The sequence below is a fragment of the Mangrovicoccus sp. HB161399 genome (assembly GCF_013184745.1).
GTDB lineage: Bacteria > Pseudomonadota > Alphaproteobacteria > Rhodobacterales > Rhodobacteraceae > Mangrovicoccus.
Map to the genome: position 1 here is coordinate 57,077 of NZ_JAATVU010000012.1, position 57,142 is coordinate 114,218.

At 68.5% G+C, this 57,142-nt stretch carries 47 protein-coding genes and 1 pseudogene (1 of these 48 only partly in view); 11 read left to right on the forward strand and 37 right to left on the reverse strand.

Annotation, left to right across the window (positions count from 1 at the left end; translation table 11 throughout):
- Positions 1-203 carry the beginning of a helix-turn-helix domain-containing protein gene (locus HCC78_RS09070; protein WP_172328444.1) on the reverse strand. 769 nt of this gene lie to the left of the window's left edge, so only the first 203 of its 972 coding nucleotides appear in the window; it begins with the start codon at positions 201-203; the stop codon falls past the left edge of the window.
- A 234-nt stretch (positions 204-437) separates the two neighbouring features.
- Here HCC78_RS09070 and HCC78_RS09075 point away from each other — a divergent pair, with 234 nt between their 5' ends.
- Together HCC78_RS09075 and HCC78_RS09080 are read left to right on the forward strand one after the other, a co-directional pair.
- Entirely contained in the window at positions 438-1,145 is a 708-nt protein-coding gene (locus HCC78_RS09075; RefSeq protein WP_172328445.1) for a helix-turn-helix domain-containing protein, read from the forward strand.
- Positions 1,138-1,956: an IclR family transcriptional regulator gene (locus HCC78_RS09080; protein WP_172328446.1), complete on the forward strand. Its 819-nt coding sequence runs from the start codon at positions 1,138-1,140 to the stop codon at positions 1,954-1,956. Before HCC78_RS09075 ends, HCC78_RS09080 begins: the two co-directional genes overlap by 8 nt.
- Before the next feature lie 4 nt (positions 1,957-1,960).
- On the opposite strand, the gene HCC78_RS09085 is transcribed toward HCC78_RS09080, so the two are convergent.
- The 12 genes from HCC78_RS09085 to HCC78_RS09140 all read right to left on the reverse strand — a co-directional run bounded on the left by HCC78_RS09085 (position 1,961) and on the right by HCC78_RS09140 (position 16,058).
- Positions 1,961-2,971 carry a Gfo/Idh/MocA family protein gene (locus tag HCC78_RS09085; RefSeq protein WP_172328447.1) on the reverse strand — a complete coding sequence of 337 codons (1,011 nt, stop codon included), beginning with the start codon at positions 2,969-2,971 and terminating at the stop codon, positions 1,961-1,963.
- Positions 2,972-3,088: 117 nt separating this feature from the next.
- Complete coding sequence (locus tag HCC78_RS09090; protein ID WP_172328449.1) at positions 3,089-4,024, reverse strand: helix-turn-helix domain-containing protein; 936 nt, start codon at positions 4,022-4,024, stop codon at positions 3,089-3,091.
- Between the two features lie 178 nt (positions 4,025-4,202).
- Positions 4,203-5,165, reverse strand: a complete 963-nt coding sequence (locus HCC78_RS09095) for a D-2-hydroxyacid dehydrogenase family protein (RefSeq protein ID WP_172328450.1) — start codon at positions 5,163-5,165, stop codon at positions 4,203-4,205.
- An 8-nt stretch (positions 5,166-5,173) separates the two neighbouring features.
- Positions 5,174-6,217, reverse strand: a complete 1,044-nt coding sequence (locus HCC78_RS09100; RefSeq protein ID WP_172328451.1) for a branched-chain amino acid ABC transporter permease — start codon at positions 6,215-6,217, stop codon at positions 5,174-5,176.
- Between the two features lie 3 nt (positions 6,218-6,220).
- Positions 6,221-7,141 (reverse strand): branched-chain amino acid ABC transporter permease, encoded by a 921-nt coding sequence (locus tag HCC78_RS09105; protein ID WP_172328452.1) that lies wholly within the window; start codon positions 7,139-7,141, stop codon positions 6,221-6,223.
- Position 7,142: 1 nt separating this feature from the next.
- The gene (locus HCC78_RS09110; RefSeq protein ID WP_172328453.1) at positions 7,143-7,877 is read right to left on the reverse strand and encodes an ABC transporter ATP-binding protein; all 735 of its coding nucleotides are present in this window, start codon (positions 7,875-7,877) and stop codon (positions 7,143-7,145) included.
- Positions 7,874-8,638, reverse strand: a complete 765-nt coding sequence (locus HCC78_RS09115; RefSeq protein WP_172328454.1) for an ABC transporter ATP-binding protein — start codon at positions 8,636-8,638, stop codon at positions 7,874-7,876. The genes HCC78_RS09110 and HCC78_RS09115 overlap by 4 nt, the downstream gene beginning before the upstream one ends.
- A 71-nt stretch (positions 8,639-8,709) precedes the next feature.
- Positions 8,710-9,906 (reverse strand): ABC transporter substrate-binding protein, encoded by a 1,197-nt coding sequence (locus HCC78_RS09120; protein ID WP_172328455.1) that lies wholly within the window; start codon positions 9,904-9,906, stop codon positions 8,710-8,712.
- Between the two features lie 131 nt (positions 9,907-10,037).
- Positions 10,038-11,816, reverse strand: a complete 1,779-nt coding sequence (locus HCC78_RS09125) for a hydantoinase B/oxoprolinase family protein (protein ID WP_216671082.1) — start codon at positions 11,814-11,816, stop codon at positions 10,038-10,040.
- Positions 11,809-13,887 (reverse strand): hydantoinase/oxoprolinase family protein, encoded by a 2,079-nt coding sequence (locus HCC78_RS09130; RefSeq protein ID WP_172328457.1) that lies wholly within the window; start codon positions 13,885-13,887, stop codon positions 11,809-11,811. The genes HCC78_RS09125 and HCC78_RS09130 overlap by 8 nt, the downstream gene beginning before the upstream one ends.
- 102 nt (positions 13,888-13,989) lie before the next feature.
- Complete coding sequence (locus tag HCC78_RS09135; RefSeq protein WP_172328458.1) at positions 13,990-15,015, reverse strand: hypothetical protein; 1,026 nt, start codon at positions 15,013-15,015, stop codon at positions 13,990-13,992.
- Positions 15,016-15,119: 104 nt separating this feature from the next.
- The gene (locus HCC78_RS09140; RefSeq protein WP_172328459.1) at positions 15,120-16,058 is read right to left on the reverse strand and encodes an NADP-dependent oxidoreductase; all 939 of its coding nucleotides are present in this window, start codon (positions 16,056-16,058) and stop codon (positions 15,120-15,122) included.
- A gap of 542 nt (positions 16,059-16,600) precedes the next feature.
- On the opposite strand from HCC78_RS09140, the pseudogene HCC78_RS09145 reads away from it, so the two are divergent.
- Positions 16,601-17,003: pseudogene (locus HCC78_RS09145) on the forward strand (transposase); the annotation flags it as partial.
- 450 nt (positions 17,004-17,453) lie between these two features.
- On the opposite strand, the gene HCC78_RS09150 reads toward HCC78_RS09145, so the two are convergent.
- From HCC78_RS09150 to HCC78_RS09175, 6 genes are read right to left on the reverse strand one after another with little or no spacing between them, the layout of a single operon-like run.
- Positions 17,454-18,863 (reverse strand): L-serine ammonia-lyase, encoded by a 1,410-nt coding sequence (locus HCC78_RS09150; RefSeq protein ID WP_172328460.1) that lies wholly within the window; start codon positions 18,861-18,863, stop codon positions 17,454-17,456.
- 4 nt (positions 18,864-18,867) lie between these two features.
- Positions 18,868-20,133 carry a serine hydroxymethyltransferase gene (gene glyA, locus HCC78_RS09155; RefSeq protein WP_172328461.1) on the reverse strand — a complete coding sequence of 422 codons (1,266 nt, stop codon included), beginning with the start codon at positions 20,131-20,133 and terminating at the stop codon, positions 18,868-18,870.
- 16 nt (positions 20,134-20,149) lie between these two features.
- The gene (locus HCC78_RS09160; protein ID WP_172328463.1) at positions 20,150-20,704 is read right to left on the reverse strand and encodes a sarcosine oxidase subunit gamma; all 555 of its coding nucleotides are present in this window, start codon (positions 20,702-20,704) and stop codon (positions 20,150-20,152) included.
- A 17-nt stretch (positions 20,705-20,721) separates the two neighbouring features.
- The gene (locus HCC78_RS09165; protein ID WP_172328465.1) at positions 20,722-23,712 is read right to left on the reverse strand and encodes a sarcosine oxidase subunit alpha; all 2,991 of its coding nucleotides are present in this window, start codon (positions 23,710-23,712) and stop codon (positions 20,722-20,724) included.
- Entirely contained in the window at positions 23,709-24,011 is a 303-nt protein-coding gene (locus tag HCC78_RS09170; protein ID WP_172328467.1) for a sarcosine oxidase subunit delta, read from the reverse strand. The genes HCC78_RS09165 and HCC78_RS09170 overlap by 4 nt, the downstream gene beginning before the upstream one ends.
- Before the next feature lie 10 nt (positions 24,012-24,021).
- The gene (locus tag HCC78_RS09175; protein WP_172328469.1) at positions 24,022-25,275 is read right to left on the reverse strand and encodes a sarcosine oxidase subunit beta family protein; all 1,254 of its coding nucleotides are present in this window, start codon (positions 25,273-25,275) and stop codon (positions 24,022-24,024) included.
- A gap of 97 nt (positions 25,276-25,372) precedes the next feature.
- Here HCC78_RS09175 and HCC78_RS09180 point away from each other — a divergent pair, with 97 nt between their 5' ends.
- Positions 25,373-26,407, forward strand: coding sequence for a GlxA family transcriptional regulator (locus HCC78_RS09180; RefSeq protein WP_172328470.1), 1,035 nt, complete (start codon positions 25,373-25,375; stop codon positions 26,405-26,407).
- Between the two features lie 1,149 nt (positions 26,408-27,556).
- On the forward strand, positions 27,557-27,919 hold the full coding sequence (locus tag HCC78_RS09185) for a Rieske 2Fe-2S domain-containing protein (protein WP_172328471.1): 363 nt from the start codon (positions 27,557-27,559) through the stop codon (positions 27,917-27,919).
- A 10-nt stretch (positions 27,920-27,929) separates the two neighbouring features.
- Here HCC78_RS09185 and HCC78_RS09190 read toward each other — a convergent pair whose 3' ends face one another.
- Positions 27,930-29,186: an amidohydrolase/deacetylase family metallohydrolase gene (locus HCC78_RS09190; RefSeq protein ID WP_172328472.1), complete on the reverse strand. Its 1,257-nt coding sequence runs from the start codon at positions 29,184-29,186 to the stop codon at positions 27,930-27,932.
- 263 nt (positions 29,187-29,449) lie between these two features.
- Between HCC78_RS09190 and HCC78_RS09195 the strand changes: the two genes are divergently transcribed.
- Positions 29,450-30,529 carry a DUF1116 domain-containing protein gene (locus HCC78_RS09195; RefSeq protein ID WP_172328473.1) on the forward strand — a complete coding sequence of 360 codons (1,080 nt, stop codon included), beginning with the start codon at positions 29,450-29,452 and terminating at the stop codon, positions 30,527-30,529.
- A gap of 760 nt (positions 30,530-31,289) precedes the next feature.
- Here the strand turns inward: HCC78_RS09195 and HCC78_RS09200 are convergent.
- Genes HCC78_RS09200 through atzF form a run of 5 tightly spaced genes read right to left on the reverse strand, consistent with a single transcriptional unit; the run spans position 31,290 to position 38,296 of the window.
- Complete coding sequence (locus tag HCC78_RS09200; RefSeq protein WP_172328474.1) at positions 31,290-32,963, reverse strand: ABC transporter ATP-binding protein; 1,674 nt, start codon at positions 32,961-32,963, stop codon at positions 31,290-31,292.
- A gap of 8 nt (positions 32,964-32,971) precedes the next feature.
- Positions 32,972-33,814, reverse strand: a complete 843-nt coding sequence (locus HCC78_RS09205; protein ID WP_172328475.1) for an ABC transporter permease — start codon at positions 33,812-33,814, stop codon at positions 32,972-32,974.
- Position 33,815: 1 nt separating this feature from the next.
- Positions 33,816-34,835, reverse strand: a complete 1,020-nt coding sequence (locus HCC78_RS09210; RefSeq protein ID WP_172328476.1) for an ABC transporter permease — start codon at positions 34,833-34,835, stop codon at positions 33,816-33,818.
- Between the two features lie 3 nt (positions 34,836-34,838).
- Positions 34,839-36,458 (reverse strand): ABC transporter substrate-binding protein, encoded by a 1,620-nt coding sequence (locus HCC78_RS09215; RefSeq protein WP_172328477.1) that lies wholly within the window; start codon positions 36,456-36,458, stop codon positions 34,839-34,841.
- A gap of 20 nt (positions 36,459-36,478) precedes the next feature.
- A complete protein-coding gene (gene atzF / locus HCC78_RS09220; protein WP_172328478.1) occupies positions 36,479-38,296 on the reverse strand; it encodes an allophanate hydrolase in 1,818 nt (605 codons plus the stop codon).
- 111 nt (positions 38,297-38,407) lie between these two features.
- Here atzF and HCC78_RS09225 point away from each other — a divergent pair, with 111 nt between their 5' ends.
- The 5 genes from HCC78_RS09225 to HCC78_RS09245 all read left to right on the forward strand — a co-directional run bounded on the left by HCC78_RS09225 (position 38,408) and on the right by HCC78_RS09245 (position 44,241).
- On the forward strand, positions 38,408-39,310 hold the full coding sequence (locus tag HCC78_RS09225; RefSeq protein ID WP_172328479.1) for a LysR family transcriptional regulator: 903 nt from the start codon (positions 38,408-38,410) through the stop codon (positions 39,308-39,310).
- Between the two features lie 113 nt (positions 39,311-39,423).
- Entirely contained in the window at positions 39,424-41,763 is a 2,340-nt protein-coding gene (locus HCC78_RS09230; RefSeq protein ID WP_371743799.1) for a xanthine dehydrogenase family protein molybdopterin-binding subunit, read from the forward strand.
- Entirely contained in the window at positions 41,760-42,575 is an 816-nt protein-coding gene (locus tag HCC78_RS09235) for a xanthine dehydrogenase family protein subunit M (protein WP_172328480.1), read from the forward strand. Before HCC78_RS09230 ends, HCC78_RS09235 begins: the two co-directional genes overlap by 4 nt.
- The gene (locus HCC78_RS09240; protein WP_172328481.1) at positions 42,572-43,708 is read left to right on the forward strand and encodes a 2Fe-2S iron-sulfur cluster-binding protein; all 1,137 of its coding nucleotides are present in this window, start codon (positions 42,572-42,574) and stop codon (positions 43,706-43,708) included. Before HCC78_RS09235 ends, HCC78_RS09240 begins: the two co-directional genes overlap by 4 nt.
- A complete protein-coding gene (locus tag HCC78_RS09245) occupies positions 43,705-44,241 on the forward strand; it encodes a MarR family winged helix-turn-helix transcriptional regulator (RefSeq protein ID WP_216671084.1) in 537 nt (178 codons plus the stop codon). The genes HCC78_RS09240 and HCC78_RS09245 overlap by 4 nt, the downstream gene beginning before the upstream one ends.
- 30 nt (positions 44,242-44,271) lie before the next feature.
- Here HCC78_RS09245 and HCC78_RS09250 read toward each other — a convergent pair whose 3' ends face one another.
- The 12 genes from HCC78_RS09250 to HCC78_RS09305 all read right to left on the reverse strand — a co-directional run bounded on the left by HCC78_RS09250 (position 44,272) and on the right by HCC78_RS09305 (position 57,076).
- Positions 44,272-44,988, reverse strand: a complete 717-nt coding sequence (locus HCC78_RS09250) for an ATP-binding cassette domain-containing protein (RefSeq protein WP_172328482.1) — start codon at positions 44,986-44,988, stop codon at positions 44,272-44,274.
- Positions 44,981-45,739, reverse strand: coding sequence for an ABC transporter ATP-binding protein (locus tag HCC78_RS09255; RefSeq protein WP_172328483.1), 759 nt, complete (start codon positions 45,737-45,739; stop codon positions 44,981-44,983). The genes HCC78_RS09250 and HCC78_RS09255 overlap by 8 nt, the downstream gene beginning before the upstream one ends.
- On the reverse strand, positions 45,736-46,704 hold the full coding sequence (locus HCC78_RS09260; protein WP_172328484.1) for a branched-chain amino acid ABC transporter permease: 969 nt from the start codon (positions 46,702-46,704) through the stop codon (positions 45,736-45,738). The genes HCC78_RS09255 and HCC78_RS09260 overlap by 4 nt, the downstream gene beginning before the upstream one ends.
- Positions 46,704-47,564, reverse strand: coding sequence for a branched-chain amino acid ABC transporter permease (locus tag HCC78_RS09265; protein WP_172328485.1), 861 nt, complete (start codon positions 47,562-47,564; stop codon positions 46,704-46,706). The genes HCC78_RS09260 and HCC78_RS09265 overlap by 1 nt, the downstream gene beginning before the upstream one ends.
- Before the next feature lie 68 nt (positions 47,565-47,632).
- Positions 47,633-48,835: an amino acid ABC transporter substrate-binding protein gene (locus tag HCC78_RS09270; RefSeq protein WP_172328486.1), complete on the reverse strand. Its 1,203-nt coding sequence runs from the start codon at positions 48,833-48,835 to the stop codon at positions 47,633-47,635.
- Positions 48,836-49,116: 281 nt separating this feature from the next.
- Positions 49,117-50,592: an aldehyde dehydrogenase family protein gene (locus HCC78_RS09275; RefSeq protein ID WP_172328487.1), complete on the reverse strand. Its 1,476-nt coding sequence runs from the start codon at positions 50,590-50,592 to the stop codon at positions 49,117-49,119.
- A 15-nt stretch (positions 50,593-50,607) separates the two neighbouring features.
- The gene (locus HCC78_RS09280) at positions 50,608-51,555 is read right to left on the reverse strand and encodes an acetamidase/formamidase family protein (RefSeq protein WP_172328488.1); all 948 of its coding nucleotides are present in this window, start codon (positions 51,553-51,555) and stop codon (positions 50,608-50,610) included.
- Between the two features lie 4 nt (positions 51,556-51,559).
- The gene (locus tag HCC78_RS09285) at positions 51,560-52,384 is read right to left on the reverse strand and encodes a carbohydrate ABC transporter permease (RefSeq protein WP_172328489.1); all 825 of its coding nucleotides are present in this window, start codon (positions 52,382-52,384) and stop codon (positions 51,560-51,562) included.
- Between the two features lie 10 nt (positions 52,385-52,394).
- A complete protein-coding gene (locus HCC78_RS09290; protein ID WP_216671085.1) occupies positions 52,395-53,327 on the reverse strand; it encodes a carbohydrate ABC transporter permease in 933 nt (310 codons plus the stop codon).
- 66 nt (positions 53,328-53,393) lie between these two features.
- Entirely contained in the window at positions 53,394-54,791 is a 1,398-nt protein-coding gene (locus HCC78_RS09295) for an ABC transporter substrate-binding protein (RefSeq protein WP_216671086.1), read from the reverse strand.
- 63 nt (positions 54,792-54,854) lie between these two features.
- Positions 54,855-55,943, reverse strand: a complete 1,089-nt coding sequence (locus HCC78_RS09300; RefSeq protein ID WP_172328490.1) for an ABC transporter ATP-binding protein — start codon at positions 55,941-55,943, stop codon at positions 54,855-54,857.
- On the reverse strand, positions 55,940-57,076 hold the full coding sequence (locus HCC78_RS09305; protein WP_172328491.1) for an ABC transporter ATP-binding protein: 1,137 nt from the start codon (positions 57,074-57,076) through the stop codon (positions 55,940-55,942). The genes HCC78_RS09300 and HCC78_RS09305 overlap by 4 nt, the downstream gene beginning before the upstream one ends.
- Between the last annotated feature and the right edge of the window lie 66 nt (positions 57,077-57,142).

Genomic DNA, 57,142 nt, shown 5'->3' on the forward strand with positions numbered 1-57,142 from the left:
CGGATGTGGCTCAGCCCGATCGGACCCAACGTCCGGCGCGACAGGCTGGCGCTGAAATCTGCCGGCTTGCCCTCGAGCCCGTTTTGGGAGGGCGAGAAATTCTTGCAGATCACCTCGCTCCAGAACGCGAAGCGGTCGCGCTGCGCGAGGCTGGCCGTGTCGATCTTCGATAGTCCGTTGACGTCTGAGACGAGTGGAATCATGGGGAGGAACCTCGGACGGGTTTCGGCCATCCTGCCCCAGCGGGAAGGCGGGCGCAGGGGGCGGCGGCCCCTGCCAGGCCGCCGGATGCTTTTCTGCCCAAAATCTGTTCGGAAATCGCGAAGCGTGATGCGCAATCGGGCAGGAGATCCTCCCGCCCCCTGCGCGGCTGCGCGCCCTTGCCCGTGCCCCGGAAGCCCCGCTAAACCTGCAGAGACCGCAAGTTCCGGGACCCGATGCAACAGCAAAGCTCTTCTCCGCGCCAGCGTGGCGTCCAGTCGATCGACACCGCCGCCCGGCTGATGCGGATCCTCGCGGAGGCGGACGAGCCGATGATGCTGCGCGACATCGCCGCCCGCGCCGGGATCAAGTCGGCCCAGGCCCATGCCTACCTGATCTCGCTGCGCAAGCACGGCATGGTGCAGCAGCTCGGCACTGCCGGGCGCTATACACTGGCCGAGGAGACGCTGCGGCTGGCGCATGCCGCCCTGGCCGAGATGCCGGGCCATGACGCGCTGAAGCGGGCGGCGGACCGGCTGTCGGCGGAAACCGGGCTGACCGTGGCGATCGACCTGTGGATCCGCGGCGCCGCCACCGCCGTCTTCGTCGCCGAGGGCCATTTGCTTCAGGCCTTCAGCCTGCATGCGGGCACGCGCAGCGACCGCAGCAACAGCGCATCGGCCTGGCTCTTCGCTGCGTGGGGCTGCGGGCCGCCCGCCGGCCCGGCAGCCGCGACGCAGGCCGCCGCCATGCGCGCAGAGGGCCTGGCCCGGTGCGAAGGCCTGCCGCTGCCGCATCTGTCGACCCTTGCGGTCCCGGTCTTGGCGGCGGACGGATTGCTTGCCGCCGCGCTGTCGCTGATCGGCCCGGCCGCGCAGATCGCGGCGTCGCGCGCGCCCCTGGCAGACGCGCTCCTTGCCGCGGCGGAGACCGCCCATGGCTGACGGCGCCGAACTGCCCGGAAGCGGCCGCGAGCGCGAGCCGCGCGGCGTGCAGACGGTGGAGACCGGCCTGTCGCTGCTGTCGCTGCTGACCGAGGGCGAGCCGCTGACCGCGGCGGAACTGTCGCGCCGCGCGGGGCTGAGCAAGGGCCAGACCCATGCCTATCTGGTCAGCTTCCAGACGGCCGGGCTGATCGCGCGCAACCCGGAAAGCGGCCGCTACGGCATCGGCCGGTTCGGGCTGGAGCTGGGCGCGGCGCACCTGGCCGGGTTCGACCCGCAGCAGGTCGCCTCCGAAGAGGCGCAGAAGCTGGCCGACAGCCTCGGCCAGAGGGTCAGCCTTTCGGTCTGGGGCAGCTACGGCCCGACCGTGACCGCCGTGCACGAGGGCAGCGAGCGGATCCGCATCAACGCCCGGCCGGGCACCGTCTATTCGGTGACGGGGACGGCGACGGGGCGGCTGTTCGCCGCCCTGCTGCCTGCCGGACAGGTCGGGCCCGTGGCGCGCGCGCAGGCGCAGGAGCCCCCGCCCGGACGCTATGTCGGCCAGTGCCCCGGCTGGGACGAGGTGCAGGACGGGCTCACGGCGATCCGGCAGAGCGGGATCAGCGTCACCTATTCCTGGCCCCAGCCCGGCATTTCGGCGATCGCGGCGCCGGTGCGCAACTTCTCGGGGCGGCTGGACATGGCCGTGACCCTGATCGGCGCAGCCGAGGAGATCGACATCGCCATCGAGGGACGCCACGTGCAGGAGCTGGTCTGGGCGGCCGCGCGGATTTCCCACCGGCTGGGCTGCTGCCCGCCGCCTCCGTGACAGCTCAGCCGACCGGTGCGCGCGCGCCGCTGCGGGCCGAGGCGAAGATCGCGTCGGTCACCGCCAGCGTGGCGATGGCATCCTCGGGCGGATAGGGCATCTCCCGGCCCGTCCGCAGCGCCTCCGCAAAGGCCTGCACCATCAGCCGGTACTGGCCGGGGGCATCTACCCGGATCTCCTGGCGCGCGGTGGTCCGCCCGTCGGTAAGGATGATCAGCGGCTCGTCCAGCACCTCGCCCCAGCCGGGCAGGAAGCCGCGCGGCACCTCGATCGTCCCGGAGCTGCCGACCAGCCGGTAGGAGCTGATCCCGCCCGCCCGGTGCGAGGCGCTGGCCATGCCGACCCGGCCGTCGCCGAATTCCAGGATCGCCGCGGTGGTCACGTCGACGCCATGCACCGGGTCGATCTCCTGGGAGGCCAGCACCGAGACCGGCTCGCAACCGAACATCATCCGGCAGAGATTGACCGGGTAGCAGCCGGCATCGAGCAGCACGCCGCCGCCGAGCGCCTTCTGCTGGGCGATGTGGGCCTGGCCGGTCCGGTCGGTGGAGATATGCGCCTCGACCAGCCGCAGCGCGCCGATGGCGCCCTCCGCCACCAGCTCCCGCACCCGGTCATGCAACGGGTGGAAGCGGTACATGAAGGCCTCCATCAGGGGCACGCCGCGGGCGCGGAATCTCTCGACGATCCGCCGGGCCGAGGCCGCATCGGTCGAGAGCGGCTTCTCGCAGAGCACCGGAATGCCGCGCTCCGCCGCCCGGAGCGCCCAGTCCTCGTGCAGCGCGTTCGGCAGCGGTATGTAGAGCACGTCGATTGCGCCGCTCTCCGCCAGCGCCGCATAATCGGGGAAGACGCGCGCGATGCCGAATTCCGCCGCCACCTCCGCGCCCCGCGCCGCATCGCGCGAGGCAATGGCCGCCACCCGGCAGCCGGGCACCGCATTGATCGCCGGGATCACCTGTGCCCGCGCGATGCCGGACGTGCCCAGCACGCCCCATCTGAGTTCCGTTTCCATGGTCCTGTCCTGCCTCCTGCCGGTGCCGCGGATACAGGGCAGCGAGGCACCCGCGGGGTCAACGGCCGGAGGGCAGGCTGGCGCGCAGGGTCAGCGGAAGCGGCGCGCAGGGCCGGATCAGCGCGCCAGCAGGCGGCTCGGCGGGATGCCGAATTCCTTCTTGAAGGCGCGGGTGAAATGCGAGCTGTCCTTGAAGCCGAACATGAAGGCAGCCTCGGTCACCTGCCGCACGCTGCCCTCGGACATGGCGCGGTAGGCGCCCGACAGGCGCTGCTGCCAGATCCAGCGCATGACGGTGGTGCCCTCGGCGGCGAAGAGCCGGTTGAGCGTGCGCGGCGAGATGCCCTGCGCCCGCGCGATGCTCTCGACGCAGAGCGAGCAGTCCTCGAGCTGGCCCGCGAGGTCGCGCTTGATCCGCGCCAGCATGTGCTCCTGCCCGGGGCTGGCGCGCATGTCCTCGCCCGCGATCTCCTTCACCGCTAGGCAGAGCACGTCGAGGATCGGCGCCTCGGCCTCGCGGCAATGCTGCGGATCGGGCAGGGTTTCGAGGGCGGAAGCGCTTTTCAGCAGGCTCGCGGCCAGCTGCGCCAGCGGCCGGGTTCCGTCGAGGCGCAGCGCGAACTGCCGGTCGGCCCGGGGCAGCCGGGCGACGACCTGCGGCCTCGGGATGCGCAGCGAGATCGTGTGCGACGGCCGCGGGAAGCGGATCGCATAGGGCTGGTCGGTGTCGTAGACGACCATGTCGCCCGCGCCGAAGCCGAAGCTGCCGGCATTGTGCTCGAAGGTGCCGCCCCCGCCCAGGTTGAGCACGCACAGGAAATCGTCCCGGCCGCAGCTCCTCATCTCGCGCGGGCCGCGCCGGTAGGCGACCGCGGAGAAGGCCGTGTCCGACAGCTGCAGCCCGCCCCAGTCGTCGATCTTCATGCGGCCCTCGAATTCCGGGTCCGGCTCGCCGTCGGGCGCGACCGCGACATGGTGGCGGCTGACCATCGACTGCCAGTAGTCCAGCCGCTCGGCTGTGGCGAGATCGCGGGTCTGGAAAACGAGGCTCATGGGCGGTCCCCTTCGGACGTGTGACTGGCGCCGCGGGGACTGGCCGGATCTCCGGCAGCCATGGCCGGAGCCGGAACGCGATGGACGCCGCCCTGGCGGCAGCGCCCCGGCCCGGACTGTGTCCGGACCCTGCCCCGATGGGCCATGGTCGCCTTTCCGCAGCGCGGACGGAAGCCGCTCAGCCTGCCAGGGCGGGCAAAACCGTCCGTATCGGCGAACCGTCCAGCCAGGCAGCGATGCATTCCGCCATCTGCCCGTAAAACAGCCGGTACGTGTCTTCGGTGACGAATCCGACATGCGGGGTCGCGACAACGTTCGGCAGGGTGCGGAACGGATGGTCCGCCGGGAGCGGCTCGCGATCGAAGGTATCGAGCGCCGCGCCCGCGATCCGTTCCGCGCGCAGAGCCGCGATCAGCGCCGCCTCGTCGATCAAGGGCCCGCGCGAGGCGTTGACGATCCAGGCCGTGGGCTTCATCAGGCCAAGTTCCGTCGCGCCGATCATGCCCCAGCTGCGCGGCGAGAGCTTCATGTGGACGCTGACGATGTCGGAGGTGGCGAACAGCTCCTCCTTCGGCACCGCCTCGACGCCGTGTTCCGCCGCATGGGCCGGGTCGAGATTTGCGCTCCAGGCGACGACCTCCATGCCGAAGGCCTGGCCGACCTTCGCCACCGCCTTGCCGAAATTGCCCAGGCCCACGATGCCGAGGCGGCGGCCGAAGATGTCCTGGCCGACATGACCCTGCCAGCCGCCCGCGCGGAAGCTCGCCATCTCCTGCGGCAGGCGGCGGATGGCCGAGAGGATCAGCCCCCAGGTCAGCTCGGTGGTGCCGTAGAGCAGGTAGTCGGTATGCGACACCGCGATGCCCAGCTCGCTCGCCGCCTGCATGTCGATCGCGGCATTCGCCACCGAGTTCGAGGCGACCATCTTGAGCCGCGGCAGGCGCTGCATCAGCTCGCGGGTAATCGCCGTGCGCTCGCGCATCGGGCAGAGGATGTCGGTGTCCTTGAGCCGTTCAGCCAGGATGTCGGGATCGGGCTGGTGGTCGGTCCAGACCTCGATCTCGCAGCGCGCGCGCAGCCCGCTCCAGTCGGCCATGGAGAGCGCTGCGTTCTGGTAGTCGTCGAGAATGGAAATCTTCATGCGCCATGTCACCTTGCGTCTGCATTGGCTTTGAGGAAGCGGGGCAGCGGCAGTTCGCGCCCGCGGGTGATGCCGTCGGAACGGTAGACCAGCACCAGCACCATGAAGATGCCCAGGGTGATCTCCTGCAGTCCGAGCGGCAGGGCGAGCCTGGTGCCGCCGATCTGGACCCCCTGCTCGGCCAGGCGCAGGATTTGTGCGACGGTGGACACGGCGATGACCCCGGCGACGACGCCGGTCAGGCTTTCCGCGCCGCCGACGACCAGCATGACGAGCATCAGGAAGGTGAGCCCCATGTAGAACACGTCGACGGTCAGGATGCCGAGGAAGTAGGTATAGACCGCCCCGCCTGCCCCCATCACCGCCGCCGAGAGCACGAAGGCCGCCAACCGCATGCGGTAGACCGAGATGCCGGTGGCCAGGGCGGCCACGTCGTCGTCCCGGCTGGCCTTCAGCATCAGCCCCCAGCGCGAGCGCTGGAACAGGTAGGCAGTCAGGAGCGCCAGCGCGGCGAAGAGGAAGGTCGGCCAGATCGAGCCGAATTGCGGGATGTTGGTCAGCGGCGCGACGCCGCCTGTCACCGAGTCCCAGTTGGAATAGATGCGGTTGACCACCACGAGGAAGGCGAAGGTGGCGATCGAGGCGGCGATGTCCGACAGCCGCACGATCGCGGCGCCGACGACCAGCGCCACGAGCGCGGCCATGACTGCCGCCGCGGCCACGCCGGCCCAGGGCGACAGCTGCAGGGTCTGGACCCAGTGCGGCAGCCCGGTCAGCATGATCTGCTTGAACATCGGGTTCATCGACAGCCAGGCCGCCGCATAGCCGCCGACGCAGGCAAAGGCGACATGGCCGAAGGCGAAGACGCCGGAATTGCCGATGAAGATGTAGAAGCCGGTGACCAAAATGATGCGGACGAGAATCTCGGTCCAGAAGGTCTCCACCCCCGGCGGGGCGAAGAGCGACACCGGCAGCGTGACGAGGCCGAGACCGGCGATCAAGAGCGCAGGCAGGCCCGCCGCGCGCAGCGGGAGGTTTGCGGGGACGGCCATGGATCAGACCCTTTTCATGACATGCTTGACCGGGAAGAGCCCGTTCGGCCGGACCACGAGGATGACGATCACCAGCCCGAAGGCGAAGGCGTCGCGAAAGGGCTTCAGCTCGGGCGGCAGGTAGACCTGCAGCATGGTGATGGCGATGCCGATGGAGAAGCCGCCCAGCACCGCGCCGGGCAGCGAGCCCATGCCGCCGACCACCACCGCGACGAAGCCGTAGAGCGCCAAGGGCGAGCCCCAGGCATAGTTGATCGTCCCGCTCTGCGGCAGGTAGAGGAGCGCCACCGCCGCGGCCAGCACGCCCGAGATCGCGAAGGCGATGCCGATCACCCGGTTGGCCTTGACGCCGAGATAGCGCGCCATGCGGAAATCCTCGGCTGCGGCGCGGACCTCGATGCCGAAGCGGCTGTATTTCAGGAACAGCGACAGCGAGACCATCAGCACCGCCGTCACCGCTATGGTGACGATCTGGATCAGCGGGATGCGCAAACCCTGCCACTGGATCTGCTGGGTCAGCCCGTACCACAGGTTCACGCCGCGCGCCTGGCTGCCATAGACCATGAGCACGGTGTTCTGCAGGATGTAGCTGACGGTGAAGGACGCCATCATCAGCACCGGCGCGGAGGCCGAGCGCAGGGGCCGGAAGACGAAGCGTTCGGTGGCCAGCGCCAGCACCACGACGATGGCGCAGACCGTCGGGATCACCGCCGCCCAGTGCCATTTTCCGATGAACAGCTCGGAGGCCGCCGCGACCGAGGTGAAGGGCACGATCAGCGAATAGGCCGCCGTGGAAATGAACTCGCCATGGGCCACGTTCGCGAGGCGCAGGATGCCGAAGAGCAGCCCGATGCCGAGCGCGGAGAGCGCGAAGATCGAGCCCAGGCTGGCCGCGTCGAGGCAGGTTTGCAGGAACTGGGTCATGTCAGGCGCTTTCCCTGTCGAAGCCGAAATAGGCGCGCTTGATCGCCTCGCCGTCTGCGAGCTCCTCCGCCCGGCCCTCCAGCTGGATCTGGCCGCCGCGCAGCACGTAGATGCGGTCGGCATGTTTCAGGATGCGGGTGGAACTCTGCTCGTTGATCAGCAATGTCACGCCGCGCCGCGCCTTGATCTCGGCGAGGATGGCATAGACCTGGTCTACGATCTTCGGCGCGAGGCCCAGCGAGGGCTCGTCGATCAGGATCAGCTCGGGCCCGGTCATGATCGCCCGCGCGATGGCCAGCATCTGCTGCTCGCCGCCCGAGAGCCGGCCGGCCGGGTAGCTCGCCCGCGCCTTCAGCGACGGGAAGACATCCATCAGGTCGTTCAGAAGCCAGCGCGCGGTGCCCGGATTGGAATGCAGGAAGCCGCCGAGCCTGAGGTTCTCGGTCACGGTGAGCGTTGAGAAGATCTGCCGCCCCTCGGGCACCAGCGAAACGCCGCGCCGCGCGATGGCCTCGGGGGCCAGCCCGGCCACCGGATCGCCGCCCAGCAGCACCGCTCCCTGCCCCGCGGCGACGCCGCCGGCGATGGCAGCAAGCAGCGTGGATTTCCCGGCGCCGTTCGGGCCGACGATGCAGACGGTCTCGCCGCGTTCGACATGCAGGCTGACGCCGCGCAACGCCGCGATCTGCCCGTAGCTGACATGGAGGTCGCGGACCTCGAGATGGGGCTTTCTCATTCGACTCCCTCCGCGCCGAGATAGGCGGTCAGGAAGGCGCGGTCGGCCTGCACCTCGGCGGGGGTGCCGGTGACGATGGTGCGCCCGCCGTCAAGGACGTGCAGCCGGTCGGAGAGCGACATGACGACATGCATGTTGTGCTCGATCAAGAGGACGCCGCAGCCGAAGCTTCCAGGCAGGCCGCGGATGATGCGCATCAGATCCTCGCATTCGGAATCGGACATGCCGGCGGCCGGCTCGTCGAGAAGGACGTATTTCGGCCGCGAGGCCAGCGCGCGGGCGATGTCGAGCCGCCGCTGGTCGGTATAGGGAAGGCTGCCGGCGATCTGGCCCAGCTGTCCGCCGAGTCCGGTCCGGTCCAGCACCTCCGCCGCCCGCGCACGGGCATCGCGCAGCGACAGCCCCGCGGCGATGGCGGCGACCTGGGCGTTTTCCAGCACCGAAAGCTTGCCGAAGAGCCGCCCTGCCTGGAAGCTGCGGGCGACGCCCGCGCGGCGCACCTTGGCGGGCGACCAGCCGAGCGCGCTGCGCCCGTCGATTTCCAGCCCGCCCTCCGTCGGTTTCTGGAACCCGGTCAGCACGTTGACCAGCGTGGTCTTGCCCGCGCCGTTCGGGCCGATCAGCCCGACGATCTCGCCGGGCGCGAGGCGCAGCGTCACGCCGCTGATCGCGGCGAGCCCGTCGAAGCGGACCGTCACCCCGGCGACCGAAAGCGCCTCCCCGGCGGCGGCCGCGGCGGCCCCCTCTATCTTGGCATCCATGCGCACGCTTGCGTTTCCTTGCGATGGGTGAACGGGAAGGGCCGGGCATGCGTGCCCGGCCCCGGCGAAGCTCAGCCGCCGATGCGGTAGAGCACCTGCTGCGGGATCGGCTCGTCGATCTTCCATTCCTCGACCAGCACCTGGCGGCCATCGGTGAATTCCGAAATCTGCATCGGCATCGAGGTCTGGATATGCAGCTCGGGCGAGAAGCTGCGCGGGCCCAGCGTGGTCGGCTCGTCGGTGTAGGTGTTCATCTCCGCGACCACTTCGGCGCTGTCGGTGGTGCCGGTGGCCGCGACCGCCTTCGCCCAGAGCTCCAGCCAGGCATAGATCGGATAGGCGAACATCGAGGAGGGCTTGTCGCCGTATTTCGCCTCGAACGCATCGGTCAGCGCCTGCACGTCCGGACGTGCATCGCCTTCGATCACCACCGCGGTCGGGATGTAGAAATCCGTCAGCCCCGGCACCGCCGAGGTCCAGGCGACGCCGTCGAACATCGACGGTCCCAGCAGCGGCACATCGATCCCGGCCGCGCGGATCTGGCGGACCGCGCCGCCGGCGCCCAGATGCGAGCAGAGCATCACCGTCTCGACGCCGTCATTGGCGATGGCATTGGCGATCTCGCTGACCTGGCTGGCGATCGAGGCATCGTCGAAGCGGAACTGCTCCCAGCCGGCGATCTCGCCGCCCTCGCGCTCGTAGTTCCACTTGAAGCCGGCGCAGGCGGATTTCTGCGCCTCGCCCGCGACATCCTCCAGCACGAAGGCCTTCTTCAGGTCCTTCCGCTTCAGCGCCCAGTCAGCGATCACCGCGCCGTCGAGCTGCGAGGCGATGCCCGCCGAGAAGGAGTAGGGACCGACGCCGACCACGCCTGCCTTGGGGTCGACCGCGCATTGGAACACCGAGAGCTTGCCCGCCTTCTGCACCTGCACCGCGGCGGGCGCGCCGAAATCGTAGTCGCAGCTGACCGCGACCAGATCCGGGTCCTCGCGCAGCACCTGCTGGCCGGCCTTCACCGACTCGGCGAGGTCGGTCTTGTTGTCCGCCGTGACGAATTCGATCTGCCGGCCGAGAAGGCCACCGGCGGCGTTCTGCTTCTCGATCCACATCTGCGCGAAGCGGTAGCCGTCCGTGTCGGTCACCGACTGGCGTCCCGACAGCGAGATGGCGAAGCCGATCTTGATCGGGTCCGCGGCAAGCGCGCCGGTGGCCGCAACGGCGGCGAGCGCGCCGGCGAGAAGCCCGGAGGCAAGGGTCCTGGTCGTCATGTTCCACTCCTGCTGGTCTTGATTTGATCTGTTGCCGTTCGGCCGGACGGGTTTTCCCGCCTTCTTCCGATGATGGCGCGGGACGCTGCCCCGCGCCTTTCCCTGCGCGCCGGAACGCCTGACCCTGACGGTCAGGCGCCGCGCAGCCTTTCGGTCTCCTCCGCGTCGATGCCGGTGGCGAAACCCTCGGCATCGGCGATCACCGCCACGCCGTAGATGCCGCGGGCGCGCTCCGCCGTCTCGTAGCCTTCGGCCACGTCGGCCAGCACGGCCGCCGGATCGCGGGTCCTCGGATCGCCGTAGCCGCCGCCGCCGGAATCGAGGCCGACGATGGTCTCGCCGGGCTTCAGCACTGTGTGCAGGTATCCGGGCAGGACCTCTTCGGTTCCGTCGGCATGGATCTTGATGTTGGCGCCGGGAAAGGCGTCATGCCCGCCCTGCACGCCGCGCGGGCCGGTGGCGACGCCGTTCGTCACCTGCATCACAACCATGTCGCTGCCGCGCGGGCCGAACTCGGTCCTTGTCGCCACGCCGCCGCGCTGCCGCCCTGCCCCGGCGGTGCCCGCCTGCAGCTTCATCGACTTCACCAGGATCGGCAGGCGCTGCTCGGTGATCTCAATGCTGTCGCGGTAGCAGAGCCCGGCGCCCGCGATTACCGTGAAGGTGTCGAGCCCGTCGGCCTCCGGCGAGGCCGGACCGCCGCCGCCCATCAGGAAGAGCTGGTTGACGTAGTCGCCTCCGCCGCGCTCGTCATGTCCCGAGATCACCCCGGTCGAGACGCCGAGGAACATGTTCGATTCCGACAGGCCGAAGCCCTCGCCGATTTCGGAAATCGCGCTCTGCGCGGTGTTGCAGATCACGTCCGCCAGCAGCGTCGTCGCGGTGGAGGCGCTGTGCGGGAATTCCGGGATGCCGACCACGCAGTTTTCGCGCAGCAGCACCTCGATCCGCCGGAAGGTTCCGGAGTTCAGCGGCAGGTCATGTTCGAGGCAGTTGACGATGCCCGAGATCGCCATGCCGGTCGCCGTCGCCTGGCAGGTATTCACCCCGGCATCGACGCAGTCGATATTGTCGCGCAGATCGACGATCGCCCGGCCGTTTTCCGGGTCGATGGTGATCTTCACGAAGACATCCACGCCGTCGGGAAGGAAGTCGCCGAGCGCATCGAGCCGCCCGTGGCGCTCCAGCGTTGCCGCGGGCATCCGCGAAATCGCGGCAGCGGTGCGCCGCTCGGAATAGTCGAGCCAGGCGGCGATGAAGGCCTTCACCCGCGCCGCGCCGTATTTCTCCGCGAAGCGGATCAGCGCCCGTTCGCCGGTGCGCGCCGCCGCCAGGGCGGATTGCAGGTCGCCATACCACTGGTCCGGCACGCGGATCCGCGCCCGGCACATCCGCACGATATCCTCGTTGTCGGTGAAGTCCTTCTGGATCTGCACCATCGGGAAGACCAGCGCACCCTCGTTGTAGACATCCGTGGCAGCGGCAAAATACGTCGTCGGGACCGAGTTGCCGCAATCCGCCTGATGGCATTTCACCACCGAGGTGAAGAGATGCTCGCCCTCGAAGAAGACCGGGACCAGGATCGTGTGGTCGGCGGCATGGGTGTTGCCGTTATACGGGTCGTTGTTGAGGAAGGCGTCGCCCGCGCGGAAGCCCGGATGGAACTGCGCCATCGCCTGGCCCTGCAGGTTGGAGCCGAAGGCGTGGACGGGCAGCGCCTCGGCCACGCCGATGATGTCGTGATCCGCCGAAAGGATGGAGCAGGAAAAGTCCCGCGCCATGCCGATCACCGAGGAATTGGCGGTCAGGATGACGGTCGAGGTCATCTCGCGCACGATCGCGTCCAGCCGGTTGCCCATGATGGCAAGCTCTACCGGATCGAAGCCGGTCATCGGGGAGCCGTCAGCCATGATTGCCTCCAAATTCGAAGATGTAGTTGCCGCTCCGGGAAAGCCGCCCGGTCATGCCGGGATCGACGACGATGGTCGTGGTCGGTTCCTCGATGATCGCGGGTCCGGCGATCTCGAAGCCGAGCGGAAGCGTCGTGCCATCGAGCACGCGGGTCGGCAGGTGTCCGCCCTCGGCGAAATAGGCGCGGCTCCCGCGCTCGCCGGGAACGGACTCCGCCGGGCCCTCCCAGGAGACCTGCGGCGAGGGCAGAACCGCCGCGACGCGCAGGCGCCAGTTGATCGCCTCGACCACAGTGCCCTTGCGGTTCACGTGGTAGAGCCGCTGGTACTGCCCGGCGAAGAGCGTCTCCAGGAGGTCGATGTCGGAAGCGTCACGCGCCCAGTCCACGGGCAGCTCGACCTCCAGCTCCCATTGCTGCCGGGCATAGCGCGCCTCGACGAAAAGCTGGTGGCGGAAGGTGTCGACCCCCTTCGCGCGCAGGGCGGTCTCGAACCCGGCGCTCTGCGCGACGAGTCCGCCGAGCGCCTCGCGGACGGCGCCTGAGTCGAAGGCATCCGAAGCCCCGTAGCAGGAGGCGGAGAAATCGATGGCGATGTCGGAGAACTGCCCGCCCGCCGCCGAGATCGCCCCGGCCGTCTTCGGGATCACCACGTTCTTCGCCTTCATCGCGCGGGCGATGGAAAGCACGTTCAGCCCGGCCGCGCCGCCCCCGGCGACGATGGTGCTGTCGGAGGGGCTGACCCCGTCATTGGTGGTGATGTCCTCGATTGCCTTGATCATCGTCTCCGACGAGATGCGGATGATCGCAGACGCCGTTTCCCAGATCGTCTTGCCGAGCTGCGCGGCGACGCCCTGCATCGCGGTCTCAGCCGCAGCGCGGTCGAGCTTCATGCGGCCGCCGAGGAAGCGGTCGGGATCGATATAGCCCAGGACCACCGCCGCGTCGGTCACGGTCGGACGCGTGCCGCCCTTGCCGTAGCAGGCCGGACCCGGCACCGAGCCGGCGCTGTGCGGACCGACGCGCAGCATGCCGCCGTCATCGACCCAGGCGATGGAGCCGCCGCCCGCGCCGACCGAGCGGATGTCGACCGTCGCCATGCCGAGCATGGTCGAGGCCATCGGCGTGCCGAGCCAGGTCTCGCGGGTGTACTTGATCGCCCCGTCGCGGATCAGCGACACGTCGAAGGTCGTGCCGCCGGTATCGACGATGATCACGTCATTGCCGAATGCCTCGGCGCGGGTATAGGCGATGCCTGCGAGCGGCGCCATCGCGGGGCCCGATTTCGCCATGTAGACCGGCTTCTGCACCACGTCATCGATATGCATCACCCCGCCGGAGGAGGCCGAGATCAGCAGCTCGCCGCCGAAGCCCGCTGCCGCGAGATCGGTCTTCAGGTCGCGCAGATGCGCCTGCATCAGGGGCTTCAGCGAGGCGTCGATCGCCGCCGAGGAACTGCGCGGGTATTCCCGGATCGTCGGGTTCAGCGCCGAGGACAGGGTGTAGGGCACGCCCGGCAGGATCTCCTCGATCAGCTCGCCCAGCCGTTCCTCATGCGCCGGGTTGGCAATGGACCACAGCAGGCTGACCGCGACTGCCTCGATGCCGACCCGTCCGAGCTTTTCGATCACGGCGCGGGCGGCGGCTTCGTCGAGCACGGTTTCCACCCCGCCTTCGGCATTCATCCGCTCGGGGATCTCGAAGGTCAGCGCGCGCGGGATATAGGGCGGCTCGACCGGGGCGTTGATCTCCAGCGCATTGAGCTTGCCGCCCTTGCGGAAGACCAGCACGTCCGGGAATCCCTCTGTCACCAGCAGCGCGGTCTTCGCCGTCTTGCGCTCGACGATGGCGTTGGTCGCCCGCGTCGTCCCGTAGACCATGACCCGCGTCTCCGCCAGGAGCTGTGCCAGCGGGATGCCGATCTGGTCGGCCGCGTTGGAGATCGAGTTCGACAGGCCGGTGAAGCTTCGTTCGGGCGTGGTCAGCGCCTTGCCGACGGTCAGCCGCCCCATCTCGTCGGTGACCACGACATCTGTGAAGGTCCCGCCGGTATCGACCGAAATTCTGTACATTGCGCCTCCGCGTGTTGTCCCTTCCGGGGGTGTTGCCTCAGGTCTACCGGGATCGCCGCCCCCCGGCCTTGCCCGGAGCGCCACAAGGTCTGTCCCGGAGGGTCAGCGGTCGGCCATCATGGTCAGGTTGATGCGGCGGCCCTCGAAGGACTGCGAGAAGCGCGCGGCATCGGTGCGGTGCAGGTATTTCGACGGGAAAAGCACGGCGCGGTTGCCGCGATAGGGCACCCGGTGCGCCGCCGCAGCAGCGGCTTCGATCCGGCTGCGGTTGAGGTCGGGCCGGGCATTGTACTGCGCGAAAGGAATGTCGCGGCCGATCCGCAGGTCCCAGAGCGTCATGCCGCCGGTTCCGCCCGGCTCGAGATGGCGCTCATGGACGGGCCAGAGATTCAGGTTCCAGTCGCCCTGGTCGGCATGGATGTCGATGCCCTGCGAGTCCCGCAGGTAGCGGAAGGCCCAGAGCTGCGCGATCCTGAGCGGCCCCGCCAGATCGGCCATGACCTGCCGCATCGCCTTGGCAACCGCCAGCATGAAGGGCGTCGCCAGCCCGTCATGCAGATGCGCACCGAGATAATGCCGTTCGGCACGGGCGTCGAACCAGAAGGTGGAGCCCAGAAGCTGCTCCATCAGACCGTCGAGCGCCTCCGGGGACAGCAGGCTGTCGATCACGTAGATCGCGTCGCCCGGCCCGCCGGACAGCGCGATCCGCTCGACCGACATTGCGCCCGACAGGACCTGCGCAGGGATCGCGGGCACGCTGCGATGGACGCAGATCTCCAGGAGATCGGTCGGGCTTTCGGCAGGAAGCTGCCCGATCCGGCCGGTGCGCTCAAGCCAGGCAAGCTGCTCCGACAGATGCGCCAGCTGCACCGGGTTGGCCGCCCCCCCGGGCGCGGCCGCCCTGCCCTGCCGCTTCAGCGCGAAGGCGCGGTCGAAATGGGCGAAGGCCGCATCGAGGTCGCCGCGCCGCTTGTGGCACTGGGCGGCGTTCACATGCATCGGCCAGGATTCTAACCCCATGCCGAAGACCTTGCCGTAGCGTTCCAGCGCCAGATCGTAGAGCTGGCCGGACAGCGCCCGGTCGGCCGAGGCGAGAAGCTGGTGCGCGCGAATGTGCCTGTCCTGCATGGTGACCTTCCCGAGACTGGAGAACCGCGCGTCCCAGGATACGGCCAGCGCGCCGGCGCGGCCTGACCAGCCGTGCCAGAGTGCTTGACCCTGCGGGCCAGAGGTCAGGCTACGGTGATCGCAATCTTGCCCGCCACGCCGCCCTTCTCCAGCGCCGCCTGCGCCGCCGCGAGCTCCTCCAGCGGAAAGCGGGCATGGATCAGCGGGCGGAGCCGGTCCCCGGCGACGAGCCCGGCGATCCGCGCCAGATCCCCGCCATCGGACTCGGCGATGAAGAAGCACGAGCCAAGGGCCGCTTTCGCCGCGACCTGTGCCGGATCTGGCTCGGCGACAGCCGAAACCAGCCGCCCGCCCGGACGAAGCACCGCCCAGGACCGGGCCTGCACGTCGCCGCCGGCCAGGTCGAGCACCAAATCGACCCCGCCTGCCGCCGCCTCGAAGCGCTCGGTGTCATGGGCGATGGCGCGGTCGGCCCCGAGCCGTTCCAGAAGGCCGCGGTTGCGCGCCGAGGCAGTGGCCAGGACCTCGGCCCCGGCAAGCTTCGCCATCTGCACCGCGAAATGCCCGACGCCGCCCGAACCGCCATGGATCAGCACGCGCTGCCCCGCCGCGATCCCGCCATGGCGGTGCAGCCCTTGCCAGGCCGTCAGCGCGGCAAGCGGCACGGCGGCGGCATCTGCCAGCGGCAGGCCGGCAGGCGCGGCGCTGGCCTCGGAGAGCTTCAGCACGATATGCTGGGCGAAGGTGCCGCGGGCGAAATCCGGCGATCCCCAGACCGCCCTGCCCATCCAGCCGGGATCGACGCCTGCGCCGGTCTCCGCGACATGGCCCGCCACGTCGCGCCCGCCGATATAGGGCAGCCGCTCCGGCCCCACCCGCGGATAGCCGCCGCGGCGGATCATCAGGTCGACCGGGTTGACGCTGGTCCCCGCGATCCGGACCAGCACCTCGCCCGGTCCGGGCGCAGGCCGCACCACCTGCTCCACCCGCAGCCCGTCCGTCCCGCCGAACCGGTGGAGCACCACCGCCGTCATCTTCTGCATCTGCCTGCCTCGTTCCGGTCGGCCGCAGACCCGGTCTCCCCGGCGCGGCCGAATCTGTGATTGCTAACTGGTTCGCCATTACCATGCGGCCAGAGAATGGCCAGCACCCGCGGACGGAAATTCCCGGCTCAGGTCCCGCGCAGGTTGACGCCGAACTCCCGCGCCGGGCTCCCGCTTCCGCTGCGTAGCGGCCTGCGGCGGAATGCTCTGCCAGCAGCGCCGCGAGCCATGCGGACAAGGCGTGACCCCGCTGGACGAAGAACATGTCGCCCGTCCGTCCTGCGCAGCCGGGCGCCAGGACCGCGGTCCGCTGTGCCGCCTCCCGCCCTCCGGCAGCCAGCAGGGTTTCGGCAGGACGCCCGTGCCAGTTGGCAAGCTGCACCCTGGCGGCGGTTCCAGGGAACGTGACCATGCCGATGGCGTTGGCGTTGTTGCGCAAATGGGGGGGATTTATATCGCCAATCCAGGGTGGTAGCTCGTCATCATGGGCGGACCTCCGAAGACGATCTGCAAGACCGCCAACCGGGGCAGCTGGCGAACCGTTGCGCGCCACCGGTCCGAGCGCGACAGCGAGCGACGCGCTGAGGCGGCGCGGATCTCTGACCGTCTGGTTCGATCCCTCGATGCCATGGGAGGCCATTCCGTCGGGGCGGCGCGGCTGTCAGCAAGCCCATGGCGACGCTGCAATGCAGACCTGTCTTGCTCTGAAGGTCCTCCCTGGCCTGCCGCGCCGCCAGGGTGAGCCAGCGAAGCGCCACCGGATCAAGCCAGCGGGCGAACGGTTTCGTGGCAAGCGCGCTGGAACTGTCCGGGCTCGGCTGCTCCGTGCCCGACTTCGGCACCCTGTCATGGCGGCTGAGGCGCCGCGAAAGCCCGACGGCAATGGACGCGACCATTCCGTTCCGCGGTTCGAAAGGCGCCTTGCACCTGCTCGTCCCCTCCAGCGTCGCCTCGATCAGTCACAACCGTTAGCGCTGGCCGGATCCATCCAAGGAAAGCGGTGCCCGGGCGACGTTGGACCTCCATTGGGCAGGCACCGATTGGAGGACGAGCCCTTGCCCGGACCGTAAACAGGCTGGCCCGGAGGTCCGGGACGCGCACGCCGTGCGATCCATACGGCTTCCCCGCTCCGGCACTTCGCCGATGGCCTTGTGCCGGCGGAAAGGCGGCGACCTTTGCCTGTTCCGAAAGATCGGGAAGAGCACGGATGCGCTCGGTCCCGGAGCGGGCAGGTCCCGGGCCCCAGGCAGGCCGTGCCGTCGGGGACGCGTCCGCAAGGCCGCCTGGGCGCCGCTCCGGGGCAAGGCCCCGCTCGCGCAGATGGCCCCGGGCACAGGCGTGTGGCCCGCAGCGCCCCCCACGGGAGGGCATTCCGAGAGGCGCGGAGGGGGCCGGTCAGCACTCCGGCAGGTTGACCGCGATGCCGCCCTGCGAGGTTTCCTTGTATTTCTCGCTCATGTCGCGCCCGGTCTCGAGCATCACGCGGACGCAGTTGTCGAGCGGCATGAAATGCTCGCCGTCGCCCCTGAGCGCCAGCGACGCCGCCGAGACGGCCTTGATCGCGCCGAGGGCGTTGCGCTCGATGCAGGGGACCTGGACGAGGCCGGCAGCCGGGTCGCAGGTCATGCCGAGATGGTGCTCCAGCGCGATCTCGGCCGCGTTCTCCACTTGCTCGTTGCTGCCGCCGAGCGCGGCGCAGAGACCCGCCGCCGCCATGGCCGAGGCCGAACCGACCTCGCCCTGGCAGCCGACCTCGGCACCGGAGATCGAGGCATTGTGCTTGATCAGCCCGCCGATTGCCGCCGCCACGAGAATGTAGTCGCGCAAGCCTTCGCGGGTCGCGCCGACGCAATGGTCGAGATAGTAGCGCCCGACCGCCGGGACCACGCCCGCCGCGCCGTTCGTCGGCGCCGTGACGACCTTGCCGCCGGCCGCGTTCTCCTCGTTCACCGCCATCGCATAGACCGACATCCAGTCATTCGCCTGATGCGGCTGGGCGAGGTTCAGCCCGCGCTCGGCCATCAGCTTCCCGTGGATGCCCTTGGCCCGGCGGCGGACCTTCAGCCCGCCCGGCAGGATGCCTTCCTGCACCAGCCCGCGCTCGATGCAGCCGTTCATGGCATTCCAGATGCCGTCGAGGGCAGCGTCGAGCCCCCGCCCCGACAGGACGGTCTCGTTGGCGCGCTTCATCTCGGCGACGGACTTGCCGGAGCAGCGCCCCATCTCCAGCATCTCGGCGGCCGAACCGAAGGGAAACGGGAAAGCGTGCGCCGCCTTCTCTTCGTGCAGATCCTGCGGACCGGCCTGCTGCGCCTCCAACTCGGCTGCGGTCAGCACGAAGCCGCCGCCGACCGAATAGTAGACCTGCCGGTGCCAGGGATTGCCGAGCCGGTCGAAGGCCTCCAGCACCATGCCGTTGGCGTGGCCCGGCAGCGCCGGACCGTAGTCGAAGACCAGGTCGCTTTCAGGGTCGAAGGCCAGCGCAGGCAGGCCCTCGGCAATGATCTCGCGCGCGGCGCGGATGTCCGCCTCGATCTTCTCCGCGTCGTCGGGGTCCAGCGTTTCGGGGCGGCAGCCCGCGAGACCGAGGATGACCGCGCGGTCGGTGGCATGGCCCTTGCCGGTGAAGGCAAGCGACCCGTGCAGAGTGGCTTTCAGCGCATGGAGATCGCCCGAACCGGGGATTTTCTCCACGCCGCCGCGCAGGTCGTCGAGGAACCGCGCCGCGGCCACCATCGGCCCCATCGTATGCGACGAAGAGGGGCCGATGCCGATCTTGAAGATGTCGAAGACCGAGAGGAACAAGGGATCAGCCGCCGTAGATCGGGAAGGCGGCGCAGAGCGCCTCGACCTCGGAGCGCACCGATGCCTCGACTTCCGCATCCCCCTCGGGGTTGTCGGCCAGCGCATCGATGACCTTCAGGATCAGCGAGCCGATCTGCTCGAACTCGGCCTCGCCGAAGCCGCGGGTGGTGCCTGCCGAGGTGCCCAGGCGGATGCCCGAGGTCACGAAGGGCTTTTCCGGGTCGTTCGGGATCGCATTCTTGTTGCAGGTCAGGCCTGCCCGCTCCAGCGCGATCTCGGCCGCCTTGCCGGTGACGCTCTTCGGCTGCAGGTCGACCAGCACCATGTGGCAGTCGGTGCCGCCCGAGACGATGCCGAGCCCGCCCACGCGCAGCACGTCGGCCAGCGCCTTGGCGTTCTCGATCACCTGGCCTGCATAGTCGGCGAAGGAGGGCTGCAGCGCCTCGCCGAAGGCCACGGCCTTGGCGGCGATCACATGCATCAGCGGCCCGCCCTGGTTGCCCGGGAAGACGGCGGAGTTGATCTTCTTCGCCAGCGCCTCGTCATTGGTGAGGATCACGCCGCCGCGCGGACCGCGCAGGGTCTTGTGCGTGGTGGAGGTGGTGACATGGGCATGGGGCACCGGGTTCGGGTATTTCCCGCCCGCGATCAGCCCCGCGTAATGCGCCATATCGACCATCAGATACGCGCCGACCTCGTCCGCGATCTTGCGGAAGCCTTCGAAGTCGATGACGCGCGGATAGGCCGAGGCGCCCGCCACGATCAGCTTCGGCTTGGTTTCCAGAGCCAGTTCGCGGACCTTCTCCATGTCGATCAGGTGGGTGACCGGGTCGACCTCGTAGGAGACCACGTCGAACCACTTGCCGGACATGGTCACCGGCGAGCCATGGGTCAGGTGCCCGCCATGGGCCAGCGACATGCCCATGATGCGGTCGCCGGGCTGCAGGAGCCCGAGGAACACGGCCTGGTTGGCCTGTGCGCCGGAATGAGGCTGCACGTTGGCGTATTCGGCGCCGAAAAGCTGCTTGAGCCGGTCGATCGCCACGGCCTCGACCTTGTCGACGAATTCGCAGCCGCCGTAATAGCGCTTGCCGACATAGCCTTCGGCGTACTTGTTGGTCAGCACGGAGCCCTGCGCCGCCATCACGTCCGGGGACACGATGTTTTCCGAGGCAATCAGCTCGATCTGGGTCTTCTGGCGCTGGAGCTCTTCGGCCACAGCTTCTGCGATCGCGGAATCGGAGATCCCGGCGGGAAGTTGGTCGTACATGTGGACTCCGTAAGGGTCAGAGGGTCTCGGCGGCCAGTTCCCGGCAACCGGTTTGCAGAAGGCCCAGCATGTGCGGGGCGAAGCTGTGCCAGACATCGAGACGGAACTTCGTCTCGGCGTCGCGCCACAGGACGACCGTCTGGCCGTCGAAGAAGGTCCGCCGCCCGGCACCGACCGCGATCGTGGCCGGGTCGCGGGCCAGGCCCAGCGTCATCAGGTCGACCGCGCGCGGGCCGTCGATGGCGACGGTGGTCTCGCGGCCCGAGATGTCGACCAGGCTGTGGGGATGCGCGTCATAGACCGACGCCCCCGCCGCCGCGACGGCGGCGACGTTTTCCGGCGCGGTCAGCAGCACCCATTCGTCCGGGCCGAGGCAGAGCGCCTCGATCCCGTTCTCTTGCGTGCGCCCGCCGATCTTGCCCGGCAGGGCGATCCCCAGCGCCGTTTCCAGCGCCGAAAGGTCGCCGCGGGCGCGGAGCGACAGGCGCCCCGGAGCCGCGGTGACGGTGACCCGGGCGGCGGCGGTATCCGCCAGCGTGCCGGGGGTCAGGAGAGTGGCATGTTGGGTCATGGGTCCGTGCCTCCGGCTCAGATCTTCAGCTTCGTGTTTTCGGGATCGAAGAACACGGTCCCGGTGATCTTGGCGGCGATGGTGCGGTCGGGCATCGGGATATGGACGGTCTCGCCCATCTTGGCATGCCCGCCCTCGACCAGCGCCAGCGCGATCGGACGCCCCGTGGTGCCCGTCGAATAGGACGAGGTCACGTGGCCGCGCATGGTCATCGGCACCGGCTGCGCCGGGTCGAAGACGATCTGCGCGCCTTCCTCCAGCTTCGAGCCGTCCTCGGTCAGCAGGCCGACCAGCTGCTTGCGCCCCTCGGCGACGAGGTCCGGACGCATCAGGCCGCGCTTGCCGACGAAGTCGGGCTTGGCCTTGCCGATCGCCCAGCCCATGCCGCAGTCTTGGGGCGTGACCGTGCCGTCGGTGTCCTGGCCGACGATGATGTAGCCCTTCTCGGCGCGCAGCACGTGCATGGTCTCGGTGCCGTAGGCGGTGATGCCGTATTGCTGGCCCGCCTTCCAGATCGTCTCCCACAGGCGGCGGCCCATCGGCGCGGGCACGTTGACCTCGAAGCCGATCTCGCCGGTGAAGCTGACGCGGAAGAGGCGCGCGGGCATGCCCGCCACGGTGCATTCCACGCAGGACATGTGCGGGAAGGCCTCCTCGGTCAGCTCGACGCCCTCCACGAGCGGCGCCAGCAGCTTGGCCGCGTCCGGGCCGTTCAGCGCGATGGTGGACCACTGCTCGGTCGTCGAGGTCAGCCACACGTTCAGGTCCGGCCATTCGGTCTGGAGGTAGTCCTCCATCATGTTCATGACCCGTGCCGCGCCGCCGGTGGTGGTGGTGACGTGGAACTTGTCCTGGCCGAGGCGGCCGATCACGCCGTCGTCGCGGATGTAGCCGTCATCGCCCAGCAGCAGGCCGTAGCGGCAGCGTCCGACCCCGAGCTTGGTCCAGGGGTTGGTGTACATGCGGTTCATGAACTCGACCGCATCGGGGCCCACAACCTCGATCTTGCCCAGCGTCGAGGCGTCGAAGATGCCGACCGACGCGCGGACAGCGGCGCATTCGCGCGCGACTGCCTGGTCCATGTCCTCGCCCGCCTTCGGGAAGTACCAGGCGCGGCGCCACTGGCTGACCGGCTCGAACACCGCGCCGTTTTCCGCGGCCCAGCTGTCGATATGGGTCTTGCGGGTCACCTCGAAATGGTGGCCGCGATGGTAGCCCGCGAAGGCGCCGAAGGTGGTCGGCGTGTAGGGCGGGCGGAAGGTGGTCAGGCCAACCTGCGGCTGTTTCCGGCCAAGCGCGTCGGCGGCGATGTTCAGGCCGTTGATGTTCGACATCTTGCCCTGGTCGGTCGCCATGCCGTTGGTGGTGTAGCGCTTGACGTGCTCGATCGACTTCATGCCTTCGCGCACGGCAAGGCGCAGGTCCTTGGCGGTCACGTCGTTCTGGTAGTCGACGAAGGCCTTCGCCTTGCCCGGAGACAGGTCGGTCGGCAGCTCCTTGTGGGTCGCGCCGGTGCCGGCGCGGTCGTTCTTGACCGCCGGCACGCCTGCCACGGCCGACTGGCCGAGCGCGGCGGCAACCTCCTGGCCCTTCTCGGCCCCGTCCGCCAGAGCGGCGGCGACGCCCCAGAGACCGCGGCCCGCGCCTGCGATGACGCAATCCTCCGGCGTATAGGCCGGCAGGAAGGTGGTGCGGTCGTCGTCCCAGGCGAGCTTGCCCTGGGTGTGCGAGAACAGGTGCAGCGACGGCGTCCAGCCGCCCGACATCAAGAGCGCGTCGCAGGCGATCTCCTCGGCCGCGCCGACCTGGCCCGACTGCATCGGGTTGACGCGCACCGATTTCACCCGCAGGCGGCCCTTGGTGCCGGTGGCGGTGTAGCCCTTGAGCACGCGGATGCCGCGCGACTTGGCACCCTCCAGCAGGTCCTCGCGGACGTCGCTGCGGGTGTCGATGATAGCCTGCACCTTCGCGCCGCTGTCGGCGAGGTCGAAGGCGGAGTACCAGGCGCTGTCATGCGAGGTTACGATGGCGGGGCGGCGGCCGACCAGGACGCCGTAGCGGTTCAGGTAGGTCTGGGCCGAGCCCGCCAGCATCACGCCGGGACGGTCGTTGCCGTGGAAAACCAGCGGCTTTTCCAGCGCGCCCTGGGCCAGAACAACCTGCTTGGCGCGCATCCGCCACAGCCGTTCGCGCGGAACGTCCTTCGGCAGCGTCTCCAGATGGTCGGTCAGCTTCTCGACGAGGCCGATCAGGTTCTGGTGGTAGTACGCGATCGCCGTGGTGCGGGTCATGATCTTGACGCCGGCTGCCTTCAGCGCGGCCAGCTCGGAGGCCAGCCAGTCCCATGCCGGCTTGCCGTCGATCACGGCCTGCGGCTCGGAAAGCAGCGTGCCGCCCGCTTCGGGGTTCTCGTCGACGAGGACGACCTTCAGCCCTTCGACCGCGGCCGCACGGGCAGCGGCGAGACCGGCCGGACCGGCGCCGACGACCAGCACGTCGCAATGCGCGTTGCGCGAGGCATAGGTGTCCGGATCCGCCTCGGTCGGGCTGACGCCCAGGCCTGCGGCGGCACGGATGAAGGGCTCGTAGACCTTGTCCCAGAAGCTGCGGGGCCACATGAAGGTCTTGTAGTAGAAGCCGGCCGAGAACAGCATGTAGGCGGCGTCATTGACGGCGCCGATGTCGAATTTCAGGCTCGGATACTTGTTCTGGGAGTTGGTCTTCAGCCCTTCCCAGATCTCCTGCACGGTGGCGCGGGTGTTCGGTTCGAACCGGCCGTCGCCGCGGCGGGTGCCGATCAGCGCGTTGGGCTCTTCCGAGCCGGCCGCGACCGGGCCGCGCGGGCGGTGGTACTTGAACGACCGGCCCATCAGGTGCACGCCGTTGGCGAGCAGCGCGGAGGCCACGGTGTCGCCCTTGGCGCCCTTGAAGCGCTTGCCGTCGAAGGTGAAGCTGACCGCGCGCGAGGTGTCGACGCGGCCTTTGCCGGGAACGCGGTACTGGCTCATTTGCCCTTCTCCGTCAGCGACTCGATGGAGGGACGCGGCGCGCCCGCCTCGTAGGTGGTCAGGAACTTGTCGGTGATCGTGTTGCGCACCGCGTTGAAATAACGGCCGCAGCCATGGAAGTGGCGCCAGCGCTCGTAGTGGTTGCCCTTCACGTTGTCGCGCAGGAAGAGGAAGGATTCCCATTCCTCGTCGGTCACCGCCGAGGGGTTTTCCGGGCGGACGATATGCGCCTCGCCGGCATAGGTGAACTCGACCTCGGGCAGGGTCTCGTCGCAATAGGGGCAATGGATCAGCAGCATGGGTCTTTCCTCAGTGCGCGACGGCGGCGGCGGCGGCTTCGTCGATCAGCCTGCCGGTGCGGAAGCGGTCGAGCGAGAACGGGGCGTTGATCGGGTGCGGCTCGTCCTTGGCGATGGTATGCGCGAAGACATGGGCCGAGCCGGGCGTGGCCTTGAACCCGCCGGTGCCCCAGCCGCAGTTGACATAGAGGTTCTTGACCGGGGTCTTGCCGATGATCGGCGAGCGGTCCGGGGTGTTGTCGGTGATCCCGCCCCATTTGCGCAGCATGCGCATGCGGTTGAAGATCGGGAAGACCTCGGAGATCGCCGCGATGGTATGCTCGATCAGCGGCAGGCCGCCGCGCTGCGAATAGGAGACGTACTGGTCGGTGCCGGAGCCGATCACCAGCTCGCCCTTGTCGGACTGCGAGCAGTAGGCGTGGACCGCGTTCGACATCACGACGCAGGGGAAGATCGGCTTGACCGGCTCGGAGACGAGCGCCTGCAGCGGCATGGATTCCAGCGGCAGGCGGACGCCCGCGGTCGCCATGACCATGCTGTTGTGGCCCGAGGCCGAAACCCCGATCTTCTTGCACTTGATGAAGCCCTTGTCGGTATCGACGCCGATCACCGCCCCGTCGGGGCCGCGGCGGATCGCCTGGACCGCGCAGTTCTGGATGATGTCGACGCCGCGGGCCGCAGCGCCGCGGGCATAGCCCCAGGCCACTGCGTCGTGGCGCGCGGTGCCGGCACGTTCCTGCAGCGCGCCGCCCATCACCGGATAGCGGGCATCCTTGGCGATGTTGATCGGCGGGCAGTATTCCTTGCACTCCTCCGGCGTCAGCCAGCGGTTGTCGACGCCGTTCAGCCGGTTGGCGTGGATGTGCCGCTTGAAGCTCTGCACGTCATGCACGTTGTGCGCCAGCATCAGGCAGCCGCGGTTCGAATACATGACGTTGTAGTTCAGCTCCTGCGACAGGGTCTGCCACAGGTCGACCGAGTGGTCGAAGAGCCGCGCGCTCTCGTCGTAGAGGTAGTTCGAGCGGATGATGGTGGTGTTCCGGCCGGTGTTGCCGCCGCCGAGCCAGCCCTTGTCGATCACCGCGATGTTGGTGATGCCGTGCTCCTTCGCCAGGTAGTAGGCCGCGCCCAGGCCATGGCCGCCGGCGCCGACGATCACCACGTCGTACTCGGCCTTGGGCTGCGATTCAGGCCATTGCTCGGTCCAGGCCTTGTGGCCGCCGAGGGCGTTCTTCACCAGGTTGAATGCGTTGAAGCGCGTCATGTCGGGGTAGCCTTCTACGGAGGAGTAGACGTGACCATAGAACCCGGTGCAGAGTCGCGATTGGAGGAAAACGACAGCCGGAAAGCAGAATCGCGTCATGACCACGCCGCAAGCCCAGCCCCGCAAGCGCCTGCGCGTCGCCTTTCTCCTGGCGGACCGCTTCACGCTGTCCGCCTTCGCCAATTTCGTCGACGTGCTGCGGCTGGCGGCGGACGAGGCCGACCAGTCGCGGCCGATCCTCTGCGACTGGAGCGTGCTGTCGGACACGATGGAGAACGTCCGGTCCAGCTGCGGCGTGCGGGTGGAGCCGGACCGGCGGCTGCGCGATGCGGGCGAATTCGACTACATCGTCGTGGTCGGCGGCATCATGGGCGACCGCGCGGCACTGTCCGCGCCGATGCTGGCCTTCCTCAAGGCGCGCGCCGCGGCCGGCGTGCCGATCGCCGGGCTCTGCACCGGGGTGTTCATCCTGCAGGAGGCCGGGCTGCTCGCCGGATACCGCTGCTGCGTCAGCTGGTTCCACCACCAGGACTTCCTCGAGCGCTTCGAATCCGAACGTCCCGTCTCGGACCAGATCTTCGTCGTCGACCGCGACCGGCTGACCTGCTCGGGCGGACATGGCGCGGCGCATCTGGCCGCCTTCCTGGTGCAGCGCCATGTCGGCCAGTCCGCGGCGATCAAGAGCCTGAACATCATGATGATCGACGAGGCGCTGGAGGGCGAGCGGCCGCAGCCCGGACAGCTGCTGTCGAAGCGCGCCACCGATCCGCTGGTGCGGCGCGCGGTGCTGAGGATGCAGCAGCATATCGAGCTGCCCCTGCCGGTGGGCGAGATCGCCGCAGCGCTCGGCGTGGCGCGGCGCACGCTGGAGCGGCGCTTCCTGGCAGATTTGCGCCAGACGCCGCTCAAGGTCTATCTCGACCTGCGGCTGGAGCGCGCGCTGGTGCGGCTGCGCGAGACCGAGGCCACCGTGGCCGACATCGCGCTGTCCTGCGGCTTCTGCGACGCCTCGCACCTGACCCGCACGCTGCGTGCCGAGCGCGGCATCACCCCGGCCGAATACCGCCGCGCCCGCGCCGCGCCCTCCGAGGACACGATGGCGGTCGGCGTGTTCCTTCCGCCGAAGGCGTGAGGCCCGTCCCGACCCGCACCGGAAGGCGAGCCGCACCAGCAGAAACCCGTGCCGGCAGCGCCGCGAAATGTTGGAGGAACCGCAGGTGAACCGGCCTTCCGGTTCCGCACCACCCAATTGACTTGAAACCCTTTTGTTCCTTTCCGGAGCGCCTTCTCCTTCGGCTCCCCTGGCGGCCGCTCTCATCGCATGGCGCCTCCCCGGCACGGCCCGTTCGGAAGCACCTGCTGCGCGGGGACACCCGCTCCGCCCACGGGACAATGGCCGTCGATGGCGGCAACGGCGATGTCCACGATCTGGCAACGGCCGCAAGCGCGCCCGCCGGCAGAGACCAGTCGCCTCAATTTCTTTCCGGCAACCGGAGCGGCCCCCGACCTTTCCTCCGCTCCTCCGCGGTCCTGCCGCAGCGACATCCCTTTCGGCCCGCGCAGTGCAATGCTCCGGCCGCATGCCTGCGGCCGTTCGAATGGCCTCCATGCCTGCCCCGGATCGCCGTTTTGCCGCCTGTAGGGCATGCTCAGCGCCAGGGAAGCAAACGCGCGCCGCGCCATCGTTGCCGTACCCGTCGGCACGGACATGACCTGAAAGGCCGGCGAGGTCACCATCCGCCTCCGCCATGCCGCGGAATTCATAGCGCAGCCCCGCGGCGGGACCAGGGCCTCCTCGGCAACCGCGCTGCCGCGATCCGGCTACGGAGGCCCCCGACGGCGCCGGAATGCTTCCGAGGCGGATCGGCCACATGCCGACCCTCCGCGAAAAGACCGCCGCCACCGGATTGCAGCTCGGCACAAAGATTCCGATGAAATGCGGCCTGTCAGGCGAGCAGCCGCCGCTGTCGTTCATCATCAAGGGCGGGTCTCGCGCGACTTCCTGCTGCGGACCGCTCTCGATAGCTGCACGCAGCTCGCCGCTTGCGCCGGTTCCGGCCGCCTTGGCACCGGGCAGATCGCGAATGCGCCGGGCTCAAACCCCGAACAGGCCGCGGCGCCGGATGCGCCGCTGCGGGACTGGCCGTCTGCGACCGTGCCCCTGCCCGCCGGTTGGGCCGGTCTTGGCCTGCCAGCCGCCGCGCCGGACGGTTCCGGGTTGCAAGCACTTGATCCCCAAGTAGAATGATCACTGCAACCGGCGGCGCGGAAGGATGGCGGCATGGCGGATTTCAGAGATGTTCTGGCGCTCGCGGCGCTGCCCGCGGGCAAGGTCGTCACGGTCACGCTGGACGGCCATGTCATCGGGCTGGCGCTGCTGGACGGCATGCCGCGCGCGTTCCAGAGCCTCTGCCCGCATGACAAGGCCTCGCTGAAGGACGGGCGGGTCGAGGGCTGCGAAGTCCATTGCCCCCGGCATTTCGCGCGGTTCGACCTGGGCACGGGCCGGGTCTCGGCGGGCTGGCGGGTGAACGACCTGAAGCTCTATCCGGCACGGATCGCCGGAGACCGGGTGGAGGTCGACGCCGAGGCCGTCCGGCAGAACCCGCCGGACGGTGCGAAGAAGGTCTGGGACTTCACCTGAGCCGGACGGCTCAGGCGAGGACCGGCGGCGGGATCAGCGGCGAGTCCGCGTCGAACTTCTCGCCGTCCTTGAAGCACATCACCGGGCGGACCAGCTTGTCGGTCACCACCTCGACGCCGGAATTGTCGAACAGCTTGAAGCGGCCTTCCTGGATTTCCAGCACCGAGATGTCGGCGATGCGCCCGACCTGCAGCGAGCCCAGCTCGTCCGACTTGCCCAGCACCGTCGCGGGGTTCTCGGTCACCGTCGCCACAACATCGTTCAGCGACATGCCCAGCGTCATCAGCTCGGTCATCGCCACGGTCAGGTTGAAGGGCGCCGCGCCGAAGAACGGGTTCGACTCGCGCACGTCCTTCTCCAGCCCCTCGGGCGGCACGGTGACGTTGAAGCCGTGCATGTCCGCGCCCAGGGTGAAGGGCTTGATGCCGGAATCCAGCACCTTCTTGGCCACTTCGAAGCTGAAATGCGAGCCGTGGCCGACATCGACGCGCACGCCGCGCGCGATCGCCTCGAACACGATCGGATGGACCTCGCCCTCTTCCGAGACGAAGCCGCCGGGATGGCGGGTGAAGGGATGGGCGAGCATGTCGCCCTCCTCCATGATCGGCACCAGCTCGCGGATCAGCTCGTCCGGATCCGGCACCGGACCTTCCTCCAGCGACGGCCAGAGCTGGCCGAGATGGATGTAGAGCGGCAGGCCGAGCTCCTTCGAGATCTGCTTGCCGATCTTGATGACCTCCATGCCCCAGCGCGACTGGCCACCGATCTCGGCATGGGCCTTCACGCCGCGCACGATGTCGAGATTCTCCTTGCCGATCCGGATCGTGTGCTCGGCATTGACGCCGTGCGGACCGTAGAGGTCCGGATACATGTGGCCTTCGAGCCCGCCCACCAGATAGGCCGAGATGAAGCAGTAGAGCTTGGTTTTGGAGCTGGTGTCGAGATAGTGCTTGAACCCGCCCAGCGTCATGCAGGACGGCCCGCCCTGGTCGATGATCGTGGTCACGCCCGAGCGCACGCCGACCATGTCGGGATTGAGCCCGAAGCTGCCGGTGACATGCTGGTAGACATGGCCGTGGGTGTCGATCATGCCTGCGGTGACAACCTTGCCCTCGAGGTCGATCACCTCGGCGCCGGCGGCGTCCAAGGACGGCTCGATGGCCGCGATCCGGCCGCCCGAGACGGCGATGTCGAACAGCCCGTCGCGGCCCGTCACGGTGTCGATGACCCGGCCGCCCTTGAGGACGGCGTCGTATCCCTGTTTCATCTATGTACCTCTTGTCACTCGAAAACCTGGGGAAATCAGACCGGAAGACAGGCAGCAAACACCTGACCGGAATATGAATTCATGCGTTTCCGTGGCATCTTCTTGAATTCATCAGTAGACTGACTAATCTGCGGTTTCAAGACAGGAAAGCTTATCGCTCCGCCAAGGTTGCCTTATGGAAGGAAAGTCATGAGTCCCGCCCGCCGTTCCCCCCGTCCCCGTCCGGTCCTGCCGCATCGCAAGGCATCTGCGGGGGGCCGTCGATGAGTTTCTGGGCGGGAATTTCCCCGCGCCTGGCCGGCTGCCTTCCCCTGGCCCGCGCGCTGCCCGGCCTGCCGGCCAAGGTGCTGCTGCATGCGGGACCGGCCTTCTCCGCACCGGCCGCCTGTCCGCGCCCGGTTCTGAACGCGGCCGTCGCCGCGGTGCTGGCCGAGGGCTGGGCCGGGACGCCGGAAACCGCGGAAGCCGCGGTCCTGTCCGGCGCCCTGCCGCTAGTTCCGGCGCAGGATCACGGGCTGGTCACCCCGCTGGCCTGCGTCGTGACGCCCTCGATGCCGGTGCTCGCGGCCGAGGCGGGAACGGCCCGCGCTCTGTCCCCGGTCAATGACGGCCCGCCCGCCGGCGCGCTGCGCTTCGGGGCGGCCGATCCGGCGGCTCAAGTGGCCCGGATCGGGGAGATGGCAGCGCTGGCGGATCCGCTGGCCGCAGCCATCGGCGGCGGCGTTCCGCTGCTGCCGCTGATGGCGGAGGCTCTGGCCCAGGGCGACGACCTGCACGGCTCGGTCGCGGCGATGACCGGCTTGCTCGCGGAGCAGCTCGGGCTGGACGGCGCGGCCGGAGCCTACGCGCGCACGCCGCTTTTCGCGCTGAACGCGGTGATGGCGGCGGCGGCGGCGATGCTGCAGGCCGCGGCGGAGGCCAATCCGGTGCCGATGGTGATTGCCGCAGGCGGCAACGGCGTGGCGTTCGGCTGGAAGACTTCGGAGGACCCGCACAGTTGGCACATCCGCCCTGCCCTGCCCCCCGTGGGTCCGCGGATGGATGGCGGCGCGGCCGTGGTCCTGCCCGCGATCGGCGACAGCGCGGTGATCGACGCACTCGGACTGGGCGGTCCGGCGCTGCGCCAAGCCCCGGCCTTGATGGAAGCGCTCGCGCCCTACCATCCAGCGGATACCTTCGCGCCGAGCGACATCTTCCTCGCCCCGCATCCGGAACTGCCGGGCGACATTCTGCTGGGCCTGCCCGGCATCGCCGTGGCGGAGCATCCGGGCGTCATGCTGGCCATGCTGGGGGCCGGCGGAGAGGGCCTTGTCGGGCGCGGCCTCGCGCCCTGGCCCGGCTGATGCGCTCCGGATCGAAGCTGCATCGCCTCTCGCGGCCCGACATCCCGGAGGTCAGCGCGGAGGGCGATGCATGATTCTTCGGATCGAAGCCGGAAAGCGCCCGGGCCTCCGGGGTCCCGGGGCTTCCGAGTTTCTGCAGTGAAGCGTTAACCTTCCCTTGGTCGGGAGATTTGCGGCGCGCAACTTGGGGCACCCCTGCCATAGGACCGGATCGTCGGCGAAAGGCGCGGCAGCAGCGGGCGCGGCGACAGGATGTCCGCCGGAGCCGGAAGGGCGTTTGGCCGCGTATTTTCGAAGCTGTGCCTGCTGACCCGGACCCAGAGCGTCTGGTTGTCACTGCCGCCAGAACGATCATCCGCGCCGGCCAGCACGCTTCCGGTGCAAGAAAAGCGGCCGGAAGCCAGTCCATCCTCCCCTGCCGCGGCCCCGGCAGAAAGTGGCACATGGCGGGGCGGGGCCACCGCCGACCGTTTGCGCTTCGCCTCATCCGACTGCCGGAAGGGAGATGCACCTCAGGCCCCGGGATTGATTTCCGGCGAGCCTTCCGCGGTTGCAACGGCCGGCACGGCCCATGACGGCGGCGCGACGCGCCGGACAATTGCCGACAAGGGCGCTGCAGCGGTCATCCCGGGCAGTCCATTGTGGGCCAGGGCGCAGCCGCTTGACCGCGCCCGCAATGCACCGAGCCGCTTGATCGACGCGGCGGACCACCGCGGGAGGGCCGCGGTCCTGCGCCGGATCGGAGAATTGCCCAAGGACCCTAGGACGCGCGCAGCCGTTCCGGCTCGAAATGCGGGATCGCCGAGACGAGCTTCTGGGTGTAGGCGTCCTTCGGGGCGTGCAGGACCTCCTCGGCCGTGCCGGTTTCGACGATCCGGCCGCGGTTCATCACGATCACCCGCTCGCAGAGCAGACGCACCACGTTCAGGTCGTGGCTGACGAAGATGTAGCTCATCCCCAGCTCGCGCCGCAGCCGGTCGAGCAGTTGCAGAACCACCGCCTGCACCGAAACGTCGAGCGCCGAGGTCGGCTCGTCGAGGATCAGGAGCAGCGGGTCGGTGGCGATGGCCCGTGCGATGCCGACCCGCGCCTTCTGCCCGCCGGAAAGCTGGTGCGGATAGCGGCTCAGCAGGTTGGCGGGCAGGCCGACCATCTCGGCCAGCTCGGCGACCTTGCGCGCGATCTCGCCGCCGTCGCGCATCCCCGAGATCCGGCGCAGCGGCTGGGCGATCGCCTCGGCGGCCGACCAGCGCGGATCGAGGCTGTCATGCGCGTCCTGGAACACCATCTGGATGCGCCCGCGTTCCGGCATGCGGGCGAAGCGCGCGGCGGGGTGCTGGACGATGTCCTGGCCGTCGAAGACGACGGAACCCGAGGTCGCGTCCTGCAGCCGGGCGATGATCGAGGAGGTCGTGGACTTGCCGCAGCCTGACTCGCCCACCAGCCCGAGGCTTTCGCCGCGCATCATCTGGAAGCCGATGCCGTCGACGGCGCGGAAGGGCGCGGGCTTCCTCCCGAAGAAGCTGCCGCCGCGCTTGGGGAATTCCTTGACCAGATCGACGACTTCCAGCAGGCGCTCCGGTCCCGGCTCCCGCTTGCGCGGCGGCGCGATCGAGGGCGGCGCCTCGGGCAGGCCGCCGGTCAGGTCGGCCAATTCCGAGCGCGGCCCCGGCGAAGCGGCGATCAGCTTCTGGGTATAGGGGTGCTGCGGGCTGGTGAAGAGCTGGACCACCGGCGCGGTTTCCACCACATGGCCCTTCTCCATCACCACGATCCGGTCGCAATATTCCGCGGCCATACCCAGATCATGGGTGATCAGCACCACGGACATGCCGCGCGCCTTGGTCAGATCCCGCACCAGATCCATCGTCGCCTTCTGGGTCGTGACATCAAGCCCGGTGGTCGGCTCGTCGGCGATCAGCAGCTTCGGCGAACAGGCCAGAGCGAGGGCGATCATCACCCGCTGGCACATGCCGCCCGACAGCTCGAACGGATAGCTGTCGACGCGCTCCTCGGGGTCGTTGATCTTCACCTGCTTGAGAAGCTCGATGGCCTTGGCCCGGGCATCCGTGCGCCCGGCAAGCGCATGGCGTTTCAGCACGTCGCCGATCTGCTGGCCCACCGGCATGATCGGGTTCAGCGCCGCCCGCGGGTTCTGGAAAATCATCGAGATCTCGCGGCCCCTCAGCTCCCGCTGCCGCCCCTCGACCGGCTTGCCGTCATATTCGACGCCGCCATGGGTGATCCGCCCCGCCTGATCCAGGAGCCCGATCACGGTATAGGCGCTGACTGACTTGCCAGAGCCGCTTTCGCCGACCACCCCGACGACCTCTCCGGGCGCGACCTCGAAACTGACCTCGTGCAGCGCCTGGACGTCGCCCTTGCGGGTCTTGAAGGCGATCGACAGGGTCTCGACTTTCAGCAGCGGTGCCATGGCGGGCCTCATGTCCGGCGGGTGGGGTCGACCATGTCGCGCAGGCCGTCCCCCATCAGGTTGAAGCAAAAGACGGCGAGCATCAGGGCGGCGCCCGGGAAGAGCGCGAGCCACCATTCGCCCGAGACGATGTAGCTGGCGCCCTCGGCGACCATGATGCCCCATTCGGCAGCGGGCGGACGGACGCCGAGCCCGATGAAGCTGAGCCCGGCGGCGTTCAGGATCGCCCAGCCGAGGTTCAGCGAGATCTGCACCATCATCGGCGGCAGCACGTTGGGGAAAAGCTGGGTGGCGAGAATGCGCAGGTCGGAACTGCCCGAAAGCCGCGCCGCCTGCACGTAGCCTGCGTTGCGGCGCACGGCGACCTCGGCACGGGCGACGCGGATGTAGAAGGGCAGGTTGATGACGGCGGTGGCGTAGATGACGTTCTCGACCGTGTTGCCCATGGTCGCGACCACGCCCATGGCGAGCACGAAGAGCGGGAAGGCCATGATCGTGTCGGAGAGCCTCCCGACGATCCGGTCGGTCCATCCGCCGCGGAAGCCCGCGAGGCAGCCAAGCGCCGAGCCGATCACGAAAGACAGCGCCACCGCCGAGAAGGCGATGCCGAGATCCAGCCGCGCGGCGACGATCACGCGGGAAAGCACGTCACGGCCCAGATGGTCGGTGCCGAATGGATGCGCCCAGCTGGGCGGCTGCAGCGCGTTGACCGCGCGGGTGGCCAGCGGGTCATAGGGCGCGATCAGCGGACCGAACACTGCCATCGCCGCAAGCAGCGCGAACAGCGCGAAGCCGATGACGGTCAGCGGGTTCTCCGACATCGTGTAGCGCAGGCGGGCGATTGCGGCCATCTCAGCTCTCCAGCCCGACGCGCGGGTCGATCAGGGTGAGGACGACGTCGATGACGAGGTTCACGACGACGAACAGGAGCGCCATGCACAGGACGAAGCCTTGCACCGCGGCATAGTCCGAAGCCACCAGCGCACCGATGGCGTAGCTGCCGATGCCGGGCCAGGAGAAGACCTTCTCCACAAGAACGTTGGCGCCGAGGAGGAAAGAGAAGACCATGCCCAGCGTGGTCAGGACGGGCAGCGCGGCGTTGCGGAAGGCGTAGATCCACAGCACCCTTGCCCCGCCCAGCCCGTTGGCCCGCGCCGTGCGGACATAGTCGCCCGACAGCGCCGAGAGCATCGCGGCCCGGGTCATCCGCGCAATCGGGGCCAGCGCAAAGAGGCCGAGCGTCACCGCGGGCAGAACCATCTGGCGAAGCGCGGCCCAGAACACCTCCCAGTCGCCGGCAAGCAGGGCATCGATCGTGTAGAAGCCGGTCACCGGCGGCGGCGAGAGATAGAGGAAGTCGAGCCGTCCCAGCGGCGAGGGCGCCCAGCCGAGCAGGTAGTAGAAGACATAGATCAGGAAGAGCCCGGTGAAGAAGGTCGGCAGCGACACGCCCGCCGTCACCAGCACCCGGCAGAGATGGTCGATCCAGCTGCCCGGACGGGTCGCGGCCAGCACGCCCAGCGGAATCGCCACCGCCATGGCGAAGAAGAGGCCGGCGAAGGTCAGCTCCAGCGAGGCCGGCAGCCGCGCGGCAAGCTCGTTGAGCACCGGCTGGCCGGTGGTCAGCGAATTTCCGAGATCCCCCTGCAGGAGATCTCCGAGATAGTAGACGAACTGGACCGGAAGCGGCTGGTCCAGCCCCAGCTCTGCCCGCACCTGCGCGATGGTCCCGTCATCCGCCATCAGCCCGGCGAAGAACACCGCCGGATCCCCCGGCAGGGCACGCGTGAGCAGGAAGGTGATGACGATCACGCCGAAAACCGGGGGGATCGCCTGCAGGATCCGTCCGCCGATGCGGGAGAGCTTTTCCATGGCTCAGCCCTTGGCCATGTTGGACAGCGCCAGCTGGCGGTGGAACCAGGAGACGTAGCCGGTGACCTCGGGCTTCATCGCCGCGTCCAGATAGGGCTGGTAGAGCGGGATGCGCGGCACGTCCTCGAAGGCGATCTCGATCATCCGCTTGACGTTCGGCGCATAGGCCGGATCGTCGGTCTCCATGGTGAGGGTCTCGTCGACGAGCTTGTCCATCTCGGGGTTGGAGTAGTTCGACGAGTTGAACAGGTGCCCCTCGATATAGGCCCAGTAGAAGTAGTAGTCGGGATAGTTCAGCCAGCCGCCGAAGTTCTCCAGGTGCATCGGCAGGCGCTTCTCGACCAGCGCCGCGGTGCGCCACTGGGCACCCGGGATCTTGTCGAGCGTGGCGGTGATGCCGATCTTGGCCAGCGACTCCTGGATCAGCAGCGCGGTGGGCTCCATCCAGTCGGCAAGGCCCAGATTGTAGGACAGCGTGGTCTCGAACCCGTCGGCCATCCCGGCTTCCGCCATCAGCGCCTTGGCCTTCTCGATGTCGGTCGCATAGGGGAAGGGCTGCGGCCATTCGATGGTCGAGGGGCTCATCTCGTCCCCGCCCCACATCTGCTTGCCGCGGCCATAGGCGCCCGCCGCCAGGATGTCCTCGTAGGGCAGTGCATAGGCGATCGCCTGGCGCACCAGCTTGTTGTCGAAGGGCTCGAAATTCAGGTTCAGCCCCAGCACGTGCAGGCAGTTGTCGACCGGCGCGCCCTCGACCTTGGCCTTGCCGCTCTCGCCCAGCTCCTTGGCGTCCTTGGCAGGCACGTCCATGTAGAAATCGACATCGCCGCGCTCCAGCAGCGCACGGCGCGTCGCGGCCGACGGCACTTCGCGGACGATCACGCGCTTCAGCGCCGGCAGCTCGCCCAGTTCCCAGTCATCGTTGCGCTCGTAGACGAATTGCTGGCCCGGGTCCCAGCGGGTGATCTTGAACGGGCCGGAGCCGGCCGGGTTCTCGTGCAGGTACTCGGTCGCCCAGGGGTCGTCCGCGGTTGCATGTTCCTTGGCAACCTTCGAGTTGATCACCAGCGGCACTGGCACGGCGAGGTCGGGCAGCGCCAGCTTCGAGGACGCGGGCAGATCGACCCGGAAGGTCATCTCGTCCACGACGACGAACTGGTCGGGCTCGGACATGGAGCCTGCCTTCATCTGCACCAGCGGGAAGCCGCCCAGCGTCACCGCGCGGTCGAAGGACCATTTCACGTCCTCGGCGGTCACCTGGCTGCCGTCCCAGAACTTCGCCTTCGGGCTGATCTTGAAGGTGATCGACTTGCCGTCCCCGGACACCTCCCAGCTTTCGGCGATCTCGGGCTCGATCACGGTCGAGTCGTAGGACAGCGTGCCGTCCTCCAGCGTCTTGGTGCCGAAGCGGACCAGCCGGTCATAGACGTTCACCGCCACCTGGTAGGAGGGCCGGTTGGTGCCAGAGCGGTGCAGGTCGAGGCTGTTGATCGTGTCGCCGATCACCACGACCAGCGTGTCGCTGCCCGCTGCCGCCGAGGCCGGCAGAGCGCGCAGGAAGGGAAGCAGCGCGGCGCCGCCGAGCGCGGCGGAGCCGGTCCTGAGGAAGTCGCGTCGTTTCATCTTGATCTCCATGTCGGTCATCAGCTGGCCGCTTTCGCGGTCTGGTTTTCGAGGAAGGCCCGCCAGCCGCCGAACTGCGAGATCTCGGTGGCGTCGGGGACGGCCGCGGACTCGCAGAGGAAGCCCAGGACCTTGCGGCCATCGGAAATCGTCAGCGTACCGATGGTCAAGGGCGAGGGGACGCCTTTCATGAAACTGCCCATCTGCGATTCAGGTATTGCCCATAGCTCGACCGCGATGGAGTGTCCCTGCCCGTTCTGGTCGCAGCGCACGAGGCCCGGCCGCTTCGGCGGCCCGCCTGCCAGAGCATAGAAGCGGTAGTCGGGCGCGGTCTCTGCCGCCTCCAGGAAACGCCCGCCGCGCGAGGTCAGCTCGTGGTTCAGCGGCAGTCCGGACATGTGCGCGCCGACCGCGGCGACGACGATCTCGTCCTCGGCGGCCTCCGGCGCGGCTTCGGCCAGCGGCGGCATCTCCCAGCCCATGGCGCCCGGCGCCCCTGCCAGCTGGGCCTGCAGCACCCGGCCCAGCGAGGCCAGCAGCGCATCCTTCCCGGCCGGCGCGATCAGCGTCACGTTCCCGGGATGCCCGTCCGGGCGCGGCATCACCGGCACCGCCAGCGCCGCCATGTCGAGCAAGTTGACGAAATTGGTGTAGGTTCCCAGCCGCGAATTGGCGGCGACCGGCTCTGCTTCGATATCGGCCAGCGTGCAGAGCCCGGGAATGGTCGGAACGCAGAGCATGTCGAGCCCTTCGGTCATCTCCTCGGCCATCCGCTTCAGGTCGCGGAACCGGTACTGCGCGCGGAATGCATCCGTGGCCGAGAATTGCAGCGCCTTGCCGACGATTTCGTGGATCACCGGCAGAACCTCGTCCGGCCGGTCGCGCATGATCTCCTCGATAACCGCGTGTCGCTCGGCCACCCAGGGACCTTCGTAGAGCATGATGGCGATGTCGTAGAGCGGGGTGAAATCGAGCTCGGCGATGCGGTGGCCCTGCGCCGCGAGATAGGCCAGGGCGGCGTCGAAATTCTCTTCCTGCGCGGTATCGCCGAAGAATTTCCGCGTCGCCTTGTCCGGCACGCCGATGGCAAGCTGCGGCACCGGGCCGGGCACCGGCGCGGCGATCCTGCGGGAATAGGAGTCGCCGGCGTCATAGCTGGCGGCGGCGCGGAACACGGCATGGGCGTCATCCACCGTCAGCGCGAAGACCGAGATGGTCTCGCAGCTGCGGCAGGCCGGGACCACGCCCGTGGCCGAGAAACTGCCCAGCGTGGGCTTCAGCCCGACAATGCCGTTCATGGCGGCAGGCACCCGGCCGGATCCGGCGGTGTCGGTGCCCAGCGAGAATGTCACCAGCCCCTTGCCGACCGCGACGCCCGACCCGCCCGAGGATCCGCCCGGCACCAGTTCCGGGTTGATCGCATTGATCGGCGCCGGCCCGGTGGTGCGGGTGCCGTTCAAACCGGTGGCGAACTGGTCGAGGCTGGCCTTGCCGACCGGAATCGCCCCGGCCTCGCGCAGCTTCGCCACGACGAAGGCATCTTCGCCAGGGACATAGGCGAAGGCCGGGCAGCCTGCCGTGGTCGGCCAGCCCCCGACATCTATGTTGTCCTTCACCGCGAAGGGCAGCCCGTAGAGCGGCTTGGCCGCCGGATCGAAGGGCCCCAGCGCCTCGGCCATGGCAACCAGCTCGGCCTCGTCTGCTAGATGCAGGAAGATGCCCGGATCCTCCGCCGCGACAATGCGGCGGCGGCATTCGCGCATCGCCTCCATCGGCGTGAGACCGTCCGCATAGGCGCGGTGCAGCGAGGCGAGGAAGAAGGGGAGGTCCTGGATCATGCGCTCGGTTCCGTTCTGAAGTCGCTTTCAGGGAACCACTCGCGCGCGCTGCAGGATACTGCTATTTTTGCGCCATCGCGATGCAGGATTTGCACCACGAAAGGAGGCCCGATGCGGTTCCAGACGACGCTGAGATATATCGACATGGTGGCCCGCACCGGCTCGATCCGGAAGGCGGCAGAGTCGCTGTCGATCACTTCCACCGCGCTCAACCGCCGGATCCTCGCCTTCGAGGAGGAGCTGGGCGCCGACTTGTTCGAACGGATGTCGACCGGCGTGCGGCTGTCGGCGGCGGGCGAGCTGCTGCTTTTGTCGGCACGCAACCAGATCGGAGAGATGGAGCGGCTGAGGGCGCAGATCGCCGACCTCAAGGGCGAGCGCCGCGGCCATGTGTCGATCGCCTGCAGCCAGGCGCTGCTGCCGTATTTCTTCCCCGAGCAGATCGCCGCCTACCGCGCCGCGCATCCTCTGGTGACCTTCAACGTGATGCAGCGCGACCGCGCCGCCGCCGAAGAGGCGCTGGCCGACCGCAGCGCGGATCTGGCCGCGGTGTTCGAGCCCGCGCAGCTGACCGATTTCCACGTGCTGCTAGCCGTCGACCAGCCGGTCCACGCGGTGATGGCCGAGGACCACCCGCTGGCCGCGGAACCGGAACTTCGCTTGCGCGACTGCCTGCGCTATCCGCTGGTGCTGCCGACCGGGGCGATCTCGGTGCGCAGCCTCGTCGATGCCGCCGCCCGGCGGATTTCCTCGCCGATGAAGGTGACCGTGACCTCGGACAATTTCGAGTTCATGCGCAACCTGACGCTGTCCGAGCCGGTCATCGCCTTCCAGATCCCGATCGGCCTGCCCGATCCCTCGCGCGCAGACGGCACGGTCAGCCGCCCTGTCGACCGCCGCGACCTTGCTGCCGGGCGCATCTATCTGGGGCATCTGCGCGGGCGGGTCCTGCCGGTTGCCGTCGCTGGTTTCGCCCGGCAGATCCAGCAGGTCCTGGCCGACCGCTTCGGCTGATCGCGCCGGAAATCTCGCCATGGCGGGTTGCGCGGGAAAATATGCACTGTAGACTGATAATCAGTATGCTTGCAGTATCGGCGGCACCGCCGCCCGCGTGAAGGAACATTGCAGTGGAAAGCTCGGGAAGCGGTGTCGGCGCCTCGGTCAGGCGTCTCGAGGACGACCGGTATCTGGAGGGGCGCGGCCGCTACGTGGGCGATATCCGGATGCCGGGAATGCTGGAGGTCGCCTTCCTGCGCAGCCCCGTCGCCCATGCCGAGCTGCGCGGCGTCACGAAGCCCGCTGGCGCCGGGCACCAGGTGTTTGCCGCCGCAGATCTGGCGGGCGTTCAGGGCATCCGCGCCGATAGCGGCCTGCCCGGCTTCCGCAGCTCGATCCAGCCGGTGCTGGCCTGCGACCGCATCCGCCACGTCAACGAACCCATCGCCGCCTGCGTCGCCCAGACCCGCGCCCAGGCGGAGGATCTGGCCGACGCGACGCAGATTGCCTATGACGCGCTGCCTGCCGTCCACGACATGCTGAAGGCGCGCGACGCCGATGCCCCGCTGCTGCATGCCGGCTGGGAGGAGAACGTCTTTCTCGAAAGCGGCTTCGAGGCCGGCTTCGACGCCGCCACCGAAGGTGCCCCGGTGAAGATCCGCCGCCAGTACCGCACCGCGCGGCAGTGCATGTCGCCGATGGAGGGCCGCGGCGTCGTCGCCTACATGGACGAGCAGGCCGACCAGCTCGTCGTCGTCACCTCCACGCAGATGCCGCATATCGTCCGCAACGGGCTCGCCGAATGCCTCGGGCTCGACCAGGGACGGATCCGCGTCATCGCCCCCGATGTCGGCGGCGGCTTCGGCTACAAGGGGATCCTGCTGGCCGAGGAGGTCGTGCTGGGCTGGCTTGCGCTGAACCTGCGCCGCCCGGTGCGCTGGATCGAGGACCGGCGCGAGCAGCTCGCCGGGAACGCCAATTGCCGCGAACACTGGTACGACATCACCGGCTATGCCTCGCCCGACGGCCGCCTGCTGGCGGTCGATTGCGAGGCCGTGGTCGATAGCGGCGCCTATTCCGCCTATCCCTTCTCCGCCTGCCTCGAGGCCGCGCAGGTCGCCTCGATCCTGCCCGGGCCATACAAGATGGACGGCTTCCGCTGCCGCACCTGGTCGGTGGCGACGAACAAGCCCGCGATCCTGCCGTACCGCGGCGTGGCGCGCACCGGCGTCTGCTTCGCGATGGAGCTGGTCATGGACGAGCTGGCGCGCGAGATCGGCATGGAGCCCGCCGAGTTCCGCCGCCGCAACCTGGTGACCGGCTCCGAGATGCCCTTCGTCAACATCACCAACAAGATCTTCGACTCCGGCGACTATGTCGAAGCGCTGGACCGCACGCTGGCCGATCTCGACCTGCCCGCCCTGCGCGCGCGCCAGGCTGCGGGCGAGCCGGACGGGCGGCTGATGGGCGTCGGCCTGTCGATCTTCTGCGAACAGGGCGCGCATGGCACCTCGGTCTATTCCGGCTGGGGCATCCCGATGGTCCCGGGCTTCGAGCAGGCCACCGCGCGGATGACGCCGGATGGCGGGCTGGAGCTGCGCGTCGGCGTCCAGAGCCATGGCCAGAGCCTGGAAACCACGCTGGCGCAGATCGCCAACGAGGTGCTGGGGGTGGAGCCGCGCAAGGTTAAGCTGGTCCATGGCGACACCGCGCTGACGCCATATTCCACCGGCACTTGGGGCTCGCGCTGCATCGTCATGGCCGGGGGCGCGGTCGCCACCGCCTGCGAGGAGCTGGCGGAGCGCGTGAAGAAGATCGCCGGGACGCTGCTTCAGGCCGATCCGTCGGAGATCCTGCTTGGCGACGGCGAGGCGCGCGGACCCGGCGGGTCGGTGCCGCTCTCCGAGATCGGCAAGGTCTGGTACCACCGGCCGCAGGATCTGCCCGAGGGCGTCGATCCGGCCGGGCTGGAGGCGACGAAAGGCTACAAGACCGTGCGCGACACCGGCACCTTCTCCTATGCCTGCCATGCCGCGGTGGTGCTGGTCGACCCGGGCACGGGCGAAGTCGAAATCGAGAATTACCGCATCACCGAGGATGGCGGCGTCCTGGTGAACCCGATGGTCGTGGACGGCCAGGTCTGGGGCGGCGCAGTGCAGGGGATCGGCACGGCGCTCTACGAGGAAATGCCCTATGACGGCGAGGGCCAGCCGCTTGCCACGACGCTGGCGGACTACCTGCTGCCCGGCGCGGCGGAGGCGCCCTCCATCGCCATCGGCCATATGGAGACCCCCTCGCCGATCAGCCGCTTCGGCCAGAAGGGCATCGGCGAAAGCGGCGCCATCGGCCCGCCGGCAGCCATCGGCAACGCGGTGAACGATGCGCTGCGTCCCTTCGGCGCCGCCATCGCCCAGGTGCCGATCACGCCCGAACGGGTGCTCGCTGCCCTTGCCATGGGAGCGCGCGCATGAAGCCCGCCCCGTTCGACCTGATCCCCGCAAGGACGGCGGCCGAGGCCCTGCCGCACCTGACAGGCCCGCGCGACGCCAAGCCGGTTGCCGGCAGCCAGTCGCTCGGCCCGATGCTGAACCTGCGCCTCGCCCGGCCGGAGCTTCTGGTCGATCTCTCCGCCTGCGCCGAACTGCGCGCCGTGACGCAGGAACCGGATGCGATCCTGTATGGCGCGGCCGTGACCCATGCCGAGTTCGAGGATGGCGCGGTGCCGGATGCGACGCCCGGCTGGCTCGCGCCGATTGCCCGGCGCATCGCCTATCGTGCGGTGCGGAACCGCGGCACCATCGGCGGCTCGATCGCCCATGCCGATCCGGCGGCCGACTGGGTGGCGACGATGACCGGGATGGGCGCCTCCGTCCGCATCCTCGGGCCAAGGGGCGCACGCGAGCTGCCAATGGCGGCGTTCGTCACCGGCGCGCTCTCCACCGCGCTGGAGCCGGGCGAGATCGTCACCGCGATCCGCGTGCCGCGGCGCGGGCCGGACGCGCGCTGGTCCTACTGGAAGTTCTGCCGGAAGACCGGGGAATTCGCCAAGGCCTCCGCCTGCGTCCTCGCCGACCCCGAAAGGGGCGAGTACCGCGTGCTGGCTGCCGCCATCGAACGCGCGCCTGTCGAGCTGCCCGATCCGGAAGGATTGATCGAGGGCCGCACCGATCCGCGCGCGGCGGTCGAGGCCGCCCTCCCCTTCCTCTCCCCCGAGCGCCGCGCGCTGCAGGCCACCGCCACGATCCGCGCGCTCGCCGCCCTCAAGACCGGAGTCCCCGCATGACCGCCTTCACCGTCAACGGCCGGGAGGTCCGCTTCGAGGGCGAGGCGCGCACCCATCTGGCGGATTTCCTGCGCGAGGACATGGGGCTGACCGCCACGCATCTGGGCTGCGAGCACGGCGTCTGCGGCGCCTGCACGCTAGTCAAGGACGGCAAGCCGGTGCGCAGCTGCATCACCTACGCAGCCGCCTGCGAGGGCGCCGAAATCCGGACGCTGGAGGATTTCCGCGACGACCCGCTGATGGCGCGGCTGCGCGCGGCCTTCAAGGAACATCACGGGCTGCAATGCGGCTTCTGCACGCCGGGCATGCTGGCCACCGGCTATGACATCGTCACCCGCCTGCCCGATGCCGACGAGGCGCGGATCCGCGAGGAGCTGTCGGGCAATCTGTGCCGCTGCACCGGGTACATGGGCATCGTCGCGGCGATCAGCGCGGTGCTGGCCGAAGGACCGCACGAGCGCCCCGGATTGCCCGCCCGCGCGCCGCAGATCGGCGCCGCCGATTTCGGCCGCCCGGCCGCAGTGCCCCCCGTGGCCGCCTCCGCAAGCGCGCCCGCTGCGTCCCGGCCCGCCCCGCTGACGGATGGCGTCACCATTGCACGCGCAGCGCGGATCGGCCTGCCCGCCACCGATGTGTGGGCGGTGCTGTCGGATTTGAGGCAAGTCGCGGCCTGCCTGCCCGGCGCCTCGGTGGAACGGATCGAGGGCGAAGCCGTCGAGGGCGCCTTCGCCGCGCGCATCGGCCCGATGACCGCGAAATTCCGCGGAACGGCCTTCGTCAGCTACGACGCGGCGGCAATGAGCGGTTCCGTCGCGGGCGCGGGCGGCGACCAGGGCTCGCGCTCCGCCGCGCAGGGCGAGATCGGCTTCTCCCTGGCACCGCAGGGCGAGGCGGCCTGCGAGCTGCGCTGCCGGATCGCCTACCGCCTGACCGGCCCGCTGGCCCAGGTCGGCCGCCCCGCCATCGTCGAGGGCATCGTCGACCGGATGCTGCAGGACTTCACGGCCAATGTCGGAGCCGCCGCCCGCGGCGAGGCCCCCGCGGAAACGGCGGCCCCCGGAATCGCGGGTTTGATCCTGGCGGCGCTGCGGAATATCTTCGCACGCAACGGAAAGCGCGGAGACCCCTCTTGACCGAAGACATGCACGGACTGCCCGAGGCGCCCGACGACGGCGGCGAGACCCCCGCCCTGATGCGCGCGGCCTGCGACAATGACTGGGCGGGCACCGGGCTGCGCGACCGCCCCGGCTTCCTGATCCGGCGGCTGCACCAGATCCATACCGCGCTGTTCATGCAGGAATGCGCCAGCGAAGGCCTGACCCCGGTGCAGTATTCCGTGCTGACCGCGCTCGGCCAGATGGGACCGTCCGAACAGATCGCGATTTCCCGCGCGGTCGGGCTCGACCGGACCAGCACGGCGGATGTCATGCAGCGGCTGGAAAAGCGCAAGATGATCCGGCGGCGGACCTCGCCCAAGGACCGCCGCTCCAAGATCGCGACGCTGACGGAGGTGGGCGAGAGCCTGCTGCAGCGGATCGACGAGGCGGCTTCGACGGCGCATACTAGGACGCTGGAACCGCTGGGTCCGGACGAGCGGCGCGAGCTCATGCAGGCGATGCGCAAGATCGTCGACGCCTTCCCCGACCTGGAGCGCAAGGCCTTCTGACACGGCCGGGCGCAGGCCCGGCCGCAAGGGTTACAGCCCCATATAGGCCTCGCGGATGCGGGCATCTCCCGCCAGCACGGCGGAGGGACCGGTCATGGTCACCCGCCCGGTCTCGATGACGAAGCCGTGGCTGGCCAGGTCCAGCGCGGTCAGCACGTCCTGCTCCACCAGCAGGATGCTCAGCCCGGTGCCGTTCACCTCCTTCAGCGCCTCTCCCAGCGTTTCGACCAGCCGCGGCGCCAGCCCGAGGCTGAGCTCGTCGATCATCAGGAGCCGCGGTGCCGACATGATGCCGCGGCCGATGGCGCACATCTGCTGCTCGCCGCCCGACATGGTGGTGGCGTCCTGTCCCGCGCGCTCGCGCAGGATCGGGAAGGTCTCCATGACGAAGTCGAGGTCCCGCGCGACCTGCGCCTTGTCCTGCCGCAGATAGGCGCCGAGCAGGAGGTTGTCCTTCACCGACAGCCCCTTGAAAAGCCGCCGCCCCTCCGGCACATGCGCCACGCCCGCGCCGAGGATCGTGTCGGGGGCCGTGCCGCCTATCTCGTGCCCCTCGAGCCGGATCGAGCCGGATCTCGGCGCGATCAGCCCCGAAATGGTGCGCAGGAGCGTCGTCTTCCCCGCGCCGTTCGAGCCGACGATGCAGGTGATGGCGCCCGCCTCGACCCGCAGCGACACGTCCCAGAGCACCTGCACGTCGCCATAGCCTGCCTCCAGCCCGTCGATTTCGAGGATCGTCTCAGGCACCGGCCATCTCCTTCTGGAATCTCTCGGCGAATTTCGGCCCCAGATAGGCCTCGATCACCTTGCGGTCATGGACCATCTCCTGCGGCGGGCCCTCGGCGATCAGCTCGCCATGATGCAGGACCAGCACGCGCGAGGACAGGCTGAGCACCACCTTCATCAGATGCTCGATGATCAGGATCGACACGCCGCGCGCCGCGATCCGGCGGATCAGGTCGAGCGCGCCGTCGATCTCGGTGGCGTTGAGCCCGGCATTCACCTCGTCGAGCAGGAGCACCTTGGGCGACATGGCGAGGCTCTTCGCCAGCTCCAGCCGCTTGCGGTTCGGCAGGGTCAGCGAGGCGGCAGGCGATTGCGCGACATGGCCGAGCCCGACGAAGTCGAGTTCCCGAGCGGCATGCTCATGGGCTTCGGCGAGGCTTTCGGGATGGCCGCCGAACAGCGCCGAGGCCGCGACGTTCTCCAGCACCGTCATCTTCGGGAAGGGCTGCACGATCTGGAAGGTCCGCGCCAGCCCGCGCCGCGCCGCCTGGAAGGGCTTCTGCTTCGTGACGTCCCCGCCTTCGAACAGGACCTTCCCGGCGGTCGGCGTGTGGACCCCGGTGATGGCATTGACCAGCGTCGTCTTGCCCGCGCCGTTCGGCCCGATCAGGGCAACGATCTCGCCCTTCTCCAGCTTGAAGGACACGTCGTTCACCGCCTTGATGCCGCCGAAGGCGCGCGAGACGTTCTGCAATTCGAGGATCGCGGTCATCCTGCCTTCCTTTCGGCAGCGTTGCGGCGCGGCCGGCGGTACAGGATCGCGCGCCAGTCGAGTTTCAGGATGCCGCCGGGCAGGAAGAAGATCAGCGCGACGACGATGGCGCCCATGATCGCGCGGTTCCATTCCAGGAAGTTGGCCCAGAACACCTCTTCGAGCAGGGTGAAAGCCACGGCGCCGACGACCGGGCCCAGCAGCGTGCCCGCCCCGCCCAGCATCGCCATCACCGGCACCTGCACCGTCATCACGATGTCGAAGCTGTCGGTCGGGTCGATATAGCCGACCCAGGAGGCATAGACCGCGCCGACCGCGCCCGGAAACACCGCAGACAGCACATAGGCCGCGATTTTGTAACGGGTGGTGTCGATGCCCACCATGTCGGCGGCATCCTCGTTCTGCTCGATGCAGCGCAGGCCGAAGCCCAGGCGGGACCGGTCGGTGATCACGTTGGCCAGGAAGGCCGCCGCGACGATGCCGAGCATGACATAGAGCACCAGCGCCGAGACTTCCGGCGGGCGGCCCTGCAGCAGCGGAACGTTCAGCCCGTTTCCGCCGCCCGTGACCTCGCCCCAGGACGAGACGACCAGCCGCGAGATGTCGACGAGCGCGATCGAGCCGATGGCGAAGTAGTGGCCCTTGAGCCTCAGCACGATGGCGCCGAGAACGAAGGACACGCCGCCGACGAAAGCCGCCGCGGCAAGCCAGGCCAGCGCGGCCGGAACGCCCGAGCGCTGCGCCAGCGCGCCGACATAGCAGCCGATGCCGTAGAAGGCGGCGGTCGAGAAGGACGGGTAGCCGGTGAAGCCGCCAATGATGTTCCAGCTCAGCGCCAGCGCGGTGAACATGGCGATGGAGATGGCGATGCGCACCTCGTAATTGCCCAGCAGCACCGGCGTCAGCGCCAGCGCCGCCAGCCACAGCGCCATGGCGATGAGCGGCCAGGGAGATTTCTTGGCCATCACTCGTATCCTTTCACGCCGACCAGGCCCTGCGGCCGCACGATCAGCAGCACCAGCATCAGCACGAAGCCGACGGTGATCGCGTTCTGCGGGCCGATCAGCACGCCGGCGAAGCTCTCGATGATGCCGAGCGCGAGCCCGCCCACCAGCGCGCCCGAGACGCCGCCGAGCCCGCCGATCACGCAGATCACGAAGGCCTTGCCGAGGAACACGCCCGAGAGGTTGGTGGTGACCGGGAAGACCATGGCGAAAACCGATCCGGCGGCGCCCGCCATCAGCGCGGCGATGCCGAAGGTGACCGCATAGATGTGGTTGACCTTGATCCCCATCAGCGCCGCCGCCTCGCGGTCCATGCGCACCGCGACGATGGCGCGGCCGATGCGGGAGGTGCGGAGCACGACGAAAAGCAGCGCGGTCAGCAGCAGAGCCAGCCCCATGCCGATCAGCCGGTCCACGGGCATGGCGATGCCCCAGAAATCGAGCCGCCCGAAATCCATCGACACCCGGCGCGGCGTGGCGGTGAACCAGACCGTCATCAGGTTGTAGAGGATCATGTCCAGCCCGAAGGTCAGGGTCAGCGTGGTCAGCACCGGCGCCGAGACGACCTTGTTGATGAAGAGGTACTGAAGCCCGTAGCCCAGCCCGAACAGGATCGCCGCCACGAAGGGCAGGATCAGCACCGGGCTGACGCCGGTATAGGCCCAGGCGAAATAGGTCAGGTAGCCGCCGAGCACGATGAAGGAGCCGTGCAGCATGTTGATGACGTTCAGTACGCCCCAGACCAGCGAGAAGCCGATGGCGATGCAGGCATAGAGCGTGCCGAGCACCACTCCGTTCGCCAGTATCTGTGCGAGACCCATGAGGTTCTTTCCTTGCAGGAGCCCCGGCCGGTGGGAGCCGGCCGGGGTGCGTCAGGTGCCGGTCGAGCTCACTTGAGGAAGGTCATCCCGGCATTGGCGATGTTCTCGGGGTAGAGGATCTTGATCTCCCCGCCCTGCACCTGGATGATCGGCATCTCGCGGCCCTGGTTCATGCCGTTGCCGCCGAACTTGATCGGGCCGTAGAAGGTCTCCATGTCGGTCGCCGCCAGCGCGTCGCGCATCGCGACGGGCTCGATCGTGCCCGCGCGGGACGCAGCATCCGCCACCACGTCGAGCGCGGCGGCGCAGGAGCCGTGGACATAGTCGGGATCCTCGCCGCCCGAGGCCTCCAGGAAGTCCTGGTAGAAGGCGTCGGTCGACGGCCAGGCGCCGGCAACGTCGGTATAGCCGGTCGCATGGTGCCACCAGGTGGAGCTGGTCACGCCGTCTGCCAGCTCGCCCAGGCCGTCGGTGAACTCCTTGTAGGCCGGGCCGGTCACCATGGTGATGATCGGCGCCTCGATGCCAAGGTCCTGCATCTGCTTGCGGCCGAGGATCAGGTCCTGGGTATAGCCGGTCATGTAGATCCAGTCGGGCTCCAGCGACTTGATGGTCGACAGCGCCGCGGAATGGTCGATGGCGCCGACCGGATAGAGCTCGTCATAGACGACCTCGAGACCGGCGGCCTTGGCCGAGTCGGAGGTGGCCGTCGCCATGGATTTCGGGAAGACGTCGTCGCGGCCATAGATCGCCACGGTGCCGAGATCGGGCATCTTGGCCTTGAATTCGGCGACCATCGCCTCGGTCATGCCGGTATTCGGCGCCAGCGTGCCGAAGAGGAACTTGAAGCCCTGGTCATAGACCGAGGTCGAGGAGGCCACGCAGGCGACCAGCGGGATCTGGTAGCGCTCGGCCACCGCGGCGACGATCTTGGTGTGACCCGAACCGAAGGGCGCCATCAGCACGTCGACCTCGTCGTCGTTGATCAGCTTCTCGGCCAGCTGGCCGGCGCGCTGGCCGTCGGTCTGGTAGTCGTATTCGACGATTTCGACCTTCATCTTGGTGCCGCCGACATCGATTCCGCCCGCCGCGTTCACCTTGTCGGTCCACATCTTCCAGACCAGTTCCTGCTTGTGGCCCTCGTCGGCGAGACCGCCGGTCAGCGCCAGCGGCGCGCCGATCTTCAGCACGTCCTCGGCGCTTGCGGCCGTGCCGAGCGCCAGCGCGGCCAGGGCCGCCGAGATTGCCTGGATGCGTTTGGTCGGGGTCATCTTCGCGTCTCCTCGTTGGCTGCGCCGGTGCCGGATGTCTCTCCGCGTCCGGCGGCGGTATCCGCGCCTCCGACCATATCGTCAGTATACGGCGCATTAACGAAACATTTCTCGCAGATGCAAAATTCACGGCCCCGTGAGCAATCTTTCAGCGGCAGGGCACACGGCTGGTCAATTCGTCAGCATGCCGCGAAAAGACGTCCGCAAGGGACAGGCGCGGCAGGGGAAGGCCGCCGCCCGGTTTCCCGGACGGCGGCCTGGCTGCACTGAATGCACGGCAATCAGAAGGAGAATTCGCGCTTGCCCATCTGGATGGTGACCCATTTCACCTCGGTCAGCTCTTCCATCGAATAGCGCCCGCCCTCGCGGCCGAAGCCGGAATTCTTGGTGCCGCCGAAGGGCACATGCGGCTCGTCGGAGATGGTGCAGTCGTTGATATGGACCATCCCCGCCTCCATCCGCATCGAGAAATCCATCGCCTTCTGCATGTCGTTGGTGATCACTGCCGCCGACAGCCCGTAGGTGGTGTCATTGGCGATCCGCAGCGCGTCCTCGCTGTCCTCGGCGACGATCAGCGAGACGACGGGACCGAAGGTTTCCTCGTGATAGATCCGCATTTCGGGGGTGACGCCATCCAGAACGGTCGGCTGGTAGGTGCGCCCGTCATGGGTGGCGCCGGTCAGGATGGTGGCGCCCTTTTCCGTCGCGTCCGAGATATGGCCGTCGATGAACTCGCACTGCCTTGCGCGGATCAGCGGGCCGATGACGGTCTCCGGATCGCGCGGATCGCCGACCTTGATGCCCTTGGTCTTGGCGACGAACTTGTCGCGGAAGGTCTCGAAGATCTCCTTCTCGACGATGACCTTCGAGTTCGCCATGCAGACCTGGCCCTGATGCAGGAAGACGCCCCAGGCGGCGGCATCGACGGCATAGTCGATATCGGCATCCTTCAGCACCACGAGCGGACTTTTCCCGCCCATCTCCAGCGTGAATTTCTTCAGGTTCTTCGCGGCTTCGACGGCGAGGTGCCGCCCGGTCCTGGTCGAGCCGGTGAAGGTGATCATCTTCACCCGCGGATCGGCCATCAGCCGGTCGCCGACCTCGGCCGGCACGCCGGGAATGACGTTGAGCAGACCGGCAGGCAGGCCTGCCTCGGCACAGAGATCGGCCATCACTGCGCCCGAGACGGGGGTTTCCTCCGAGGGTTTCAGGATGAAGCTGTTCCCCGCCGCCAGCGCATAGACGATCTTCTTCATCGACAGAAGGAAGGGCGAGTTGAAGGGCGCGATCCCGGCAATGACGCCCAGCGGGCGGCGCACCGACATGCCGATCTGCCCCGGCATGGTCATCGGCATGGTCTCGCCCATCACATGGCGCACGTCTCCGGCGGCCGAGCGGATGCAGTCGAGCACATACTCGATTTCCCACAGCGCCTTGCCATAGACCGAGCCGCATTCCTCGATCAGCAGCGCCTGGATTTCCGGCGTGCGGTCGCGGATCACCTCGGCGATGCGGCCCAGCATGATCTCGCGGTCGGCCACCATCGTGGCCCCCCAGGCTTTTGCGGCCCGCTCGGAGGACGCGATCGCCTCGTCGATCTCGGCGGTCCCGGCCTGATAGCAGCGGGCGAAGACCTCGCCATTGGCCGGGTTGATGCAGTCAAGCAGCGCATTGCGCGACGACGCGCGCCACTGGCCGTCGATGAAGAGCTTGTAGTGCTTCAGCCCGTCGATCTCGTCATAGCTTTGCGGGTTCATCAGTCTTTCCTCGTGTCAGTCGCGGCCCAGAGCCGATTTCGGCAGGACGCAGTGAATGCCCTTGTTGCCGTCGACGAGCTGCGTGACGCGCATGTCGGCGGCGAGCGAGCAGAGCGTGTAGGCGTCGCCCCGGTGCATCTCGTGACCGTCTTCCAGCCAGTCGATCATCAGGCGCAGCGCGGTCTTCGCCGCGTCGTCGAGATCGGGGTCGAAGGCCATGGTCATCAGCCAGTCGTCGCTCTCGGCCCTGGGCAGGCCGAGCGTCATGTCCTTGCGGAGGTGGAATTCGAAGCGGCCGGTCATGCAGGTTTCGAGCGCGGTCAGGCAGACCTCGCCATCGCCCTGCACCCCGTGCCCGTCGCCCACGGAAAAGAGCGCGCCCGCGTTCCAGACCGGCAGGTAGAGCGTGACGCCGACCTTCAGCTCCTTGTTGTCCATGTTGCCGCCATGCTCGCGCGGCTCGGCGGTGCTGATCCGCCCGTAGGAGGCCGGGGGCGCCACGCCGAGAATGCCGAAGAACGGGTCCAGCGGCAGGGTCTTGCCCCAGCTGGTCTTCACCGTCTTCGCGGCGAGGTCGATTGGCATGTGGAGGAGCCGGCGTTCCGGGAAATCCTCGGGCAGCGTGCCGAGGAGCGGCTCGACCACGTTCCAGCCCCAGCTTGCGCGCAGATCGCAGGCGAGGATGCGGACCTCCAGCACGTCGCCGGGCTCGGCGCCGTTCACCCAGACCGGGCCGGTCAGGAAATGCGGGCCGCGGCCGCGCGGGCACTGGGCGTGGACCTCCGCGTGCCCCGGCAGGATCTCGTAGCCCGCGCCCTCGGGTGGCATGTCCTCGGGCTCGCCCGAGAGCGTCTCGAACGTGACGGTATCGCCGCTGTCGATGGTCAGCACGGCCGGGCGGGCGGCGTCGAAGCTGCCCCAGGCGACAGTTGCGGGAGTGGCGGGAAGGAAATGGGTCGCCATCGGCTCAGCCTTTCACCGCGCCCATGGTCAGGCCGCGGACGATATGTTTCTGCAGGAAGAAGACCACCACCATCACCGGCAGAGTGCCGACCATGCCGATGATCGCCATCTCGCCCCAGCGCACGCCCTGCGTGGTTATGAGCGAGGGAATGCCGACGGGCAGCGTCTTGACGTTCTGGCCGCCGAGCAGGAACGCATACATGAACTCGTTCCAGGCGAAGATGAAGCACAGGACAGCCGTCGCCGTGATCCCCGGCCGCAGGAGCGGCAGCAGCACCTTCACGAAGGCCTGGGCACGGGAATAGCCCTCGACCCGCGCGGCCTCTTCCAGCTCCAGCGGCAGATCGCGGCAGAAGCTCGACAGCACCCAGACATAGAAGCTGAGATTGAAGGTCAGATAGGCGATGACGAGGCCCAGATAGGTGTCGAGCAGGTCGAATTTCGCGTAGATCAGGTAGTAGGGGATCACCAGGCAGACCGGCGGCGCCATCCGTGTGGCCAGCACGAAGAGAAAGAGGTCGTCCCTCAGCGTCATGTCCCGGTAGCGGGCGAAAGCATAGGCGGCGGGCGTGCCGATCAGCACGACAAGCGCGGTCGAGGCGCCGGAGACGATCAGCGAATTGACCAGATAGTGGTGATAGCCGTTCTCGATCATGTAGCCGAAATGCTCGAAGGTGGGGTTGAACAGCCAGACCGTCGGGCGGGCGAACATCTCGGCCTCGGATTTGAAGGCATAGCTCCACATCCAGAAGACCGGGAACAGGATCAGCGCCGCATAGGCGACGGAAAGCGTGGTGAAGATCAGGCTGTTGGCGCGGGACTTGTGCATGGGGAGCCTCTCAGAACACGTTCAACCGCCGCTTCGCGATCTGGTAGAACACGTTGCAGAAGACGAAGAAGATCAGCCAGATCACCACGGCCAGCGCCGAGGCGGTGCCGATCTCCCAGAAATCGAAGGTGTATTTGTAGCCCAGCACCGAAGGGCTTTCGGTGGTGATGCCGGGGCCGCCATTCGTCAGAATGTAGATCGTGTCATAGACCTTGAAGGCGTCGATGGTGCGGATCAGCCCGATCACGACCAGGAGGGGCGCCAGCATCGGCAGGGTCAGGCGGAAGAAGATCTGCACCGGGTTCGCGCCATCGACCTGCGCCGCCCAGAACGGGTTGGCGGGCAGCGCCTGCATGCCGGCGAAGAAGGTCAGCACCATGAAGGGCGTCCATTCCCAGATATCGACGAAAATGAGCCCGTAAAGCGCCAGATCCGGCGAGGCAAAGACCGAGGTGCCCGAGAGGATCCCGAAGTGTTCCAGCAGGTTGTAGCTGAAGAAGCCCCAGGAGCCGGCCAGCATGGTCTTCCACACCAGCCCGACGATGATCGGCGCCATCATCGAGGGAATGAAGAGGAACGGGATCAGGACCGAGCGGAACCTGATCTTCTGCGACAGGACCAGCGCGCCGATCAGGCCCAGCATGAATTCGATGGGCACGGCGATGGCGACGAAAAGCCCGGCCACCGACATGGAGTTCCAGAAGCGCGCATCGGCGAGCAGCTTCTTGTAGTTGGCAAGCCCGGCAAAGGCGCCGACCTGGCCGTAGCGCGCCTCGTGCAGGCTGATCCAGCCCATGTAGAGGAACGGCACCAGCGCCACGACCGCCAGCGTCAGCATGGTCGGCGCGATCAGCGCATAGGGGTACCAGCGGCTTTCGCGGTGATGGGTCTCCCCGGCGGCCGGTCGGTCGGCAGAGGCGGGTGCTGCGGAAATTTCGGTCATGGCTCCCTGCCCGGCATGGGATGGAAAGGGACGGCGCCGCGCGGGCGCCGCCCAGCGTTCAGCGGATCACTGCAGGATGCAGGGGTCGCAGATGGCGGTGACTTCGGCCTGAAGCTGCGCGGCAGCTTCCTCGGCGGTGAGCTGGCCGAGCCCGACCTGCTGGAACAGGCGGTTCATCACATCCGAGATCTGGAACCAGCGCGGCGCCTTCGGCGTCGCCTCGACGCCCGCGAGGCTGGCCTTCATCGCGTCATAGAGACCGTTGAGCTGGTTGCCCTCGGTCATCAGCTCCGCCCAGGAACTGTCGCGCACCGGCACGCCGACGCCGGAGGACAGCAGATCCGCCTGGGTCTTCTTCTCCGCCGCCCATTGCAGGAAGAGGTAGGTCGCCTCGGGGTTCTTCGAGTGCTTCGAGATGAAATAGCCCGAGGGCTCGCCCGCCGCGTGGTACTCGGCGCCTTCCCCGTAGACCGGGGTCGGACCGTAGACGAACTGGCCGTGCAGCGCCGAGGCCCCCTCGCGGTCGATGCCGAGCACGAAGTCGGAATAGGCGATGGACTGCGCCGCGATGCCGTTGCCCATGACGGTCGGCACGTCGATCAGCGAATATTCGGCCTGGCCGGGCGGCGAGAACTGCCAGAGGTCGCCCCAGGTCTGCAGCCCCTTGATCACCGCCGGGCTGTCGAAGGTCGGATGGCCCTCGGCGTCGAAGATGTCGCCGCCCGCATTCTTGATGAAGACCTGCCAGACCGGCACATAGGTGCCGCCACCATTCATGCCTTCCATGACGATGCCGTAGAAATCGCTGTCGAGCGTCTCGCCCGCCAGCGTCTCGCCGGCCTTGCGGGTGAAGAACTCGGCAATGTCATGGAGCTGGTCGAAGGTCGTCGCGGGAGCCAGCGGATAGCCGTATTTGGCCTCGAACGCTTTCATCTCGCCGGGATCGGCCAGCAAGTCGTTCCGCGCCCAGTAGACCATGTTGTAGTTCCAGTTCAGGAACGAATACTGGCTGTCCCCGAGGAAGGCGAGGCTGGCGAAGGCCGGATCGATCAGGTCGTCCTGCGCGAAATCCGGATCGGTCAGCGCGGCATCGTCGAGATAGGCGTCGATCGGCAGCAGCACGCCGGCATCCATCAGCAGGCCGACCTGCAGGCTGTGCGCCATCACCGCGTCATACTCGCCGCGCCCCGACAGCATGTCCGCCTGGCCGCGGTTGATCACCTCGAAATGGTTGAGGAGCTGGTAGTTGACCTTGATGCCGGTGAGCTTCTCGAATTCCGGCACGATGTCGGCGAACTGCTCCTGCAGCGGCGTCACCTCGTCGAGGATGCTGATCTCGGTGCCCTTGTAGGGCGCGGCGGCCTCCTCGTAGCTCCAGGCCGAGGCCTGTCCAGCGGCGGCAAGGGCAAGGGCACTCAGCCCAGCAGCAGATAGGGTCTTCCGTCGAAGCAGCATCGCAGCCATGATTTGCGTTTCCCTGTTCCTGTTGGATTTATTTGTGTTTTTCAGTTTTCTTGCGGGGGCGTCTCACAGCGCCCTCCGGGTCGTTCCGTCAAACAGCACCAGCCCCGCGGGGTCGATGCTGACGCCGATCTCCTGGTTGGCCTCGAACCGGTCCAGCCGCGGCGTCTTCAGCCGCAGCATCGTGTCCTCCAGCATCGCGGTGATGATCGCGTGCTTGCCGAAGGGCTCCCAGGCATAGACGGTCAGCGAGGCATCCGCGCCGCCGACCCGCATCGCCGCCGGGCGCAGACCCAGCACGACGTCGCGGGCGCCGCCGGGAAGCCGCGCCGCCAATTCGGGCGGCAGCGCCAGGTCGATGCCCTTGCCGCGGAAGCCTGCCGCGCCGCCGTCGCGGGCCTCCAGCCGGCCTTCGATCAGGTTCATCGCCGGGTCGCCGACCAGGCGCGCGACCTCGGTCGTGGCCGGGCCGAAGTAGATTTCCTCGGGCGTGGCGAACTGCACGATGCGGCCGCCGATCATCACCGCCACCCGGTCGGCGACCGACAGCGCCTCCATCGCGTCCGGAGTCGACCAGAGCGTCGGCACGGACAGCCCGGTCTGGCGGCGGCGGATCCAGCCGCGCAGCTCGTTCCGCAGCTTGGCATCGAGATGCGAGATCGGCTCGTCGAGCAGGAAGACCGAGGCGTCCTGCACCAGGCAGCGGCAGAGCGCGACCCGCTGCTTCTGCCCGCCCGACAGCGCGCCGGGCTTGCGGTCCTTCAGATGTCCGATCTGCGCGACGTCCAGCAGGGCCTGCACCTTTGCGGCCAGCTCGTCGCGGCCGAGCTTCGGCTTGCCAGGGGCGAGCAGCGGGAAGGCGACGTTCTGGGCGACGCTGAGATGCGAATAGAGCGCGTAGGATTCGAACATGTGCGCCACGCCGCGGGCCTGCACCGGCCGGGCCGACAAGTTGCGCCCGCCGAGCAGGACTTGCCCGGCATCGGGGCGTTCGAGCCCGCTGACCATCCGGCAAGCGCTGCTTTTCCCGGTGCCCGACGGCCCGGTCAGCGCCACGATCTCGCCCGGGCGGATATCCAGGTCCAGCGGCCCGACCACCGCCTCGCCCGAGAACCGCCGCGCCAGGCCCGACAGGATCAGTCCGTCATGGGTCATGCCGCCGCCTCCTGCGCGGGAGCCGCCTGGAGTTCCAGGTTCCGCCCGGTCTCCGGGTCGAAGAGGCTCAGCCGCGAGCCGTCGAAGCCCAGCCGCACCCGGTCGCCCTCGCGCAGCGGGCTCGGCCCGGGAACGTCGGCAGAGACATGCACCTCCGTCCCGTCCGGCGCCTTCGCGTCAAGCGACACCAGCAGCACATCCGTGTCGCCGCGATGTTCGCGGAAGCGCACCTCGCCCGCCATCGCCGCCCAGCCATCGGCCGGACCGTCGCCCAGAAGATGCAGCGCCTCGGGCCGCAGCCCGGCCGTCACCGCACCGGCAGGCAATCCGGCATGGTCCGGCGGCAAGGACAGGTACCAGTCCGGCCCCGACAGCACCGGCCCGGCGGGCCCCTGCTCCAGCCGCGCGGGCAGGAGGTTCATCGGCGGCTCGCCGATGAACTGCGCCACGAAGGTGTTGGCGGGGCGGTCGTAAAGCTCCTGCGGGCTGCCGACCTGCATCAGTTCGCCCGCATTCATCACCGCGATCACGTCGCACATCGCGATCGCCTCGGTCTGGTCATGGGTGACGAGGATCGAGGTCAGCCCCTGCAGCTGCTGCAGCCGCTTGATCTCGGTCCTCAGCTCGACCTTCTGGTCTGCATCGAGATGGCTCAGCGGCTCGTCGAAGACGATCACCTCGGGATTCCTGACCAGCGCGCGGCCGATGGAGACCCGCTGCTGCGCCCCGCCGGAAAGCTTGCGCACCTTCTCGCCCGCGATGCCGTCGAGCCGCAGGAGCTTCAGGATCGCGCCGACCTTCTCGGCCACCTCCGCCTTCGGCGCGCCGCGGACCCGCAGCGGGAAGGCCACGTTCTCGAAGACCGAGAGATGCGCGTAGAGCGCGTAATCCTCGAACACCATGGCGATGTTGCGCGCGCCGGGCGGCAGGGACTGCACCTCGCGGCCCGAGAACAGGATGCGCCCCGCGGTAACTTCCTCGATCCCCGCGATCATCTTCAGCGTCGTCGACTTGCCGCAGCCCGAGGGGCCGAGCAGTCCCAGCATCTGGCCGGTCGGGCAATGCAGGTCGATGCCGCGCACCGCAACGAAGCTGCCGTAATCCTTCTCGAGACTCTCCAGCGAGATGCTCATCGCGCGGCCTGCCGGTCGTCGCCCGCACGGGCAAGGGGATGGCTCGACATGCGTGTCACTCGTTCC

Excerpts from the sequence above, each read along its gene's own strand:
- HCC78_RS09075 (WP_172328445.1), top strand. The coding sequence starts at position 438 with ATGCAACAGCAAAGCTCTTCTCCGCGCCAGCGTGGCGTCCAGTCGATC.
- HCC78_RS09080 (WP_172328446.1), top strand. The coding sequence starts at position 1,138 with ATGGCTGACGGCGCCGAACTGCCCGGAAGCGGCCGCGAGCGCGAGCCG.
- HCC78_RS09085 (WP_172328447.1), bottom strand. The coding sequence starts at position 2,971 with ATGGAAACGGAACTCAGATGGGGCGTGCTGGGCACGTCCGGCATCGCG.
- HCC78_RS09090 (WP_172328449.1), bottom strand. The coding sequence starts at position 4,024 with ATGAGCCTCGTTTTCCAGACCCGCGATCTCGCCACAGCCGAGCGGCTG.
- HCC78_RS09095 (WP_172328450.1), bottom strand. The coding sequence starts at position 5,165 with ATGAAGATTTCCATTCTCGACGACTACCAGAACGCAGCGCTCTCCATG.
- HCC78_RS09100 (WP_172328451.1), bottom strand. The coding sequence starts at position 6,217 with ATGGCCGTCCCCGCAAACCTCCCGCTGCGCGCGGCGGGCCTGCCTGCG.
- HCC78_RS09105 (WP_172328452.1), bottom strand. The coding sequence starts at position 7,141 with ATGACCCAGTTCCTGCAAACCTGCCTCGACGCGGCCAGCCTGGGCTCG.
- HCC78_RS09110 (WP_172328453.1), bottom strand. The coding sequence starts at position 7,877 with ATGAGAAAGCCCCATCTCGAGGTCCGCGACCTCCATGTCAGCTACGGG.
- HCC78_RS09115 (WP_172328454.1), bottom strand. The coding sequence starts at position 8,638 with ATGGATGCCAAGATAGAGGGGGCCGCCGCGGCCGCCGCCGGGGAGGCG.
- HCC78_RS09120 (WP_172328455.1), bottom strand. The coding sequence starts at position 9,906 with ATGACGACCAGGACCCTTGCCTCCGGGCTTCTCGCCGGCGCGCTCGCC.
- HCC78_RS09125 (WP_216671082.1), bottom strand. The coding sequence starts at position 11,816 with ATGGCTGACGGCTCCCCGATGACCGGCTTCGATCCGGTAGAGCTTGCC.
- HCC78_RS09130 (WP_172328457.1), bottom strand. The coding sequence starts at position 13,887 with ATGTACAGAATTTCGGTCGATACCGGCGGGACCTTCACAGATGTCGTG.
- HCC78_RS09135 (WP_172328458.1), bottom strand. The coding sequence starts at position 15,015 with ATGCAGGACAGGCACATTCGCGCGCACCAGCTTCTCGCCTCGGCCGAC.
- HCC78_RS09140 (WP_172328459.1), bottom strand. The coding sequence starts at position 16,058 with ATGCAGAAGATGACGGCGGTGGTGCTCCACCGGTTCGGCGGGACGGAC.
- glyA (WP_172328461.1), bottom strand. The coding sequence starts at position 20,133 with ATGTACGACCAACTTCCCGCCGGGATCTCCGATTCCGCGATCGCAGAA.
- HCC78_RS09160 (WP_172328463.1), bottom strand. The coding sequence starts at position 20,704 with ATGACCCAACATGCCACTCTCCTGACCCCCGGCACGCTGGCGGATACC.
- HCC78_RS09165 (WP_172328465.1), bottom strand. The coding sequence starts at position 23,712 with ATGAGCCAGTACCGCGTTCCCGGCAAAGGCCGCGTCGACACCTCGCGC.
- HCC78_RS09170 (WP_172328467.1), bottom strand. The coding sequence starts at position 24,011 with ATGCTGCTGATCCATTGCCCCTATTGCGACGAGACCCTGCCCGAGGTC.
- HCC78_RS09175 (WP_172328469.1), bottom strand. The coding sequence starts at position 25,275 with ATGACGCGCTTCAACGCATTCAACCTGGTGAAGAACGCCCTCGGCGGC.
- HCC78_RS09180 (WP_172328470.1), top strand. The coding sequence starts at position 25,373 with ATGACCACGCCGCAAGCCCAGCCCCGCAAGCGCCTGCGCGTCGCCTTT.
- HCC78_RS09185 (WP_172328471.1), top strand. The coding sequence starts at position 27,557 with ATGGCGGATTTCAGAGATGTTCTGGCGCTCGCGGCGCTGCCCGCGGGC.
- HCC78_RS09190 (WP_172328472.1), bottom strand. The coding sequence starts at position 29,186 with ATGAAACAGGGATACGACGCCGTCCTCAAGGGCGGCCGGGTCATCGAC.
- HCC78_RS09195 (WP_172328473.1), top strand. The coding sequence starts at position 29,450 with ATGAGTTTCTGGGCGGGAATTTCCCCGCGCCTGGCCGGCTGCCTTCCC.
- HCC78_RS09200 (WP_172328474.1), bottom strand. The coding sequence starts at position 32,963 with ATGGCACCGCTGCTGAAAGTCGAGACCCTGTCGATCGCCTTCAAGACC.
- HCC78_RS09205 (WP_172328475.1), bottom strand. The coding sequence starts at position 33,814 with ATGGCCGCAATCGCCCGCCTGCGCTACACGATGTCGGAGAACCCGCTG.
- HCC78_RS09210 (WP_172328476.1), bottom strand. The coding sequence starts at position 34,835 with ATGGAAAAGCTCTCCCGCATCGGCGGACGGATCCTGCAGGCGATCCCC.
- HCC78_RS09215 (WP_172328477.1), bottom strand. The coding sequence starts at position 36,458 with ATGAAACGACGCGACTTCCTCAGGACCGGCTCCGCCGCGCTCGGCGGC.
- atzF (WP_172328478.1), bottom strand. The coding sequence starts at position 38,296 with ATGATCCAGGACCTCCCCTTCTTCCTCGCCTCGCTGCACCGCGCCTAT.
- HCC78_RS09225 (WP_172328479.1), top strand. The coding sequence starts at position 38,408 with ATGCGGTTCCAGACGACGCTGAGATATATCGACATGGTGGCCCGCACC.
- HCC78_RS09235 (WP_172328480.1), top strand. The coding sequence starts at position 41,760 with ATGAAGCCCGCCCCGTTCGACCTGATCCCCGCAAGGACGGCGGCCGAG.
- HCC78_RS09240 (WP_172328481.1), top strand. The coding sequence starts at position 42,572 with ATGACCGCCTTCACCGTCAACGGCCGGGAGGTCCGCTTCGAGGGCGAG.
- HCC78_RS09255 (WP_172328483.1), bottom strand. The coding sequence starts at position 45,739 with ATGACCGCGATCCTCGAATTGCAGAACGTCTCGCGCGCCTTCGGCGGC.
- HCC78_RS09260 (WP_172328484.1), bottom strand. The coding sequence starts at position 46,704 with ATGGCCAAGAAATCTCCCTGGCCGCTCATCGCCATGGCGCTGTGGCTG.
- HCC78_RS09265 (WP_172328485.1), bottom strand. The coding sequence starts at position 47,564 with ATGGGTCTCGCACAGATACTGGCGAACGGAGTGGTGCTCGGCACGCTC.
- HCC78_RS09270 (WP_172328486.1), bottom strand. The coding sequence starts at position 48,835 with ATGACCCCGACCAAACGCATCCAGGCAATCTCGGCGGCCCTGGCCGCG.
- HCC78_RS09275 (WP_172328487.1), bottom strand. The coding sequence starts at position 50,592 with ATGAACCCGCAAAGCTATGACGAGATCGACGGGCTGAAGCACTACAAG.
- HCC78_RS09280 (WP_172328488.1), bottom strand. The coding sequence starts at position 51,555 with ATGGCGACCCATTTCCTTCCCGCCACTCCCGCAACTGTCGCCTGGGGC.
- HCC78_RS09285 (WP_172328489.1), bottom strand. The coding sequence starts at position 52,384 with ATGCACAAGTCCCGCGCCAACAGCCTGATCTTCACCACGCTTTCCGTC.
- HCC78_RS09290 (WP_216671085.1), bottom strand. The coding sequence starts at position 53,327 with ATGACCGAAATTTCCGCAGCACCCGCCTCTGCCGACCGACCGGCCGCC.
- HCC78_RS09295 (WP_216671086.1), bottom strand. The coding sequence starts at position 54,791 with ATGGCTGCGATGCTGCTTCGACGGAAGACCCTATCTGCTGCTGGGCTG.
- HCC78_RS09300 (WP_172328490.1), bottom strand. The coding sequence starts at position 55,943 with ATGACCCATGACGGACTGATCCTGTCGGGCCTGGCGCGGCGGTTCTCG.
- HCC78_RS09305 (WP_172328491.1), bottom strand. The coding sequence starts at position 57,076 with ATGAGCATCTCGCTGGAGAGTCTCGAGAAGGATTACGGCAGCTTCGTT.